The organism is Dorea acetigenes (assembly GCF_025567385.1).
Classification (GTDB): Bacteria; Bacillota; Clostridia; order Lachnospirales; family Lachnospiraceae; genus Claveliimonas; species Claveliimonas acetigenes.
Map to the genome: position 1 here is coordinate 99,687 of NZ_JAOQJU010000005.1, position 57,671 is coordinate 157,357.

Annotated in this window: 50 protein-coding genes, 3 tRNA genes and 1 pseudogene (1 of these 54 only partly in view); 13 read left to right on the forward strand and 41 right to left on the reverse strand. The window is 44.0% G+C overall.

Features of this window, described 5'->3' with window-relative positions; genetic code table 11:
* The 5 genes from OCV99_RS06880 to OCV99_RS06900 form a co-directional block, all read right to left on the reverse strand.
* Positions 1 to 4,242, reverse strand: a 4,242-nt coding sequence (locus tag OCV99_RS06880) for an alpha-L-arabinofuranosidase C-terminal domain-containing protein (RefSeq protein WP_262575091.1), incomplete at its 3' end; no start/stop codon positions are given.
* A 188-nt stretch (positions 4,243 to 4,430) separates the two neighbouring features.
* Positions 4,431 to 5,444 carry a succinylglutamate desuccinylase/aspartoacylase family protein gene (locus OCV99_RS06885; protein ID WP_158369366.1) on the reverse strand — a complete coding sequence of 338 codons (1,014 nt, stop codon included), beginning with the start codon at positions 5,442 to 5,444 and terminating at the stop codon, positions 4,431 to 4,433.
* 10 nt (positions 5,445 to 5,454) lie between these two features.
* Positions 5,455 to 6,669, reverse strand: a complete 1,215-nt coding sequence (locus tag OCV99_RS06890) for a DUF819 family protein (protein WP_158369367.1) — start codon at positions 6,667 to 6,669, stop codon at positions 5,455 to 5,457.
* 17 nt (positions 6,670 to 6,686) lie between these two features.
* Entirely contained in the window at positions 6,687 to 7,907 is a 1,221-nt protein-coding gene (locus tag OCV99_RS06895; RefSeq protein ID WP_262575094.1) for a pyridoxal phosphate-dependent aminotransferase, read from the reverse strand.
* Between the two features lie 52 nt (positions 7,908 to 7,959).
* The gene (locus OCV99_RS06900) at positions 7,960 to 8,337 is read right to left on the reverse strand and encodes a RidA family protein (RefSeq protein ID WP_158369369.1); all 378 of its coding nucleotides are present in this window, start codon (positions 8,335 to 8,337) and stop codon (positions 7,960 to 7,962) included.
* A gap of 211 nt (positions 8,338 to 8,548) precedes the next feature.
* Between OCV99_RS06900 and OCV99_RS06905 the strand changes: the two genes are divergently transcribed.
* A complete protein-coding gene (locus OCV99_RS06905) occupies positions 8,549 to 9,214 on the forward strand; it encodes a helix-turn-helix transcriptional regulator (protein WP_158369370.1) in 666 nt (221 codons plus the stop codon).
* A 42-nt stretch (positions 9,215 to 9,256) separates the two neighbouring features.
* On the opposite strand, the gene OCV99_RS06910 is transcribed toward OCV99_RS06905, so the two are convergent.
* From OCV99_RS06910 to OCV99_RS06920, 3 genes are read right to left on the reverse strand one after another with little or no spacing between them, the layout of a single operon-like run.
* Positions 9,257 to 9,988 carry a response regulator transcription factor gene (locus OCV99_RS06910; RefSeq protein WP_158369371.1) on the reverse strand — a complete coding sequence of 244 codons (732 nt, stop codon included), beginning with the start codon at positions 9,986 to 9,988 and terminating at the stop codon, positions 9,257 to 9,259.
* The gene (locus tag OCV99_RS06915) at positions 9,981 to 11,699 is read right to left on the reverse strand and encodes a cache domain-containing sensor histidine kinase (RefSeq protein WP_158369372.1); all 1,719 of its coding nucleotides are present in this window, start codon (positions 11,697 to 11,699) and stop codon (positions 9,981 to 9,983) included. Before OCV99_RS06915 ends, OCV99_RS06910 begins: the two co-directional genes overlap by 8 nt.
* Positions 11,700 to 11,715: 16 nt before the next feature.
* Entirely contained in the window at positions 11,716 to 13,335 is a 1,620-nt protein-coding gene (locus tag OCV99_RS06920) for an ABC transporter substrate-binding protein (protein WP_262575098.1), read from the reverse strand.
* Positions 13,336 to 13,668: 333 nt separating this feature from the next.
* Between OCV99_RS06920 and OCV99_RS06925 the strand changes: the two genes are divergently transcribed.
* Positions 13,669 to 14,436, forward strand: a complete 768-nt coding sequence (locus tag OCV99_RS06925) for a HipA family kinase (protein WP_317247919.1) — start codon at positions 13,669 to 13,671, stop codon at positions 14,434 to 14,436.
* Between the two features lie 15 nt (positions 14,437 to 14,451).
* A complete protein-coding gene (locus OCV99_RS06930; protein WP_158369375.1) occupies positions 14,452 to 15,198 on the forward strand; it encodes a hypothetical protein in 747 nt (248 codons plus the stop codon).
* Between the two features lie 89 nt (positions 15,199 to 15,287).
* Here OCV99_RS06930 and OCV99_RS06935 read toward each other — a convergent pair whose 3' ends face one another.
* Genes OCV99_RS06935 through OCV99_RS06950 form a run of 4 tightly spaced genes read right to left on the reverse strand, consistent with a single transcriptional unit; the run spans position 15,288 to position 19,194 of the window.
* Complete coding sequence (locus OCV99_RS06935; protein WP_158369376.1) at positions 15,288 to 15,905, reverse strand: DUF4340 domain-containing protein; 618 nt, start codon at positions 15,903 to 15,905, stop codon at positions 15,288 to 15,290.
* Between the two features lie 15 nt (positions 15,906 to 15,920).
* Positions 15,921 to 17,363 (reverse strand): GldG family protein, encoded by a 1,443-nt coding sequence (locus OCV99_RS06940; protein ID WP_158369377.1) that lies wholly within the window; start codon positions 17,361 to 17,363, stop codon positions 15,921 to 15,923.
* Positions 17,364 to 17,372: 9 nt separating this feature from the next.
* Positions 17,373 to 18,239, reverse strand: coding sequence for an ABC transporter permease (locus OCV99_RS06945; protein ID WP_158369378.1), 867 nt, complete (start codon positions 18,237 to 18,239; stop codon positions 17,373 to 17,375).
* On the reverse strand, positions 18,223 to 19,194 hold the full coding sequence (locus OCV99_RS06950; RefSeq protein ID WP_158369379.1) for an ABC transporter ATP-binding protein: 972 nt from the start codon (positions 19,192 to 19,194) through the stop codon (positions 18,223 to 18,225). The genes OCV99_RS06945 and OCV99_RS06950 overlap by 17 nt, the downstream gene beginning before the upstream one ends.
* A 266-nt stretch (positions 19,195 to 19,460) precedes the next feature.
* Between OCV99_RS06950 and OCV99_RS06955 the strand changes: the two genes are divergently transcribed.
* Positions 19,461 to 21,581, forward strand: a complete 2,121-nt coding sequence (locus OCV99_RS06955; protein WP_158369380.1) for an S-layer homology domain-containing protein — start codon at positions 19,461 to 19,463, stop codon at positions 21,579 to 21,581.
* An 18-nt stretch (positions 21,582 to 21,599) separates the two neighbouring features.
* Positions 21,600 to 22,715, forward strand: coding sequence for a YibE/F family protein (locus OCV99_RS06960; RefSeq protein ID WP_158369381.1), 1,116 nt, complete (start codon positions 21,600 to 21,602; stop codon positions 22,713 to 22,715).
* 57 nt (positions 22,716 to 22,772) lie between these two features.
* On the opposite strand, the gene OCV99_RS06965 is transcribed toward OCV99_RS06960, so the two are convergent.
* The 6 genes from OCV99_RS06965 to OCV99_RS18220 all read right to left on the reverse strand — a co-directional run bounded on the left by OCV99_RS06965 (position 22,773) and on the right by OCV99_RS18220 (position 33,208).
* Entirely contained in the window at positions 22,773 to 27,365 is a 4,593-nt protein-coding gene (locus OCV99_RS06965) for an S-layer homology domain-containing protein (protein WP_158369382.1), read from the reverse strand.
* 172 nt (positions 27,366 to 27,537) lie between these two features.
* Entirely contained in the window at positions 27,538 to 28,809 is a 1,272-nt protein-coding gene (locus OCV99_RS06970) for an ABC transporter substrate-binding protein (protein WP_158369383.1), read from the reverse strand.
* On the reverse strand, positions 28,806 to 30,404 hold the full coding sequence (locus OCV99_RS06975) for a response regulator transcription factor (protein WP_158369384.1): 1,599 nt from the start codon (positions 30,402 to 30,404) through the stop codon (positions 28,806 to 28,808). Before OCV99_RS06975 ends, OCV99_RS06970 begins: the two co-directional genes overlap by 4 nt.
* Complete coding sequence (locus OCV99_RS06980; RefSeq protein WP_227192788.1) at positions 30,397 to 32,175, reverse strand: sensor histidine kinase; 1,779 nt, start codon at positions 32,173 to 32,175, stop codon at positions 30,397 to 30,399. The genes OCV99_RS06975 and OCV99_RS06980 overlap by 8 nt, the downstream gene beginning before the upstream one ends.
* A gap of 164 nt (positions 32,176 to 32,339) precedes the next feature.
* Entirely contained in the window at positions 32,340 to 32,957 is a 618-nt protein-coding gene (locus OCV99_RS06985; protein ID WP_158369386.1) for a flavodoxin family protein, read from the reverse strand.
* 41 nt (positions 32,958 to 32,998) lie between these two features.
* Positions 32,999 to 33,208 carry a hypothetical protein gene (locus tag OCV99_RS18220; RefSeq protein ID WP_158369420.1) on the reverse strand — a complete coding sequence of 70 codons (210 nt, stop codon included), beginning with the start codon at positions 33,206 to 33,208 and terminating at the stop codon, positions 32,999 to 33,001.
* Between the two features lie 130 nt (positions 33,209 to 33,338).
* On the opposite strand from OCV99_RS18220, the gene OCV99_RS06995 reads away from it, so the two are divergent.
* Entirely contained in the window at positions 33,339 to 33,668 is a 330-nt protein-coding gene (locus OCV99_RS06995) for a PadR family transcriptional regulator (RefSeq protein ID WP_158369387.1), read from the forward strand.
* Positions 33,655 to 34,350, forward strand: a complete 696-nt coding sequence (locus tag OCV99_RS07000) for a DUF2812 domain-containing protein (RefSeq protein ID WP_158369388.1) — start codon at positions 33,655 to 33,657, stop codon at positions 34,348 to 34,350. The genes OCV99_RS06995 and OCV99_RS07000 overlap by 14 nt, the downstream gene beginning before the upstream one ends.
* Before the next feature lie 35 nt (positions 34,351 to 34,385).
* Here OCV99_RS07000 and OCV99_RS07005 read toward each other — a convergent pair whose 3' ends face one another.
* The 11 genes and pseudogenes from OCV99_RS07005 to OCV99_RS07055 form a co-directional block, all read right to left on the reverse strand.
* On the reverse strand, positions 34,386 to 35,339 hold the full coding sequence (locus tag OCV99_RS07005; RefSeq protein ID WP_158369389.1) for a zf-HC2 domain-containing protein: 954 nt from the start codon (positions 35,337 to 35,339) through the stop codon (positions 34,386 to 34,388).
* Positions 35,340 to 35,840, reverse strand: a complete 501-nt coding sequence (locus tag OCV99_RS07010; protein ID WP_227192792.1) for an RNA polymerase sigma factor — start codon at positions 35,838 to 35,840, stop codon at positions 35,340 to 35,342.
* A gap of 83 nt (positions 35,841 to 35,923) precedes the next feature.
* Positions 35,924 to 36,097: a hypothetical protein gene (locus OCV99_RS07015; RefSeq protein ID WP_227192793.1), complete on the reverse strand. Its 174-nt coding sequence runs from the start codon at positions 36,095 to 36,097 to the stop codon at positions 35,924 to 35,926.
* A 269-nt stretch (positions 36,098 to 36,366) separates the two neighbouring features.
* Positions 36,367 to 37,467, reverse strand: coding sequence for a hypothetical protein (locus OCV99_RS07020; RefSeq protein ID WP_158369391.1), 1,101 nt, complete (start codon positions 37,465 to 37,467; stop codon positions 36,367 to 36,369).
* An 87-nt stretch (positions 37,468 to 37,554) separates the two neighbouring features.
* Positions 37,555 to 38,409: a KilA-N domain-containing protein gene (locus tag OCV99_RS07025; RefSeq protein ID WP_158369392.1), complete on the reverse strand. Its 855-nt coding sequence runs from the start codon at positions 38,407 to 38,409 to the stop codon at positions 37,555 to 37,557.
* A 19-nt stretch (positions 38,410 to 38,428) separates the two neighbouring features.
* On the reverse strand, positions 38,429 to 38,713 hold the full coding sequence (locus OCV99_RS07030) for a hypothetical protein (protein WP_262575109.1): 285 nt from the start codon (positions 38,711 to 38,713) through the stop codon (positions 38,429 to 38,431).
* Entirely contained in the window at positions 38,713 to 39,003 is a 291-nt protein-coding gene (locus tag OCV99_RS07035; RefSeq protein ID WP_262575111.1) for a hypothetical protein, read from the reverse strand. The genes OCV99_RS07030 and OCV99_RS07035 overlap by 1 nt, the downstream gene beginning before the upstream one ends.
* A gap of 2 nt (positions 39,004 to 39,005) precedes the next feature.
* A complete protein-coding gene (locus tag OCV99_RS07040; protein ID WP_262575113.1) occupies positions 39,006 to 39,485 on the reverse strand; it encodes a DUF1016 N-terminal domain-containing protein in 480 nt (159 codons plus the stop codon).
* A gap of 54 nt (positions 39,486 to 39,539) precedes the next feature.
* Positions 39,540 to 39,779: pseudogene (gene rhuM / locus OCV99_RS07045) on the reverse strand (RhuM family protein); the annotation flags it as partial.
* Positions 39,780 to 39,844: 65 nt separating this feature from the next.
* Positions 39,845 to 41,089, reverse strand: coding sequence for a sensor histidine kinase (locus OCV99_RS07050; RefSeq protein WP_158369395.1), 1,245 nt, complete (start codon positions 41,087 to 41,089; stop codon positions 39,845 to 39,847).
* Positions 41,077 to 41,835: a LytR/AlgR family response regulator transcription factor gene (locus OCV99_RS07055; RefSeq protein ID WP_158369421.1), complete on the reverse strand. Its 759-nt coding sequence runs from the start codon at positions 41,833 to 41,835 to the stop codon at positions 41,077 to 41,079. The genes OCV99_RS07050 and OCV99_RS07055 overlap by 13 nt, the downstream gene beginning before the upstream one ends.
* A 289-nt stretch (positions 41,836 to 42,124) precedes the next feature.
* Between OCV99_RS07055 and OCV99_RS07060 the strand changes: the two genes are divergently transcribed.
* Positions 42,125 to 42,871 (forward strand): ABC transporter ATP-binding protein, encoded by a 747-nt coding sequence (locus OCV99_RS07060; protein WP_158369396.1) that lies wholly within the window; start codon positions 42,125 to 42,127, stop codon positions 42,869 to 42,871.
* Positions 42,868 to 44,979, forward strand: a complete 2,112-nt coding sequence (locus tag OCV99_RS07065) for an FtsX-like permease family protein (protein WP_158369397.1) — start codon at positions 42,868 to 42,870, stop codon at positions 44,977 to 44,979. The genes OCV99_RS07060 and OCV99_RS07065 overlap by 4 nt, the downstream gene beginning before the upstream one ends.
* 21 nt (positions 44,980 to 45,000) lie before the next feature.
* Here OCV99_RS07065 and OCV99_RS07070 read toward each other — a convergent pair whose 3' ends face one another.
* The 4 genes from OCV99_RS07070 to OCV99_RS07085 form a co-directional block, all read right to left on the reverse strand.
* On the reverse strand, positions 45,001 to 45,543 hold the full coding sequence (locus OCV99_RS07070) for a GNAT family N-acetyltransferase (protein ID WP_158369398.1): 543 nt from the start codon (positions 45,541 to 45,543) through the stop codon (positions 45,001 to 45,003).
* 74 nt (positions 45,544 to 45,617) lie between these two features.
* Positions 45,618 to 45,688, reverse strand: a tRNA-Cys gene (locus OCV99_RS07075).
* Between the two features lie 201 nt (positions 45,689 to 45,889).
* Complete coding sequence (locus tag OCV99_RS07080; RefSeq protein WP_158369399.1) at positions 45,890 to 46,528, reverse strand: lactate utilization protein; 639 nt, start codon at positions 46,526 to 46,528, stop codon at positions 45,890 to 45,892.
* Positions 46,529 to 46,549: 21 nt separating this feature from the next.
* Entirely contained in the window at positions 46,550 to 47,476 is a 927-nt protein-coding gene (locus OCV99_RS07085; RefSeq protein WP_158369400.1) for a ketopantoate reductase family protein, read from the reverse strand.
* Between the two features lie 201 nt (positions 47,477 to 47,677).
* Between OCV99_RS07085 and OCV99_RS07090 the strand changes: the two genes are divergently transcribed.
* Positions 47,678 to 47,971: a helix-turn-helix transcriptional regulator gene (locus tag OCV99_RS07090; RefSeq protein ID WP_158369401.1), complete on the forward strand. Its 294-nt coding sequence runs from the start codon at positions 47,678 to 47,680 to the stop codon at positions 47,969 to 47,971.
* A gap of 57 nt (positions 47,972 to 48,028) precedes the next feature.
* On the opposite strand, the gene OCV99_RS07095 is transcribed toward OCV99_RS07090, so the two are convergent.
* Complete coding sequence (locus tag OCV99_RS07095) at positions 48,029 to 49,159, reverse strand: PucR family transcriptional regulator (protein ID WP_158369422.1); 1,131 nt, start codon at positions 49,157 to 49,159, stop codon at positions 48,029 to 48,031.
* Positions 49,160 to 49,389: 230 nt separating this feature from the next.
* Positions 49,390 to 50,589, reverse strand: a complete 1,200-nt coding sequence (coaBC, locus tag OCV99_RS07100) for a bifunctional phosphopantothenoylcysteine decarboxylase/phosphopantothenate--cysteine ligase CoaBC (RefSeq protein ID WP_158369402.1) — start codon at positions 50,587 to 50,589, stop codon at positions 49,390 to 49,392.
* 167 nt (positions 50,590 to 50,756) lie between these two features.
* Here coaBC and OCV99_RS07105 point away from each other — a divergent pair, with 167 nt between their 5' ends.
* From OCV99_RS07105 to OCV99_RS07115, 3 genes are all read left to right on the forward strand, one after another.
* Positions 50,757 to 51,380 (forward strand): ECF transporter S component, encoded by a 624-nt coding sequence (locus OCV99_RS07105; protein WP_158369403.1) that lies wholly within the window; start codon positions 50,757 to 50,759, stop codon positions 51,378 to 51,380.
* 218 nt (positions 51,381 to 51,598) lie between these two features.
* Positions 51,599 to 52,537, forward strand: coding sequence for a DUF4474 domain-containing protein (locus OCV99_RS07110; protein ID WP_158369404.1), 939 nt, complete (start codon positions 51,599 to 51,601; stop codon positions 52,535 to 52,537).
* Between the two features lie 22 nt (positions 52,538 to 52,559).
* Positions 52,560 to 53,477 carry a metallophosphoesterase family protein gene (locus tag OCV99_RS07115; RefSeq protein WP_158369405.1) on the forward strand — a complete coding sequence of 306 codons (918 nt, stop codon included), beginning with the start codon at positions 52,560 to 52,562 and terminating at the stop codon, positions 53,475 to 53,477.
* Here the strand turns inward: OCV99_RS07115 and OCV99_RS07120 are convergent.
* The 6 genes from OCV99_RS07120 to OCV99_RS07145 form a co-directional block, all read right to left on the reverse strand.
* Positions 53,412 to 53,768 carry an arsenate reductase family protein gene (locus OCV99_RS07120; RefSeq protein WP_158369406.1) on the reverse strand — a complete coding sequence of 119 codons (357 nt, stop codon included), beginning with the start codon at positions 53,766 to 53,768 and terminating at the stop codon, positions 53,412 to 53,414. The genes OCV99_RS07115 and OCV99_RS07120 overlap by 66 nt on opposite strands.
* A gap of 25 nt (positions 53,769 to 53,793) precedes the next feature.
* Positions 53,794 to 54,957 carry an iron-containing alcohol dehydrogenase gene (locus OCV99_RS07125; RefSeq protein WP_158369407.1) on the reverse strand — a complete coding sequence of 388 codons (1,164 nt, stop codon included), beginning with the start codon at positions 54,955 to 54,957 and terminating at the stop codon, positions 53,794 to 53,796.
* A 76-nt stretch (positions 54,958 to 55,033) separates the two neighbouring features.
* Positions 55,034 to 55,104, reverse strand: a tRNA-Cys gene (locus tag OCV99_RS07130).
* A 45-nt stretch (positions 55,105 to 55,149) separates the two neighbouring features.
* A tRNA-Glu gene (locus OCV99_RS07135) sits at positions 55,150 to 55,221 on the reverse strand.
* Positions 55,222 to 55,325: 104 nt separating this feature from the next.
* Positions 55,326 to 56,777, reverse strand: a complete 1,452-nt coding sequence (locus OCV99_RS07140) for a TIGR02452 family protein (RefSeq protein ID WP_262575120.1) — start codon at positions 56,775 to 56,777, stop codon at positions 55,326 to 55,328.
* Between the two features lie 14 nt (positions 56,778 to 56,791).
* Positions 56,792 to 57,671 carry the 3' portion of a DUF3810 domain-containing protein gene (locus OCV99_RS07145; protein ID WP_158369409.1) on the reverse strand. 233 nt of this gene lie beyond the right edge of the window, so 880 of the gene's 1,113 nt are visible here — the last part of the coding sequence; its start codon lies beyond the right edge, outside the window; it ends in the stop codon at positions 56,792 to 56,794.

Consider the following 57,671-nt stretch of genomic DNA (forward strand, 5'->3'; position numbering starts at 1 on the left):
TGCCTTCTTCAAAGCCTCTTCATAATCTGCCCAGCTCGCTTCTGAATACTGTTCCTTCTTAGTGTCCGGAACTGCATTTTCGATTGCCTTCTCAAGCTCCTTCTTGTCAGTATCATCCGGTTTCGCTGCTTCCTTCACAGTTACCTTGAAAGTCGCTGTCTTTCCTTCATACGTCACCGTTACTGTCTGCTCTCCGGTCTTAGCCTTATCATAGCCGCTTACTTCGTAGCCTTCTGTGATTTCTTTTTCTGTATCATCAGAATACTTCGCAACTACCTTCATTCCTGCAAGGTCAAGCTCTTCTCCGGCTGTATACTCGGTCTTTGTCGGAGCTTTTACCGTAATGGATTCCAGTTTTACTTCCGGCGTCACACTACCATTATACGCTACTTTGATTACGCTGAATGACGTCGCCGGAACCAGATACTGCAGCTTTCCATCTGTCAGTTTCTCCTTAGTTGTCACCGGAACAACCGTCTCATTACCAATCACATTTTCCGCTTTTGCATCTCCGGTCAGGCAGATAATCTCTGCTTCGCCAGCTTCAACGCCCGGATAAGTAAGGGTAATGTCCTTCGGATAGTCCGCGCTGTTAATCAGTTTCAGATAAATATAATTTTCATCTACAGAAGATACCTGGTAAATGTCAGTCTGTCCGCCATTCAGTGCCTGATAGGAACCGCTGCCGTTAATCCTGCTAAGAGCTGTATTGACAATCGTTTTTCCATAATTATTCGCATACATCCACTGTACATAGTAGTTCGGTGTCTTCATTACATCATATTCATCGAAGTAAATCATATTCGGCGACCAGTTGGTTGCCCCAATTTTCGCCAGAAGCGGAGCATAGGACGCATGGCGCACAATGTCTCCGTTGCGCTCGAAGCCGGTCATATAAGCGGCCTCTGCAATTGCTCCTTCCAGTGTATTGCCTTTATCATTAACTGCATACTCGCCTACAAATACATTCGTTCCATCCTCATCCAGACGGTCATAACTATCATAACGGTGGGTATTCTCAAGCATCCAGCCTGCTCCCGCATAATAGTGCTCGTCTACCAGAACCTCACCTGTCATGGTTCTCTTTACATAAGAATAGGCATCCTCACCATTGCTTGCATTCCAGTAATACGGACCATAGGCAAAGATAAGCTGTAACTGATGATCCGGATAATGCGCTTCTTTGTAAGCTTCAATCTTATTCTTAATATAAGTAAAGTTCTCATAATAATTTACCGTATTGGTATTCCAGTTTTCATTACCAATACCGATATAGTGAAGTTCAAATGGTTCTGCGTGCCCGTTCTCCACACGCTTCTTCGCCCATTTTGCTTCTTCTGCATTGCTGCTGTCCGGGTCGCCCCAGCAGTAATTTAAGAAATCAATAGCGTACTGTGCATAAGGATCAAGTTCTTCTCCTGACTTCGCTGCCGGAGCATTTCCTGCAAACTGGCAGTAGATACCTGCGCTCATAATCGGGAAAGCTTCTGCTCCCAGATCCTCACAGAGCGTCATAATTTCGTGGTAGCCCAGTTCAAAGGACATCATATATCCATACTCCGGATCCGGGTTCTTGCCAATCGTAGAATCTCCCCAGTAGCTTGCCTGTGCTTTTCTTTCCTCAAGAGGCCCGATAGAATTCTCCCAGTTGTAGAAGCTGTCCTCGCCATAGTCGCCTTCAATGGCACATCCGCCCGGGAACCGGATGAAGCTTGGCTTCAGATCCGCAAGCGCCTCTACCAGATCTTTTCTAAGGCCTGCGCCGTAAACATAATTCTTATTTCCATAGCCATAGGTATCCTGAGATGCCAGTGACACCATATCAACACAGAGTACATCCGCTGCTGCAGCTCCTGAAATAGTAAGTGTCAGTTTTCCTGTCTGCGTCTTGCTTCCCGTAAGCGCTGCGCTGATCTTATTCCATTTGCCGTCCTTCTTAAGCTCCAACGTCTGCACGTCCGTAAGCGCCTGCCCCGCGCTGTCTGTCACCTGTACGGTAACCGTTCCTGCATAAGCAGCGTCCGCCTTCATCCACATGGAGAAGTCATACTTCATTCCCTGCTCTACCGGTATCGACGGCGTGGTGTTATCCCACATCTTTGTAAAGCCTACGTTGCTCAAGGTCTGATTTCCGGTAAGCTTCGCATAATTCGTATTATTTTCATTCAGTCCGCCCGTCTGCTCCACCGTAAATCCTGAGCTATTGCTGGACGTCCAGTATTTCTTCCAGGAAGTCTGGTCTCCGCGGGTTGCCGGACTCGTTGGCGCTGAGCCGTCCGCGTAATTCTGGAAAGAATTATTCTTTACCAGTTCCGGTGACAGTCCTCCGTCCGCAGAGCTGTTAATATCTTCATAGAAAAGTCCGAAAAGCTCCTGGCTAATATCCACACCTTTATCCTCTTTATCAAGAGTCATAGCGTAAGTAGTGGAATCTTTGGAAAGAACCAGGATATTGAATTCTTTCTCCTGCGTCTTATCTCCGACCTTTATCTCAGCCGTAAGCTTCACATTTGTATTTTCCTTGGGTGCGGTTACTTTACCATCTGTGGAAATAATCTCTTCACTGCCGCTTTCCCATGAAATAGTAACCAAGCCGCTGAGCATCGCTTTCTGCAGCGTCACGGAATCATAGATTCCGGTAGAAAGAGCGTCGTCTTTTACCTCCGGAATCGTCAATGCATCTGCCGCATTCTGAAGAATCTGTTCCTCGGTAAGCCCTTCCGTATAAAGCTGCCCAGCCTCTGCATCAGAAACTGCTTTGCTGTAAATGGATACATTTCTTATTTTACCCCGGAAGATAGGATCTCCGGCATATTCAGATTTTCCGATGTAGGACAGAAGTCCTGTTCCCATATCGGAAACCTTTCTGTTAAGCGCATAGCTGTTATATTTTTCCCCATTAATATAGCCTGTAATGCTATTTTCCGTAATAACCGCCGTATAATGCGTCCATTCGCTTCCTGTATATGGCCCGTCACTCAGATTTGTCCCCGGTGCAATCCCGATCTCACTTCCGGAGCCGCCCCATGTAATACACATCTTCGCCGCATTCGTGGAAGGATTCTGCGGATTAATCATAAAATAGCTGGTAGTATTCTTACCGAAGAAAAACGCAGACGTCCACGCCGGCCCTATATCATTCTGGATCCACATGGAAATTGTCAGGTTGTTCTGATTGTCGAACATCCCTGTAGGAAGCTGCACATAGCCGTTTCCTCCGGAGAGCGTCAGCACATTGCCCGCCGCTGAAACTCCGCTGCCCTGCACAACTGCATTATGATCGTGGCCGGATACATCGGCAATCGTACTGCCGGACGCAAGTGTTCCTGACAGATTCGAAAAATCATACTTCGCAAGCATATCCGGAATGGCATCTGTTTTCTGCGGAACTGTGACTGTAAAATCCTTCGTGACAGACTTGCCCTTCAAAGACAACTCTGCCCGAAGAGTTCCTGTCACATCTGTATCACCTCTGGTTACAACTGCTTTTCCACCCTCGATATTGACCGCATCATGATTCTCCGTCCACGCCACCGTCACGCCATTTGACAATTGTGCCGGCAGAAGTGTATCCGACGCCATTCTGTCACTTAAAACCAGCTGTTCCTTCGCCAGTTCCAGAACAGTATCCGCCGTCTCATCTGTCAATGCGAACTGAACCTTCCAGCGATATATGCCATTCGCCGCCGCATCATCTCTTACCGTCACATTGAAGCGGATGGATTTCGTCGTCACGCTGTCCACGGAAATCGTATTATACTGATCCGTCTTAATCACATCATCCAGATTGGACTTCATCGCAAGATCCTGCCAATTACCGCTTGCATCCTTATATTGGAACTGAATTGCGGATGGAACCCGTGTACCGCCGCCGTCATCATACCAGTATACCTGAAAAGAATCCGTGGTAATAGGGGTTGTCCAGTCATACTGAACGTAATGCGAGCTTCCCGGATCCTGCGGCCAGTTGCCCCATCCTTGATTATTGCCTTGATTAGAAGCTCCCGGTTCAAACGCCTCATTGTTAATCCCATTCAAATTTTCCCAACTGGATACATAATCCGTGGAAACTGCTGCATAAGGTGCAATATCAATGATATCCTCTCCTTCTGCAGTCTCAATGACCTCATCTGATTCTTTCGCAGATGTCCCTGCTGCATATACGGCTGACGGCAGTCCTATGACGACCATCGCTGCCGCAAGAATCAGACTTAAAAAACTTCGTGCTGCTTTCTTCCTCATACTTTTTCCTCCTTTAAATATTTTGGCTGTTTTTGCCATATTTTTTCTCTTTACAGCAACTCTTTTGTAACTATTTACTATTATAGCATTACCAAACACCTTGTACAAGAGCTTTTAAAATATTTTCTCAGAAAAGGAAAAACCGGCGCGACTTCTGCCACGCCGGTTTATTCCTCTTTTATTAACTTCTATTTATTAGCAATTACGTACAACATATCTCCCGGCTCTACACCGCCATGTACGACCATATTTGTCATCAGCCCATCACACGGACAGATATCACGGGAAATAATTTCTCCATCCCAATTCATGGTATATCCAAGCTCCTGACCCTTATACACAAGATCTCCGCTCTTAATATGAATGTAGTGAAGGCCTCCTTTTTGTGCAAATAATACATTTCCGCCAGAATATACAACCGGCTCCACGTATACCGGTTCTCCTTCCAACATGCCGACACACATCATCATATTCTTTAGTGCATCACATGCCTGTTCCACCAGCTCTTTATTCAGACGTCCTTCTCCGCCTATCTCGAAAAATACCGATGGGATTCCTCTGTGGTTCGCCTCGGCTACCGCCGATCCCCTGCCGGGATAATTGGGCATCTGCGGGATTGTTCCCTGTGGAACCTCCCATATCTTTTCAGACTTAAACATCCTCGCCAAAGCCCGCGTCTTTTCATCTACCTCTGTGCCAATCGGAAGAATTTCTATATTGAAATCCAGATCCTCGAACAGTTCCCCGCCGTGCATATCTACATGCCAGTCCGCAAGGCTGATAAATGTGTGAAAGATCCTCTCTGCCGCCTGCTTGGTCGGAGAGATTCCTAAATGAAGGCTGTCCTTTCCCATATCTTCTCCCTTTTCCATTCCCGTCGGGAACACAGAATTCATATTCACATTATCAAGCGGCGAGCGGTTTGCATATTTAAACTGAAGTCCCATGGGATTTTCAATATGTACAAAAATCAAAGTTCCTGCAATATCCTCCGGCTCCAGTTCTTTAGCCAGATGTACGGTTGCCGCCTGCCCGATCAGTTCATTCGGATGTACGCCTGCCGTAATTACGACCGTCGGTCCATCCTTCACTCCGTTGATTACAGTCACCGGTATCTCGATTTTGTTTACTGTCATTTCTGCAGCCAGAAAATTCCATTTTACCTTACTTCCTTTGGGAATATCCCTGTTATCAATCCTCATAATCCACCTCCTATGCTCCAAACAATGTTCCCATTAAAATCCCGAAGAAATTGCCGATTACATTTCCCAGCGTGCCTACCAGAAGTCCCGGAATAATAAGCTCCGTCCAGTTTTTCGCAATCGCCAGCGCCATTGCGGTAGAACCTCCGCCGATATTCGCATTCGAACAAATCATCGCCTCTTCAATACCAAAATGCAGCAATTTTGACCCAAGCAGCACGAACAGAATATTAATCACAACAATAATCATACATGCCACGAAAAACCACGGTGCGTCTCCTACTAAAAGCCTGATGGATACCGGTGCGCTCATCGTCGCAAAAAACAGATATATAAAGTATGTACCAAGCTCCTGCGCTCCTCCGACTTTCGCAAGCTTGTCGCTGAAAATGGTTGCTATAATAACGGAAATCACTGTGATAATCAAGTATTTGCTTCCAAGCAGTGCGTTAAAGAAATTAAACACAAAATTACTCGTAGGAATCACCGTTGAGAAAAATTCAGAGATCGGCGTCGACACTGCTACAATTACCAGCGAAAGCCCAATCTCGAGCGCCAGGTCAAACAGCGATATCTCTCTCTTTCCCCAATATGCTCCCGCACTGGTAGCCGCCTGTCCATTTTCTGCTTCCGTCTGCTTTGCTATTTTATCTTCATAGGGATGCAGCCAGTGCTTTTTGAAAAAGTTAATAGAAGGAATAACCATCAGCGCAAAGAAGAAGAACATCATCGTAAGCGCATCCGCTACATTTGCCGTTGCGACTGTTGTCCCGCTTGCTCCGTAATTATCTGCCATAGCGACGAAATTAACGCCTCCGCCAATATAAGAACCTGTTATCATGGCAATAAACTTCGGTGCCTCGTTGATATGCCCTGAAGTAATCAGAAATGCCACCGCAGAGCCCACACAGGTTCCCACTGCACCGATGAAAAACAACACAATTAAACGCCCGCTGTCCTTTACAATGGATTTAATATCTGCTTTAAAAAGTAATAACGGCAGCGCCATCGGCACAAGATAATTGCCGACAAAATCATAGGCGGGCGCACTTTCCGGAATTACTCTCAGATTCGATAACACCAGGGTAATCAAAAGAACCATGATACACCCTGTAATCTTCGCCGCCCATTTATAATTCTGCTCCAGGTAAATAACAATCGCACAGATTGCACAAAGCAAGGCAAATAACGCAATATGGTTATCTGCTGAAATCAAAGTTGTCATAATAGTTCCTCCTCTCGTCATGTAATAATAGATTTTTTCTCTGCTAACTGCCACAACGAATCTGCTATCCGTTTGTAGCGCTTCACTGCTTCTTCTTCCTCTCTGAAACAGGCTGTCACAATTCTGATATGCCCTTCTCCCTGCATACCATAGGCCGTCCCCTGATTCACAAGAATCTTTGCATGTTCCGCAAGGTAATCTGTAACCTCCCGGGCTGTTCCAAGCCTGCTGACGTCAAGCCAGGACAGGATACCGCTTTCACTCCTGTTCATACGGACGCCCGGCACACTGCTTAGAATTTCATGCGCGATGCAGCGCCTGCGGTCCAATATTTCTTTATATGCCGGTAATATCGTCTTATCCTTTAACGCAGCGATTGCCCCGTAAGTGGATATAGTGCAGGGGGCGCCAACCACATTGACCGCGCTTCCATAGTATACATCCATAATCCTGTCATCTGCATACAGATAACCGATCCGATAACCGCTCAGCCCGTATCCTTTGGAAAGCGAGCAGACCGTTACCGTGCGTTCCCACATGCCCGGAAGCGTACATGGACTTACAAATTCAATCCCGTCAAACACATGATCCTCAAATGCCTGATCGCATACCAGGATCAAATCATTGGCAACCATAAATTCCGCCAGTTTTTCAAAATTTTCTCTCCTGTAAACAACCGTCGTCGGATTATTCGGATGTGTCAGCACAACCATTTTTGTCTTCTTATTTACTCGTTTTTCAAGCTCCTCCACTCTTATCTGGTAATTGTCTTCCGGATAGGTCGGCACATGGACCGCCTCTGCTCCAAGAAGCTTACAGTTCAGGTAATTATTGGGATATCCGGGATCCGGCACTAACACCTGATCGCCGCTTTCCAGAAACGGCATCATTGCAAACAACAGCCCGGAATCCGACCCCGGTGTAACAATAATATTTCTGGACGCGTCTACCTCAATTCCATCCTTCTCCCGGATATGCTCTGCCAACGCCTCCCGAAGTCTGGGAAGGCCGACCGGAAGCGTATAGTGTGAAGAAATACCTTCCTCAATAACAGCAATGGACGCATCCCTTACTGATTCCGGAAGCCAGGGATCCGGATAGAACATATCCGCCCATGCCATATTATCTCCGCCTGCTTTTTGAAACTTGTCCGCGCCTTCACCAACATCCGCCTTTCCGGTTTCCGCAAACAATCCGCCTGATAAATCAGAGAATCTCACATTCATATTTCTTTTCATAGATATTTCGCCGGAAATGATAATCTCTCCCTTTCTTCTAAATTAAATGCCATCATTCTTTATAAGCTGTCACTTCGATTTCAATTCTCGCCCCCTTCGGAAGCGCCGCAGCCTGCACGCACGCTCTTGCCGGAGCCGTCTCTCCAAAGAATTCCGCATATGCCTCATTTACTTCTGTAAAATCTTTCATATCCTGCAAATAAATGGTCGTCTTTAATACTTGTGTAATATCACTTCCGGCTTCTTCTAAAATAGCTGCAATGTTTTTGATAGACTGCCTGGTTAATTCACCGATTCCTCCCTCTGCAAACCCACCGGTCTCCGGGACAATCGGAAGCTGTCCTGACACATAAATAATGCCGTTATGCTCCACCGCCTGTGAGTATGGGCCAATCGCCGCCGGGGCCTTTTCTGTATTGATTCTCTCCATCCTCTTCTCTCCTTTCTTCCTTTGAATAAAAAATAATTTATTAAGTGAACTAATTTTTATTATATATGTTTTATTCGAATTGTCAATACATTTGTTTTATTTTGTCAAAACAATCCGTCACTTTACTTTTTCTCGTTTTTATGATATAATTTTTTATTATATCCACGTTATATTCAAAAAGTGGGGTGTAAGCGAAAGGCAGATTATACAAATGAAAACAAATTGCATATTAACTGAAACTGACAGACTGATCCTGAATTCTTATAAAAACCTGATCAAGGGACTTGCCGACTATCTGGGACCCGGCTACGAATTAATCCTTCACAATCTGGAATCTTACGATAAATCCGTAATTGCAATCGCCAACGGACACTATACAGGGAGAAAAGTAGGTTCTCCCATTACCGATATGGCTTTAAATATGCTGAAAAACATTGAAGAGAATGCTTCCGGTGATAATATTACATATTTTACAACAAACAAAAATAATAAGCCCATGAAGTCCACGACTATTATTATCCGGGGAGAAGAAAACAAAATTATCGGTCTGCTGTGTATTAACTTTTATCTCGATGTTCCTTTTTCAAAAATTATAGACGGCTTTACTTCACCGCCCAGACAATCTTCCGGAACAGAGCTTGTGAACGAGGAATTTTTTGAAGATTCTCATGAACTTATGCTGCATCTTATCAATAATGCAAAAGAAAAAGTAATGAATGATGCGTCGATTATTTCAACCAACAAGAACAAAGCGATTATTTCTATTTTGTACGAAAAGGGACTTTTTAATTTCAAAGATTCTGTCCAGTTTATTGCAGATACATTGAACATCTCAAAGAACACCGTATATCTGCACCTCAGAAACCTGAACGGATAAAACGATTGCGCCCAAGGCGCAATCGCCGCGCCTTGCCCTTTTCTATAAATTCTTACGATATTTGCTTGGGGAAATTCCCACAGCTTTTTTGAAAACCTTTGTAAAATAAAAGTAATCCTTGTACCCCACCTCGTTTGCTACCTTCTCCACAGAAAGTCTCTCATCTGCCAGAAGTTCTTTCGCCTTCTGGACTCTTTTCGCCGTGATATACTCAGAAAAAGACATTCCAAGCCTCTCTTTCAGAAGATTGCTCAAATGCCCCACGCTAATGTTGTGCTTTTCGGAAAAACCAGTCAGAGTAATATTTTCATTATAGCGAGCCTGAATTTCTTCAACAATATTCTCCAGCGCCGACGGATTGAGAATCTCTTCCGGCTGTTCTTCCTGCTTTCCGCCGCACTCGTCCAGCATCTTTTCCAGATTTTCCAGCACTTTTGCAAATGTCTCTGCCTCCACAGGCTTCAGCAGATAATCTACCGCTCCCATCCGGATGGCTTTCTGTGCATAGTCAAACTCTGCATACCCGCTGACTAACACCACTTTCGTATCCAGCTTTTTCTTCCGTATCTCCTTCATCAACTCAAGCCCGTCCATTCCCGGCATCCGGATATCCGTAATCAGAACATCCGGTTTCTTTTTCTCAATTTCCTCCAACGCCATCACGCCGTTGCTTGCCTCACCTACTACCTGAAAGGGTGCCCCAACCTTTTCAATCAGCTTCTTAAGTCCCATAATGACCCATATTTCATCATCCGCAAGAAATATTTTATACACTTTTTACGCCTCCATCCTCTACTTCATCCGGAACCAAGATGGTAACCTTTGTTCCTTCTCCCCATGTGCTTTCTACTGTAAATTCCATCTTTTCACCATAGAATAGCCGGAGTCGCTGGTAAATGTTAGCCATCCCGACGCCTTTCGTACTTTCCCTGGATTCCAGGGTTGCCAATACTTCTTCCAGTTTATCAGCTTTCATCCCGCATCCATTGTCTTCTACCGTAAATATCAGATGCCGTTCATCATACATCTTCGCTTTTACCTGCACTTCCCCACCCTCGATTTTCTGTTCCAGGCCATGGAAAACCGCATTTTCAACCAGGGGCTGCAGGATCAGTTTTACAATCGGCTTCTCCAAAGCCGCATCGTCCGCTGTAATTTCCACATCAATCTTATCCATAAAGCGGAACTCGATAATCTTGGCATATTCCTTAATATATTCCAATTCCTCTTCCACCTGCACAATGTTCTCTTCTTTGACTGCGTACCGGAAGAGACGGGACAGCGCCATGGTAATCTCCGCAATCTCTTCCGCATCATAATACAATGACATTGCCCGGATACAGTCAAAGGTATTATATAAGAAATGCGGATTAATCTGATTGCGGTAAGCCAGTACCTGAAGCTGCTTTTTGGCAAGCTGGACTTCGTACATCTTCTTCCTTGAAATGTCCATCTCCCGATCCATCTGGTCCTTCTCGTCCAGCATCTGGTTCAGGCTCTCCATCACCAGCCCGATTTCATCTTCCCGCGCCACTTCTATCCGCTGTTGCGGCATAGCTACGATACTGCGGATAAATTCATTTATCTGATGAATCGGTTTTATAAAACGCTTGTAGCAGAAAAATATCAGGATCAGCACCGCCACACCTGCTATCATATAAGCCACCATCATAAAGTTCTGCATCCAGCCGGTTCCGCCCTCCATCTCATTTACCGGAATCCGGCTGACAATCTTCCACCCGTCCATCGCAAGACTCCTGAACTGGACGTCATATTCCTCTGTATTCTTCTTCATATCCTGTCCAAGCTTCCCGGAAACGGAGCTTCCCCTGGATGCGACAATTTGCCCTTCCCCATCCAGCAGATATACCTGCGTATGCTCCGTTGCCTGAGAACCTTCCAACATTTCATCAAAATTCCCGGCGCGCATAATCAGCGAGCACATGCCAATCTGTTTGCCGTACTTGACATTCTCCAGGTCAAATACCGGGAAATATATGACATAGCTTGCTATTTCCGACTGTTCCAGCAAAAAAGTACTGCCAAATTCCATCTGTGTCTTTCTCTCATGGATGAATTCCATACTATCTGTCTCTTCCAGTTCTTCTCCCGTACTGGATATTTTTTCCATGGTTCTGTCATAAAGATAGATTCCTGCTATATTTTCATCCAAAAGCATCGTATTCAAATAGACCGTCGAAAGATCTTCTTCCGACGTCACTCTACCCGCCGAATCCATCGTAAAATACCGGTAAACAGTAGGCGAATACACCAGTGTTGTCGCCACATGATTCATAGAATCGTAAAAATCTTGTGCACTCTTCTGAATCTGCGTCAGTGCTTTTTCATTCAATTCCAGTACACTGCTTCGGCTTGTTCTTCTGACATACTGCCTCGTCACTCCATACGTTGCCGCAAGGACCAGCAAGATAATACTGCTTATCAATAATAACTGAGAGAACAGGCCGTGCTTTATCTTTCTCATATTGTTCCTCTCTCGTCTAATTCATCTTTTCAATTTTCTTCCCATACTCACTACAGTTTTTCTGATAGCTGTCATTCTTTTTACTGTCCAGCTCGTAAATCTGGCGTTCCGCAAGTCCACTTAACAGATTCTGATATTCCTGCTCAAACAGCCTGTCATTTTCCGCCAGAATAACCCGGGGAAACTGCGTCCGCTTCCATTCTTCCACATTTTCTTCCATCTTTTCATAAATACTGCCCGGAAGCAGTGTCTCTGAAAGGTCGCTGACGAGAGCGCTGTCATAAATATGCGTATCTTCATCCAGGGCATACGCCGTAGTGATTTCATATGAAGCTTCATCTACACTGCCCTCTTCAAAGGGAGCCAATACGCTCCGCTCCCATGCTGTATTCGCGAACATCCACCAGGCAAACACGCCACTCTGTGTATAATTGACTCTTGCATTCAGCCCTTCTTCCGTCAGTTCGAGCAGACCATCCTCATCGCAGTGATAATGCTTTCCCTCTTCACCATAACACCACAGCAGCAATCCGTCTTCACTGGTCATATAATCAATAAAATCCGCAATCTGCTCCGGGTTCTTACAATCCTTTGCTATAAAGGTATTAATCCACCCAGTGGTTGCATGATCGCTCCTTCCCGCAACCGAAGTCTTACCTGTGGCAGGCCGTATGGCGCCGGATGATACCCATTCTCTTTCATCAATTGCCGTATTCGCCACATTTCCGATAAAACACAACACATTTCCGCCCGCGATTACACCTTTCACTTCATCGTTGGACATGGACATCTGGTTGATATCCGCATAACTTCTCTGCATCACAGTATGAAAAAAATACAGCGCATCCTTCATCTCTGCCTGAAGCGCCGGATCTATGTAATTCCCTTCTTCATCCACCACTTCCACACCAAATGTATTTGCCAGGAAAGCCAGCGTTGACTCCTGCCAGGAATCCCCATCAACGAGTAACGGAATCACATCCGGTTGCTGCCCGGCTCTCTCGAATGCCGCCAGCACCTGCTCCTCCGTCTGCAGATTTTCAACAGCAAGCCCCAACTTTTCCAACAGTTCCTTGTTCCAGATAATCGCCAGATTATCCCCATATTGCGCCAATTCGTCATATCTTTTGTCGCTTGCCTTCCACAAGCTCCTGGCATCCGGTGAATTCACATGGGAAGGAAGCACATACCAGGCTCCGTCTCTCTGAACCAGTTCCTGCCTGATGTCCTCCGGCATGTTATCAAGCAAATGAGAATCCGGCTTATATTCTTCCAGAAATTCATCGATTTTCCACACTTTACCTGACGTAACTAATTGATTAATGACCGTACTGTTCGTCACCGATATAATATCCGGCAATTCATTATTCACAATCATCAGGCTCAGCTGCTTATCTGGATCGCCAATGATATTTTTCACATCTACCACTGCCTTCGTTTTGCGGGATATCTCCCCGGTAATAGTTCCCTCTGACACATCCCACGCAGGAGGATGCCAGAATTCCACGTCCGAAAATAAGGTCACACGGGCATAGTCTGTCTCTTCTTCTTTCTGTATAGAAGCCGTCTCATCCGAACACCCGGCAAGCAGAAAGATACCCGCCAGCAGCAGATATAGCATTGATATTTTCCTCATAGCCTTCCTCCTAAAGAAATCCCCCGTCAGTCCAACACGCATCGTTATAAAAATACTTTTTATTAGCTTATCACTTTCAATCAGGTACTGTCAATCATCCATAAATTATTTACATAATTCAGAAAGTGTGTTATTATGTCTATAAGTCAGCAGAAGGATTTATTGCACAACCTTTCAAAAACAGGTTGTCAACCTGCGAAGATTTGCTATAATAAAGGCGTGACGGCATTTTGGCTTTAATCGTGTAGATTACTATCGCTTTTTTGCTTATTGTAAAATACAAACTCAAGAGAGCGTGGGGGTGATATTATCAAGAAAAAGCATATTGCTCAAATTCATTATAATATGAATATTGGTATTACAGAGCCCAAATATGCAATTTTGGATGATGGTTCCCAAGTCGTGGTAAAATTGTCTCATGGTCCAGAAGGAAATTTAGTGCTCTTTAATGAGTATGTGTGTTATAGATTGGCAATACTTATCGATATCCCGATGCCGTATTGTGGAATATGTGTAATGGATGAGAACACAGAAGTATTTGATTCTAATATTGCTTCGAACAATAATTATGGATATGCGTTTTACTCAACTTTTATGCCGAAAACCACCAAGCTATTATCATCTATTATTAATTTGATGAAGAACAAGGAAGTTTTCATCAAAGTTCTTTTATTTGATCATATTATATTTAATAAAGACAGGAATGAAGGAAATTTATTGGTTCGATTTTATAAAAATGACATATCATTGAAGGTGATTGATCATACTCATGTGTTTATTAATGGTGCAATCTGGGATTCGGTTTGTTTAAAAAGGGCAATGAAAGAGAATGATTTACTTAGTACAGAAGTTCTTAAATATAACGAACGGTTATATAGTATGTTTTATAGAAATATTTCTATTACAAAAGAAACCCTGGAACAAGCAAGTATAGAATTTAAAAGTAAAATTAATTGTAATGTAATAAAGGAATTTATCGAAGAATGTCCACAAGATTGGAGACCAACGCAAGAAAGCGAAAATGCATTGGTTGAATATTTAATGTATAGGATAAACCACTTCGATGTTATTATATCTACGATTCTAAATTACATAAAGTAGAAAAGGAGGTATATTATGAGTCATATTGAATATTCAGCTTTGAATTACTATCATTCACCTGTATCAGATGAATGCTTATGTCTTGGAGTGTTATTTCACAATATTACTACAGGCCAACGTGATTTTAAATATATTTCCAATTTCAAAAGATTTCAAGCATTTGATGATGAAGCAGATATTAATTTTGTAAGAGCATACCTTGTTGGGATTAAAGAGGATGTTGAAACTTCTATCTTAAACTATAAGGATTCATTTGACTTACACTCATATGTTAAAGTATTTGCTAATGAGTTTAGATTTTCTACAATTAAGAAATTAAATGTTGATGAAAACGAAGATTATGTAGATGCCCTTACGAAAGTTTATTTAAAATATGATTTGGCAAAATCTCAACGATTGAATAGTAATGAAGAAAAGAAGCTAATCAAACGTGTACTTGAAACTAATAATTTAGAATATTCAAATGGTAGAATTTCCGGTGAATTTAATGACGAAATTCCATTTGATTATCAGCTGGAAAACCTGTGTATTAAGCATTTTTCGTTCAAAGGCAAGAATTTAAGAAGACTTATAAGTAATGCCAGACAATGGTCTTTTGCCGCGGGCGAGTTAGCAGGAGTAAAAAAAGTATTATTTATTTATGATAGCGATTTTGAGGATAGAGATAACCTGAAAATTATTATTAATATTCTATCTAAGTATGCAGAAGTTCTTCAAATGGATGAAGGCATGGATTATATCCTAAAATCATGTATAACGTAAGAACATAAACGGCCATGAATATCTATCTGCATTAACAATACAAAAAAGAGTGAGTCTCAGCACACCGCACCAGCTCACTCTTTTCTCCTTTATTCGCTTTCCTGCGTATCTGTTGATATATCCGACCCGTCAGACACATCCGCCTCTTCGGTCGTGTCCGTCTCTTCCGTTTCTTCCTCTTCTTTCAAATCTTCAAGGTCAAAATACAGACTTTCGATACAGCTTCCGGAGACAGTATATACCTCGCTTCCATCCTGCTCCATGGCATAATAATTGCTTCCCGCCGCATTCCCTACAAGAACCGTTACCGTCTCTCCGCTCTCCGTAGTATACCACAGGGTGTAGACCGGATCTTCCAGACCATAGTCAGCAAGGCCGTCCGGATCTTCCAGCTTCCTGTCTGCGGATATATAGGCAATTTGGCTCAGCATATTTTCCACTGACGACTGGTTTAGATTTACTTCTCTGTCTGTCTCAGAATACCAGGTATCTTCTTCTTTTACAAAGCTTAACTCTGTCTCACCGTTAGAATAACCAAAGGAAGTAATTTCGCTGACATCCGTATCTGTCAGATAGATCTGCTCCGCCTCTGTCTTCGCCTGCTCTTCCTCCTGCGCTTTCTCGGTCCATACTTTCAGCGCCAGATAACATACCACCAGCACTAAGAACACTGCCAACAATATAAAGAATCCTTTTTTTGATTTCATACGGGGCCTCCTTCTCTATGCCTTTCTTCTCTTCCACCACTTCATGAAGCCGAATAGAAGTACAAGCGCCGGAATTCCCACAATCGCGACCATTCCTGTCACACCGGTATGCTTCATGGTATTGTAAGTAATCTCCAGGCTCTTCGCCTCGATAGCTACATTCTGCGTATCGTCAAAATTACTGGTGACTGCATTCATGAATAGATCCAGGTTCTCCAGCGTTGCCAGATTATCCGTAAGCTGACTGTCAATCAAACTGTCAGAAGACACTACTGTAAGCCGGCTCTCCTTCGTCTCTTCCTCAGAATCACTGCTTTCATCTTCTGCGTCTTCCTCCTCAGAGGAAATGGTTTCCGTGGCAACCGCTCCAAGCGTATAAGTGCCTTCCTCCTGAGTCTCTTCCGTCACTGCATACGCCTGGGAAGAAGTCTGCATAAATTCCGTAACGGAAATGGTATCCCGCGCCGCATCCGTCATTGTCAGGCCATGCGCATTCACCAGTAATACCATATCTGAGGACAGCCCTTCCGCCAGCTCTCCTGTTGCTGTGATTTCCGGGAAAATGTAGTAATAATTTCCCTGGTAATTGCGCTGCATATCCGCAATATACCCTTCTTCCCGCTGCATACCATATTCATTTAACAGCGCATCCAGATTCGGAGCATCTCCTTCCATCTCTCCAAGGATAATAAATACTTTTCCGCCCTCTGACATATAGGAAAGAATCCGTTCTTTTTCTTCTTCTGAGATATCAGCCGTCGGCGCATACAGCATCAATAGTTCGCAATCCTCCGGAATCTCATTTGTCATAAGAAGATTTACTTCTTCTCCTTCGATATTATTTTTCTCAAGCAATTCTGTTACCGAAGAAGAAAAAGTCTGCTCACCATGACCGGAAGTATAATACAGTTTTTTCGTTTCCCCGCTGGCGACAAAATTAATTGCGCTTGTGAATTGACCCTCTCCGTCAAACTCTGTAGGCGAAGAACTGCCGGTCATATAATAGGAGTATTCATCCGTCACCAGTATATCATCAAAGGTAACCGACGTGCTCTTTCCCGTCTCTTCACAGGAAATAAGGATTCCATCTGCCTCCATATTATTTTCCGTAAGCTCAGACGGATGCAGCACCGGATCCACCCATTCTACTTCTATCTTATCCGACAGCCCCGTATACTTTTTAAGAAAGGTCTGAATTCTTTCATCAGTCGAATCCTTCTCTGCAAATACAGTGAATTTTATTTCTTTATCCAGGGACTTAAGCATCTCTCTGCTCGTATCCGTAATCTCATATATTTTGTTGTCGCTGACATCAATATTGCGGTAGGACTCCGGTATCTGTCCCGCAATCATATTCACAACCACCGCAATGCCGATTACCAGAACAATCATTCCCACACTGTAGCTCCCGTTTCTGGAAGTCGTGCTTCTAAAAATCTTTTTTATTTTTTCCAACATTCTGACCTCCTAACTCCAGCGTCTCTTCTGAATCATCTGCATTGTCAGGAAAATAAATACTCCTGCCACCGTCAGATACCGGATGATCCCGCTGACATCTAAAAGGTTATTTGACAGAACTCCGGTAAAAATCTCTATCAAATCCAAATTTCCAAGAATATTTTGCAGCGCTCCTTCAAAAATACTGGAATTTACCACAAAGACAATTACGCCGCCCACAACCGCCGCTAACTCAAGACATGCGGCAAGCAGCCAGTTCTTCGTCATATGCCATACCAGCCATATAAGAAGCGTAGCAATACACAGAAGCCCCACCGCATTCGCACCTGCCGAACTTGGGAGGAAACTCATCACTCCGCTCCACAGATACAGGATAAGCAGAACACCAAAGCTTCCGATTGCTGCAAGAATCGCACTCTCTGTCAGAGAAGATATGAACATTCCAATCGCAATGTAAACACACCCCAGCAGGAAGAACAGCAGAATGGTAAGATAGTCCACCTTTAAATACGCGCTCCCCTGGGCCTTGATAATCAACGGAAAAATCAGGCACAGCGCACACGGAATAGCAAAAATGGTAACCATTGCAAGATATTTCCCCATTACCACTCCAAACAGATTCACCGGAGAGGTAAATAAAAGCTGATCCGTCCTGTTCTTCCTTTCTTCTGCAAAGCTCCGCATGGTAAGCACCGGAATTGCAATTAATAAAATAAATGCCACGCTGTTTAAAACATAAGAAAAATACGGATAACCGTAATTCAGATTATACGCCATGAAATAGATACCGATAAACACCATTAAAAAGGCAATAAACACATAACCTATCATGGAATGAAAGTAGGATTTCAGTTCTCTTTTATATATCGCCGCCATCTATCTGTTCCTCACTTTCTACAATATTTCCCTGTGTCAGTTCAAGGAAGATTTCTTCCAGGGTGGTCTTCGTCCTTGTAAGCTCCAGCAGCGGAACCCCTTTCCCCGCAAAAGCAAAGAACAGTTCTTCCCGGATATCCTGCCCCGCACTGCTTTCTATCTTTGCAGTCACCAGCCCGTTCTTATGGTCTGTAAACTCCGCCTTACCCATTCCCGGCACGCCCGACAGGATTTCTTTTACCTCTTCTACCGTTGCTCTTACCTGGATTTCCGTAACGCCATCGCCGCCGATTTTCTTCTCCAGATTCTCAGGATTGTCACTTGCCACCAGTTTTCCGCCGGAGATAATCATAATGTAATCGCAGACCTCCCGCACCTCCGCAAGAATATGGGAACTTAAAATTACCGTATGATTCTTGGCAAGTTTACGAATCATCTCCCGTATCTCAATAATCTGCTTCGGGTCAAGTCCCACCGTCGGTTCATCCAGAATAATAATTTCCGGAAATCCAAGAATCGCCTGCGCAAGCCCCACTCTCTGCTTATATCCTTTGGACAGATTCTGAATCAGCCGCATACTTACATCCTGAAGCTTCGTAAGCTCCATAACCGCCTTTAACTGGCCTTCCCGTTCACTTGACGGGATTTTCTTCAGCTCTGCCGCAAATGTAAGATATTCCAGAACCGTCATTTCCATATAAAGAGGAGGCTGCTCCGGCAAATAACCTATACACCGCTTCGCAGCCTCCGGCTCTTTCAGTATATCGTGTCCATTAATCAGAACTTTTCCTTCCGTAGCCCCCAGGTATCCGGTCATAATGTTCATAGTCGTTGATTTCCCCGCGCCGTTCGGTCCAAGGAACCCATATACCTGCCCTTTCTCTATGGTAAAGCTCAAGTGATCCACCGCCAGATGCTTCCCATACATTTTCACTAGATTCTGCACTTCTATCAAGTTCATACCTCCTCTCCGTTTTCCTGACTATTCTATGCAGCAAATGTGTTCTTTCATTGTTGAACCCGTGTTTTTTCTTTAAAATTTCTGTGAATTTCCGGTCACAAATTTCATGGTTTATGTTAAATACTGTTAGATATATGTAAAGTCTATTGAAACATCGTATACGATGGAATAAAATACGGATAGTTTCAAGGCCTGGAAGCTGACATTTATAGATAGGAAAATAATTGTGAAAAGAGCGTACAGACGCTCGGGAGGTTCATGTGAAAAAAAGAAATCAAATCATAGCCTTATTATTAGCAGGGGCATTGTGCTTCGGTTCTACAGGCAGCGTATCTGCAGCTCCGGCACCGGATGGGAAAACCAATGCAGAAGACACACCGGCGGCGGCAAACGGAGCATACGAACAATGGCAGACAGAATGGGAAACCATAAAAGATGACTGGACACAGATGTCTCTTTCCATGGGCGAAGACGAGACGCAGATAAATTTCGGCTGGTATTCCAAAACCCAAGCACCTACTCTGACAGTTGACGGCAAATCGGTAGCCGTAACCGTTTCCGAAGGACCGACAGCAAAAGACGGCTCCGCATACTATGTCTGTAAGGCAACTGCCAAAGACCTTCTTCCGGGAGAGCACAGCTATCAGACAGATGGCGGCGAAGAAGTCGCTTTCACCGTACAGGATGCTTCTGACGGATTCAGTTTTATCTATGTAGGCGACCCGCAGATTGGCTCTTCCAATGAATTAAAGGGAGAGGATAGTGAAGAATTCTATGCGGCACAGTCTGCCTCTGTATGCAGCGATGCATTCAACTGGAACGACACCTTAAACCAGGCTTTTGAGCGGGAATCAGACGCAAGCTTCGTCCTTTCTGCCGGAGACCAGATTCAGACCACAGCGAAGAAAGCGCCTAACAAGGATGCCACCAACAGCGAAATCGAATACGCCGGATACTTAAGCGCCGACAAATTAGAGTCTGTTCCCGTGGCAACCACAGTCGGCAACCATGACGCTGACAACCCTAACTACCTTTATCATTTCAACATTCCGAACTTAAGTGAACTGGGTTCCAATGATATTGTCGGCGGCGATTATTACTATACATACGGCGACGCGTTATTTATCATGCTCAACACGCAGGACACCAACGTCACGGAGCACAAGCAGTTTATTGAAGAAGCTGTCAATGCGCATCCGGACAAGACCTGGCGGATTGTAACACTGCATCAGGATATCTACGGTTCTGCCGAGCACTCCAACGAACCGGAGATTACCAACTTAAGATATACCCTGGTTCCTTATTTTGAGGAAAATGATATTGACGTGGTTCTGACCGGTCATGACCATGCGTATTCCCGTTCAGAGATCCTGCAGGGCGGACAGAAAACGGTAGAATATACCGACGACGAATTTGACGAACAGCTGGATAAAGATATGGACGCAGGAGAAGATCCGGAGACTCGCTATGAAGCGCCGGGTAATATAAAGGATGACACTACTGATGAGGCAGAACAGAAATATCTGAACTATCTTGACAGCGTAATGGACAAAGACGCCGTACAATCCGACAACGAAGAACTGGTTGTAAATCCGGAAGGTATCCTGTACATGACAGCAAGTTCTTCTTCCGGAAGCAAATATTATGACCTTGTCCCCAGAAAGCAGAGCTATATTGCTGAAAGATGGCAGGAAGACGTGCCGACCTACTCCGTAATAAATGTCGACAGCAACACCTTCTCCATCGCCACTTACCGTACAGACAACGGTGAACAGATTGATAAGACCTTTACAATCGAAAAGGCGGACGCTTCTACCCTCCCTTATGAAGACGTCAGCGAAGATTCCTGGTTCTACAGTTATGCAAAATCCATGTATGAAAAAGGAATCATGACCGGTCTTACCAATACCCGGTTCGGCCCTGCCGAGACCCTGAAGCGTGCCCAGTTCGCCGTAACCTTATACCGCCTGGCAGGAACTCCTGCGGTAACCTACGAAGAGGCGTTCCCTGATGTTCCAAAAGACCAGTGGTACACCGACGCAATCATCTGGGCATACAAAAATGACGTCATCACCGGTTACACTGACAGCGGATTATTTGGAACTGCCGATGAAATCACAAGAGAGCAGATGGTTACCATGATGTACCGCTATGCTAAGAAAAATGGAATCGGCACTTCCACTTCCGCTTCCCTGGACAGCTTCCCGGATGGACAATCCGTAACTGCCTATGCGCTTGACGCTATGAAATGGGCTGTTACAGAAAAAATCATTCAGGGCGATGGAACCACCGGATTGTTAAATGCATGGAATAGCATTAACCGTGCAGAGACTGCCGCAGTACTGGACCGTTATATCACGTACTCCGACGCTCTTAATTAAAAACCGAAAGGAAATGCTATGTTAAAAACAAGAAAGAAAAGAGGAATCCTGTTGCTGCTGATTCTTGCAGCAGCAGGATTCCTGCTGTGGATTTATCAGTTAAACCAAATAGAAAGAGAACCGCTTATGGAAAACGAGGGTCGGGAATTTGTCAAGGCTCGCGTCCTCTCCGTCATAGAAGATAACGAAGAAGCCGGAACCTATATCGGCAATCAGACCGTCCTTTTGGAATTGCTGAGCGGCAGCCATAAAGGCGAAACCCTGGAAGCCCTCAGTTCCTCCAGCTATCTGTATGGCGCCCACTGCCGGGAAGGCATGAAAGTGACCGCCATCGTTTCAGAATCCCGGGGCGAATTAACAGCCTCCGTGTATAGTTTCTACCGGGAACCAATTGTCTACGGATTCGTCGCTTTCTTCCTGCTCCTGATATGGCTGCTTGGCGGGAAAAAAGGGTTATGCTCCATTGGAGGCCTTGCCTTCACTTTTTTCCTGATCCTTTACTTCTTCCTTCCATTCATCTACCGGGGATACTCTCCGGTATTGGGCGCTGTTCTCACTGTCGTCCTCACGACCATTGTTACCATGTTCCTCATTGCAGGATTTACGAAAAAGGCGCTGATTGCAATGCTGGGAACTATAACCGGGGTCATTGCGGCAGGTCTTCTTGCCTCCCTATTTGGCAGGCTCGCCCAGGTTACCGGATATAACGTATCCGATATTGAAAACCTGATCTACGTTCAGGAACAGACCGGAATCCGGATTGGCGAGCTTCTTTTCTCCGGAATCCTGATTGCCGCGCTGGGAGCTGTCATGGATGTCAGTATGTCTATTGCATCCAGTCTCCAGGAAGTATTAGAGCAGAATCCTTCTCTTAACAGAAAAGAATTATTCCAATCCGGTATGCGGATCGGCAAAGATATGATGGGAACCATGTCCAATACCCTAATTCTCGCCTTTACCGGCGGCTCCATCAACACACTGGTATTCCTCTATGCTTACGCTTATCAATACCAGCAGATCGTCAACATGTATGACATCGCTATCGAAATCATGCAGGGAATCGCCTCCAGCTGCGGGGTCATCCTGACCGTTCCGGTGTCCTCACTGCTCTGCGCGGTCATCTATAAAAAGTAAAACGGTGAAACCGGCACGACTTTCGCCGCGCCGGTTTCACCAGAACTCTTTCCTTCCCTATTCTCCATATGTTTCCATAAACCGCTTTATAATAATCGCACATTCCGCACGACTGGCATTGCCCTGTGGATCGAGCCGGAAGGAACCGTCATCATTCGTCTTACCGGTAATAATTTTATTTCCTACCGCCCACTGCATCGCCTCTTTCGCAAATCCACTTACTCTACCGGCATCCGTGAATTCGCCAAAGTCTGTCTTCCCATTTGTGTCATATCCTTTGTAGCCTGCATAGCGGTACATCATCACCGCCATCTGCTCGCGGTTAATCGGATCATTGGTTCCAAAGTAACCACTGTCGGTATATCCGGTAACCACCTTTGCATCAGCCGCCCAGAGAATGGCTGTGGTGTACCACTGTTTATCCGCTACATCCGGGAATCTTGCCGTATATGCCACATTCGGTTCTCCTTCTATCCTGTGAAGGATAATCGCAAACTGTGCACGTACCAGGGTCTCATACGGGGCAAACTGTGTATCGGTTTTTCCCGTCATGGTTTTTTTAACATAATTGTAAGCTACTTCATTGTAGAACCAATCGCCTTCCTTTACGTCCACATATGGCAACTCCGGCGTCGGCGTTGGATCCGGGGTCGGGTCCGGGGTCGGGTCTGGTGTCGGGTCTGGTGTTGGATCTGGCTTTGCCTCTTCCTTCAGCTTCCCGGCTGCTTCCTGGAGCCTGTCTGCTGCCGCCTTCACATCTTCTTCTGTAAATCTGTCGCTTCCAAGGATATATTTTGCATTCTCAAGAGCACTTAAGAATTCGCTCCAATCTGCATCAGAGGTTCCTTTCTTCTCTGCATCCTGATACTTTTCTACAAGCGCCTGCAATTCGCTCTTATCTACCTTCTCAGGTTCCTTTCCTTCCACTGTACTAAAGATATCGATATAGCTTACTACCGGTCCCCACACGGCGTCTGACGCATGTCCAATCTGAATCTCCAGATTACCGTCGCTGTCAGCCACTGCCTTCGTCTTAATAATATAGGGACTGGAAGCGCTGTTGCTTGCCGTGAAATTCTCATATCCTGCCGCTGTCGTGCCATTCAGCACCAGCTTCATGGTTCGCGGATAACTTGCATTCGTCCAGCCGGACGGCACATAGAAGCCCATCTCCAAATCATAGGTTTTATTTGCTTCCAGCCCGAACCGATATACAACACCTACATCCGACGTCGCCTGGTTCCTTGCATAACGGAAAGACTTTCCTCTGGGTGAGCTGTCTGTCGCACCGTCATTCTCACACGGCCACGTCTTTGCACCGGTCAGCAGATCCGGATAATTGCCGTCTGCCTGGTACGTATCCACGACGCCCCACTTCTTCCCTGTCTTTGCATCCGCTCCGTAGAACTGATCTGTCACACTGTTGTTCGATCCAAACGTATCGCCCGAGCTTAAGGTTGTCGGATTCACGTCGCCGCAATTGACAGAATACAAAAGCTCCGCCTCTTCTTCTGCTTCAAAAAAGCCTTTGACCGTAATATCCTCCTGCACGTTGGTAAGCACGTAAGCGCCGCCTGCCGGATTTAATTGCTCCAGAATATTCCTGCCGTTTACCGTCGCCTTTATCAGAGAAGCATTCTCTGCCGGGGTAAATGTCAGACGTACTGTTCCGCCTTTTTCTACCTTCGTCTTGTCTGCCGTAACGATGCCATCCTCAGAAGAAGCCGCCGTTATCTGGAAGGTATCCGTATCTTCAACGGCTGTATCTGCTGTCTTGGGATAAAATTCAAACTTATCAAAGTTCGGCGTATAGTTTGTAAGTACATTATATTTAATATTTGCCGGAATCTTAACGCCGCCCTGGTGGATACCGTTCGTAACAATCTTTGAATTGTCATTATAAATCTTAATCGTATTTTTACCAGCTTTCAGCTCTACAGGAATGACCTGTGAACGGAAGGTCTCATCACTGTATGTATTGCGGAAGACTACCTTCTTTGCCTCGCCGCCATTTACAGAGAAGGATGCGTACCGCTCTGTCATCTGTGCATTATATGCATGCTCACCAAACAGCTCACCGCTTGACTGATAAACTGCCATATTGTATGTGCCCGCTGACGGAACTTCTACCGTAATCGTAAGACTGTTCTTATCAACTGCCTCCCCAAGATCTACAAAACGTCCCCGTCCGTAAACTTCAAATTCCGGATCGTCCGGCTCAATTACTTCTACGCTGTTAGCTGCTTTGATACCTGCAACATAGCTTCCTGCTGAAGCAAACGTTGTAACATTTGTGTTATTTCCTACGGCTGCCTCTCCGGTAAAGCTTCCGCTCTCTGCTTCTACAACTGCAGTCGGCTCTACAACTGCCTGGGATACCTCTACATAATCCAGACTGATTTCTTTGTCAGTATCAATGTCTATGATATTGATACCCTTCTGCATAAATACTGTCTGGTATGCATTTGCCCATTGATTATCTGTCTTTTTGAGAGAAACCGCCGCTGTCTTATGATTCAGATTTACCGTATCATTATCCTGATAAATATTTGCTGTTGCATTTTCTTTCGAAGCATAGCGAAGCTTCAACGTATACATACCATTATCCGGTACGATTACATTTACCCTCAGACCACCGCCTTTTGTTACACTTGTCTTTTCCAGACCGGTTACATAGTCAATGCTTCCTTCACGTTCTGTTGTAAGAGCTGTCTTATTTCCTGCAAGTTCATTGAATTCTGAAAGTTCTGCTTCATAAACTTTATTAAATTCCGTATCAGTCTCTTCCGGTCCTTTGTAAGTAAGATAGATACAGTCAATATCTGCGGAACGGGTAACATCCACACCGACAATTCTTACTGTATGATTGCCTGCTGTCAAATACACATAGGTACTGTACATACCGCCCATTCCAAAACTAAGCGTAGTCGGAAGTACCATACGCTCTGTCTGTTTGCCGTCAATAATCAAATCCTGATAAGCAGTATATGGTGTATTCTGAGTCGGATCGGCAGTATTACATCCATTTCCCGCTGTATATACCATGTCATATTTATAATATCCATTCTGTGGAACCGTAACCTGAATATCCACGCCAGACTGTGCACTCTGCACCCAGCCCACTCTTCTTCTTCCGGACTGCGCGATATTTCCGGCTGCATCTGCAGGTGCCGCGCCACCGAATAAAGAACCATTTTCTGCTTCATATTTTTCTTTCCATGTGGAGCTTAAGAAACCCGTTGGCTCATCATCTGTCGCTTTTGTCACTGTGATACGGTATCCGCTCATCTCCAGCATATCAGATACCGGTACTGTTACTTTACCACCTATGATTTCTACGGCGCCTTCTTTTACGATTCTCGGCTCTTCTGCCACACCATGAAAACCAGTGTAGTCTGTTGCCTCAATTTTGATATGTACCCTGTCTTCTCCCCGGAAGGTCTCTGAATCCTCAATGTTGTCCAGTACAATATTACCAGCTCCATTCAGCCCGCCGAATATAACACTGGCGCTCTTCTTATTATTATCAAGAGACGCTGCTCCATAAAAATCATGCTTTTCTGCATTAGATGTCTGAATCGGAAGGTAATGTCCTGACATATCTCCGTACCATTTATACAGCCACCATGCGCCATTTCCTTCATTATTATCTGCTGCAATACCGTTCAGGTTATTAGACAGATGCCAGAACGGCATACACCCGGATACATTAAATTCTTCAAAAAGGCCAATCCAACGAATCAGATCCCCGGGAGATGCACACTCATAATCCGCTGCATATTCGTTAATTACGATCTCCCTTGGTTCTACGACTCCATATTTTTTCTCCAGACTTCTGTAATGATTGTACTCCTTTTCAAAGTTATCAAACTGCCTTGTACTAAGATCATGCCATGTAACAACATCCGGCATACAGTCATGTTCCACACAGAACTTAACATAGGCATCCATGACACTCTCGTTATATCCGGCCAGGTTTAAGCCTGCAAACCGCGGCTTACTCTTAACACCGTTATCTTTATATACTTTTACAACTGCCTGATACATATCCTCCCAGTACCAGTTCAGGCTGTCCCAGCCTGTGGACACTGTACCGGTCTCCGGATCTGTATAAGTTCCTCCGATCCAGTAGTCAAATGGCTCATTATACAGAACATAGACAACCTTATCCTCAATTCCCTTATCAATACATGCCTGCGCCTGCATCTTCAGAATCTCCAGATACTCCTGCGTCGTGCTGAACTCATAAAACCAGAGAGCATAATAATCCGGCACATAAATCTGGATGTCCTTGCCGCCTGCATTTAAAAACGATTCCGCAACATCCAGTGTATCTCCGTTGGGATGCTGCATCCCATAAGGTGCTTTCTGAACCGCTGTATGCGGTTTCAGGGGCGTCATCGTATTGGTTGTGGGCACTTCCGCATCGCCCTGCCCGTACAGCCACCCTGATGCACCGTGCTTTAACTCCCGCTGCTCTTCGGGCGCCATGTCCACCGTCAGCGTCGGCAGACTGCTGTCTGCTTCCTGGAGTTCTATTACTTCATCCAGGCTATCTTTACTCTCCGGCGCGGCGCTGACTATGTTTGCCGGAATCATAGTCGCTGCCATTGCCATACTTAAGAGTAATGCTGCTATTCTCTTTTTCATCCATATTCCTCCTCTTAAAATATTTCGCTGTTTTCCTTCTGCAATAACCCAGCCGGTTCCCTTCGTCGGCTATTTATCACATATACAATTAAATTATAACAAAAAAAAGTCTAATAATAATAGGACATTTTGTACTTTTTTCTTGCACTTTTTTCAACATTTTATTCTCATATCATTTTTCCTTTGTATATGCGCTGAATGCTCTATGCTCGTCCGCATATTGCAGCACCTCGTCCAGTGTCTTCTCTTTTTTCAGCCAGAGCAACTGCTGCGCTGCAAGCTCATTTTGAAAATTCCATATAAGCTGTGCGTTTCCCGTTGTAACATCAATGATTTCACCACTTGCTTCATACCGGTCTATATCATCCTGTATCCTGCTTTCATGTATCGGAACAATTCCCTTTACTACCGAGGATGACTGTGTGAAATCCAGTATTTCCTGCGTCAGTTTTTCATCGTCCAGAAGCGCATAAAAAATCTCATCTATGAGCTCACTGTACTCTGTATCGGCGCTCTTCATAAATGTCATATTTGTTTCCCGGATCAACTGTGCATTTCCATTCTGGTTTGGAAATGGAAAGATACCAAAATCAATATTTTTTCCATATTGATTTGCAAACTGCATAGACCAGGAGCCCGTCATATACATCGCCGCCTCTCCTTGCGTAAATCGGCTGTCGCTTTCAAACTGATTGATCTGAAGCGCATCTTCCCATGTGTTTTCCAATATAAACTGATTATTCAAATAACAATGCCTTACACTGTCATTTTGAAGAAACCCTTCACTGCCTTCCCGGAATTTATCGCCCCAGATGGCATCCTCCTTAAAAATATCATTCATCATATACTGCATCGTCATGTTTGCCACCTTCCAGCTCTCCTGAAAGTGTGCTGCAAAGGGAACAATGCCCGCCTGCTTCAACGTATGAGTAATATCCTGCAGCTCTTCCATTGTCGACGGCGGAGCGAGCCCATATATTTCAAAAATATTTTTATTATAGATAACGCCCTGGTACCATGCATTATACGGCATCCCATACATTTCTCCATCAACGGTTACAGAACCCAGCGCTTCTTCTACAATCTTCTCCCTGCATTTTGAAGAAATAGTTCCCAGGTTCCCTGTTTTCGCATAAACCTGTACATCCTGCGCTTTTCCGATCATAATATCCGGAATATCTCCTGCCGCGAACCTTCCTCTCATCTGAGATGCAAAACGATCTCCCCAGTCTACACACTCCCATTCCAGAATAACCCCGGGAAAATATTCCATCATCCATTCATCAATCATATCTTCTACCCCGGCATCCGATGTAGACTGCCCCGCCAGCACACTGAGTACAATCTGCTCTGGCTCCTCTTCGTCTTCTATATAAGAACGTGTACATCCCCCTTGAAGGAAAGCAATACACAAAACTATCAGATATATTAAAATCCGTTTCACATTTTCTCCTCCCTGCACTGACTCTTATAATCACGGGGACTCACCCCTGTACTCTTTTTGAATACACGGCTGAAATATGCATAATCATCATATCCCACGACAAACGCAATTTCAGTCAAATTCATATCACTGTTTCTTATATACTCTTTCGCTTTTTCTACTCTCCTGCGCGTAATATAAAGAATGAGGCTCTCACCGATTTCCTGCCGGAACATTCTGGAAAAATAAGTACTCGCCACATGATATCGTTCTGCCAGCATTGCCAGTGACATTTCTTCTGAATAATGTTCATCTATCCAGCCTGCCGCCTGGTGGACAATCTCCGCCATTGCGTTTGTTGTATGCTCTTCCTTTTCTGGTATCAGATATTCAATCACTTCTTCCAGCATCTCACATAGAAGCTGCAAATCCAGAGACTCTGTCGTCTTCTCAATCGTCTCCAGAAAACTTTCCACATCAGCCACCTTCATAAATCCCTGTTTCTGTATCACATAATCTAACAATATAGTCAGGACCTGGCGTACAGTCTGCTTTACCTCCAGATAACTCCAACCGTTCTTCTGACACTTTATAAGGCCTGTCCATTTAAATACAATCTTTTTAATTAATTCGACGTCGCCTGTTCTTAAAGCATTTTTCAGATGTTTCTCATAATCCGGCTTAAAATGAGCAACAACCTTTTCCTTCTCTCCACCTGTTCTATCAGAAATGAGCACTTCATCTTTCAGACAATATTTACGCGTCATCAAAATCCCGATTGCTTCAACATATGCCATATGAATACTTTCCATAGAATACGATTGGGCGCTGATACATATGGTAATGCAGGATTTTATAAATGTTGAAAATCTAAACCTTATTTTCTCCGCCGTCTTTATCAAATCCCGCTTGCTTTTATCTGTTACAACAATAAATTCATTCAACCTGTAAATATTATTAAATACAATCAGATTTTCATTGTTAAATGCTGCTTTGATTTCTTTCTTTATATTATATGAAATCAAATTCCTGTCATGCCCACTTGCCCGGATCGCTTCTTGAAGATTATGTATCTTTATCAGCATCAGACTCATCTCTGCAAATTCCATAAAATTATCAGTAGAACGGAATGAATTCTCCGGCACTTCTCTTCGCTGGATCATCTGGCTGAATTCACTGTCTTGTATGACAGACGCCGCCTTTAATAATTCCAGTTGTTCATTTTCACGCTCACTGATTTTTTCCAATGCTTTCACAACAGCCTTTATTAACTCAATCTTCGTAACCGGTTTTACCAGATAATTAATCGCCCCGGACATAAATGTATCTCTGACATAGTCAAAATCATCATAGCCGCTGATTACAAAGGTAACTATATCAGGATATTTTTTCCCGACTTCTGTCAAAAGTTGTACCCCGTCTAGAAATGGCATATTAATATCTGTAATTAATATATCCGGCCTGTATTCCTCTATGCTCTGTAAAGCATCTTCCCCATTAACCGCCGGCTCTAAAAACTCCAGTCCATATTTTTCCCACAAAATCATATTGCGAAGTTTTTCGCGGGTCCAATATTCATCATCTGCAATCAATACTTTATACTTTTTTTCATACATGGTCTCTTTCCTCTGTATTTCTGGGCAAAGTCATATGTACCCGGGTACCTTCTCCTATTTTACTTTCTATATAAATTCCATACTGTTTCCCGTACAGGATTTTTAAACGGGCGTTAATATTATGCAGACCAATTGACGTCCCCTGTTCCACAGGACCTATTTCATTCTTTCTTAAACTTGCATTTATTTCTGTCACTTCCATTCCCACTCCATTATCAGCCACACATATATGAAGCTTGTCCGCTTTCACTTTTATCTCAATTCGTATTTCCTTATCTCCCCTTTTATTTCTAAGACCATGATTAATCGCATTTTCCACCAGAGGCTGCAGGGAAATTCTCGGAATCAAAGCGCGCCGCGACTGTTCATCCACATCAAAAATATAATGAATATTATCATGCATACGGATACTCATAACCTGTGTATAATTTTTCAAATGCATAATTTCTTTCGCCACTGTTGAAAAAGGCTCTTTCATATTTAAGCTATACCGGAATAGATTGGACAATGACTGGCTCAGCATACTGACTTCCGGACAGTTTTTAATCTCTGCTATACTGCTCATTGTATCTAATGTGTTATATAAGAAATGAGGGTTGATCTGTGCCTGCAAAGCTTTATACTCCGCCTGGGTCAGAAGCTGCTTTGCCTGGTATTCCTTCTCCTTTAACTCTTCCATCTGATCCAGCATTTCATTAAAATTCTTTCCAAGCTCACCTGTTTCATCTTTGTTAGAGATCTCAGCCCGCAGCTGCGTATTGCCATTCTTTATCTTCTGTATCGTTCCCATCAGAATGTCCAGCGGACGGGTGATGTTTCTTGATATTAAAAGCGTTAATATCGTTGCCATAATAATCATACAGGCTGCAATCAGTATCAGATTCGCTGTCAGATTCCTCTGATTCTGCTCCAGCAGATTCCTTGGCATCATCGAATAAGCCGTAAGATTATATTTATTCTGTTTTACCTGAAACAGCTCCTGCTTTAAACGATCGGATGCTGTCACAGTTTCGCCCTTTTCTATCTTTCTGGTTGTTTCATCATAATATTTTTGCTCGCCCTCCGACAGACTTCCAAGAGATAATGCCGGACGGTCTCCTTCCGGCTGGAGCCACATAAATACAGTGCTGTCTGTACGGTACTTCTCCATGATTGTAGTAATCGTCTTCGTATCAATATCACATACAATATATCCGACCTTATCGTTCCGGTCGCTATTATAATACAATTTCAGCACAAACCTTAAAATGTCCTTTTCCCGATATGGATTATAATAACTGGATATCAGCATTGCTGAATCATCAGATTCAACATAATCCATAACTATACGGGCATTTTCTCCTTCTATATCATCGTAAATATCAATCTGATAATTATGCTTTGGTGTAACAGCTCTTCGGTATGTACTTACAATCTCATGATCCATGGTATACAAATATAATGCCACAACATTATCACCCGTTTCAAATTCACTCGTACCTATATCATAAGCCTTCCGGTAAAACTCAGAACGCAGCGTTTCAATTCCGGGATTATCACTTAATCTCTCAATCAGTTCTTCTTCTGTATATACCTCAATCAAGTTACTTTCCATCTTCTTTGCAAAATCATAAATTTCATTCTGCATATTCTGCAGGGAGTTTTCACTTTCCTCTTTCGCCTGTCCATAAATCAGAGAAGATGATGTCTCCTGAAAAAGCCATGTCTGCAGCAATAACGCTATAAGCGTACATCCAAGACACATAAATAAGATTTTAAATCTTAACTTCATATTTTCCCTCATAATAATTTTTCAATTTTTTTAATTATACAATAAAAAGAACTGGCCTGAAAGAAATTCAGGTCAGTTCTTGTCAAAATCATTATAAAAGTTTTCCTGATACATTTCGTCATATAATTTAACTATCAACTTCTCTCCTGCTGTCACATTTCTTTTCATCGGATAAAATCCGTTCTCTCGAAAGGTTCTTTCTTCGGAAGACCGTATTGTTCCTTCCCAAGTTTAATCGCCCGCATCAGAAACGCCATATTCCTTGCCAGCGTCCGCATCCCCTGCATACCTTCCGCATCCTGAACCGCCTCGCCAATCTCCCTGCCATGCACACTGTTCCAGTACTGACCGGACGCTACCGGCATGCCGCAGATGGTAAAATACTTATTCATCTCATCAAAGGTCGCTGAGAGCCCGCCTCTTCTTGCCGCCACTACACTCGCTCCTACCTTCATTGTCTTATCAAATGATGTGCTGAAAAACAACCGATCCAGGAAAGAAATCATCGTACCATTTGCCGATGCATAATAAACCGGGCTGCCGATAACAAGCCCGTCACACGCTTCAAACTTCGGCGCAATTTCATTTACACAATCATCAAACACACATCTGCCTTTCTCCGCACAGGCACGGCAGCCGATACAGCCGCGGATTGGTTTGTTCCCCACCTGTATTATCTCGCTCTCAATGCCTTCTTCCGCAAAAATCTTCGCCATCTCTTTCAAAGCAGCATATGTATTTCCCTCTTTATGAGGACTTCCATTAATCATCAATACCTTCATAATAAACCTCCTGCTAAAAATATTATATTATGATGCCAGGGTCAAAAGGTCTGAATCCACGTGAGCTTGCTCATAAGTGGGGGAAAGACCTTGGGACCCGCCCCGATATGAGCATAAAAGTGGGATGTACATCCCACGATATGCGAATATTGGGTAGGATTGTGAGAGTGCATAGCACGGAACCCTAAAGGACTAGCTACGCGTCGCAATCCGTAGGCATCATAGTTGGGGGCTTTCGACCCCAACATCATTCTACCACACATTAGCTTTAAATGATAAACTCTTTTCAATATATCATTGACAAATATATCGTCATCTGATATATTGTAGTCAAGCAATATATCGTCGAACGATATATCGTCAAACGACAGGAGGCGCACAATGGATAAAAACACTCCTCTTACCGAAGCCATCTTTTATATCTTACTTGCACTTCGGAAGCCGAACCATGGTTACGGAATCATCCAGGAAGTAGAGGCATTGACGGCAGGGCGTGTCGTCCTTGGTCCGGGCACACTCTACGGCGCCATACAGACATTAACCAAAAAAGGATGGATTCGCATCTACAGCGAGGATAAGACATCCCGGAAGAAAAAAGAATACCTGATTACCCCGGAAGGGCTTCAGGCATTTGAAGAAGAATGCCGCAGGCTAGAGGAACTGATAGACAACGCAAAGCTTATGGAGGAAATCCCACATGAAGAAATTTAAATTATATTTAAACAAAGACAAAGAGACAAAATGGCTGAATGAAATGTCTGCAGACGGGTATGCCCTCACAAAGTTTTTCGCAGGCGTCTATACCTTCGAGAAATGTACGCCGGGGCAATATATTTATCAGGTCGACTTTACATCCGGGTTCTACAAAGTCAGCGACGATTACCGGGAATTTATGGAGGAAATGAATGCTGAAATCATCACCTTGTGGGGATTCTGGGTCATCCTCCGGAAGAAAGCCGCCGACGGGCCGTTTGAACTGTATACAGATACAGACTCCCAGATAGAGCATTACAAAAAGATCCTAATAATGCTGAAGATTGTTACAATTTTTGAAATTCTGTGTTTCACCTACGAAGCAATGGCCGCCTGCCTGACAACAAGTGTAATTGAAATCGTGCCTCTCGTATGCATGGCAATCCTCGCCCTCATGATTATCGGACTGCTCAGGGCCGTCATGCACACGAAGCAAAAAATAAACGAACTTCTGGAACAGAAAGGCGAGCAGCCGAAGCCGATCCGCTCCAGGCCGGATAAGCTGCTGTTAAGCGGTCTTTTTATCAACATGTGTGCGTTAATTGCCAGAGATTCCGTAAGCGGTTCGATTGTAAATATCGTCCAGATACTCGCAATTGTCTTAATGCTTGCCGGGCTCTACCGCAGCTGCCGGAGGTAAAACTTCCGGCAGCAGGTCCATAGTACAATACATTTCTACCATTCAATACTCCAGACAGCATCATAATCGTGCTGAAACAGTACATTTTCCCCCGTATATGCGCTGTCATAATATGTACGGCTGATATCATGATCCTCTTGATAAACTTTCGCTATCTCTTCCTCACTATCCCATCCCAGGTTTTCACATTCCTGAACAGCTTTCCCTACCTGGCCGTCTCTCACATACTCTTCGATTGCCCTGCGCTCAATTTCCTCCGGGGCTTCCTCTGCCGCCTGTCCTCTTTGCCAGAGAATCTTTTTATCCTCTGCGGTCTTTCCGTAATAACTAATCTCTGAACAGCGCTGGACAATCTTTTCTCCGCTTTCTTCTAACACCCCCTGCCGACTGGTTGCAAATACTACCGACACCTGATTGTATTCTGAAGTATCCCACTCCCAGAGAGTTTTCTGCCGAAACCCAATCTCCTGTACCGCATTCTCCGTATTTTCCGCAATCTCATCATTCGGCAGAATCCAGTCGCTTACCCACTGGACACCGATTGGCTTCTCTGACTTCAGTGTACAATAAATGTCTCCGTTTTTTAACTGGTACAGCTCTGTCACTTCTATTTTATCTGCCGGTATCGTATAGAGCATCCCGGCAATTCCCCCGCCATTATACAAATAGTGATTGCATATCTCATTCACAGCAACCGTTCCTATCAGAAGCACTGCAACGACTACGCCAAAGATTACTGCATTTTTATAAAAGAGGTTCTTACTCAGCTTTCGCATAACCTTTGCCGACGCATCTTCCTGTTCTTTCTCTGATGCTTCCTCTTCACCGCCGCTTATCGGCAATTTCTTACCTGTATTCTCATAAATCCGCATACATTCTTCGCATCCACGTATATGCTCTTCTATCATCTGCATACTTTCTTCCTGCAGCACGCCATCCTCATACAGTACCAGTAAATCCTGTACAATTGCACATTCCCTTTTCTTCATCTATGGCACCTCCCTTATCATTTCCTGAATCTTCAATTTCGCCCGATGATAAATTACCCGCGCCCATCCCTCACCGCGTCCAAAGATTTCTCCAATCTCTCTGTAAGACAACTCTCCCAGCGTCCGAAGGGTAAAGACCTCTTTATATGGCTCCTCCAGAAAATGCAGAATCCTATAGATAGACAACGCCTCCTCCCTGCGGATACAAACCAGCTCCGGCCCGTCTTCTTTTTCCACCTCCGAATCGCTCTGCACCTCTGGCTGCATGGGTGCATCGGCAAGATGCTTCTGCTTTTTCAACCAGGACAGATACGTATTCTTTCCAATCTGGCAGAGCCATGTTTTAAGCTGACAGTCACCTTTGAATCTGTGTATATTTTTCAGCGCTTTGTAAAATGTCTCCTGCGTCAAATCCTCAGCAGTCTGCGGATTACTGCTCAGCGACAGCAGGTAATAATACACATCACGGTAGTATCTCTTGTACACCTCCTCAAAACACAAGCATCTCACCTCCTCTTTCCAATTAGACTCCCCAAAACTCATTTCGTTACAGAGAAATTAATAATGTCAAGCCCACCGCCACGTCACATGTGCGGACAGAAAAAACGAACTGCCACATCGACAGCCCGCTTCTCGTCCAATTCACCGGTACTAAAAATATTTTTCAAATGTCTGCTAATTCCGGACTTATCTACACCAAAAAGCTCAGACATTGCTTTTTGAAGTAACCCACAAACTTTCATCCTTAATATACGCATTTACTGATACATCTCCATCTTCTGAATTGTACAATACCATTTCCATTTGCTTTGAAAAATCATTCAATATCTATCCCCCCTTCTGCAACAACGTCACACATTCAACAGTATTAACGGTTTCTCACAAAACCTGTTCCACACTTTTTGAGAAAACTCTATATCAACATATTATACGATTACATAGTCTTTCCTTCAATTTACACATCAATAATTCATTTTATTTTACAATAATTCCAACAAATAATTCATCCTTAATAATCAAATATTCACTATATTCTCTGTAATACATTTTCAAAAGCTAGTAACAAGTTTCGTTTTGATAGGTTATACTTTTCACACAAACCATTATCACAATCTTTTATCCATTGATAATCGAGCTCAGGTTCATTATACTGTGGCCATACCACACTATCGTCCTTGTAAATATATAAATCATGGTCATCATGTACCACTATGAAATATATTTCACCACATTCTCCACAAAATGCTGTTACATTAAAAAATGGTGAATAGCATGAAAATATACTCACTAAATATTCAGACTCTTGCTTAATTTCCAGAATATATTCATTACCGTCAAAATTACAAACACTAAAATTTATATCTATTTGATTCTCCTTTTGCATTTCAATATATTTTTTGTCATTGAGAAGTATTTCCATTATCTCTTTAAACTCCCCAATCTTACTGCTAGGGTTTTGAGCTCGCACCGCACAAACATATTCTTTCGAACTCTCCATAAGCTCATCAAGAAAATCCACAATATTATTATAAACAAAATCATCATCAAAAAGGAATTTTTTACCATGTACAGTATCAACAACCAAATCATCACTCTTAAAATAAATATCAATGTCATCCAAATCAATCAACTGTGGATAAAGATAATTATAAATAATATCGAAAGTGTTTAGCATTTGTATAGTAAGCTCGCCCAAATCATCTGATTCATCTATACCAAAATGTGTAATCTCATTTCTTTTTTGTCCCAGACTATTTAAAACCTGATGCACTTTTTTTGATTTATGAAATAAGTTATTATATTTCTCAATAGTTTCGATGTATTTTATCGTTTGAAATTTTCCTTCAGAAATAAGGATATCTTCTAATTTTAATGAATCTGTGATCTTAGATAAGGCATTTTTTATAGCCCGACTATTAGGCTCTTTATAAATAGATACCGGGTCATCAGATATTAAAATAGTTTTTAGCATAAGTTCAACTGCGTTTTCAAGAAAAACAATACATATTTTTTTTGCTTCGTCTATCTCGCTCATCTTATATTCTTCTTCGTGATAATAAAATTTTTTAAAATTGTCAATCGCAATGCTAAGTGAGCTTATTGCATTTTGAGCCAATGTATATTTCATGTATAACCCTCTTTATGATTTCTGGTAACTGATTAAAAAAATCTTAATGCTCTCTTGGTTGATTTCTATAAAGTCAAGCCTTCCCATTTAATTCATTTGTGAATCTATCCCCAATTGGGATAAGCTGCTTGAACTCACCGTTTCCAATGTTTGCAACTGTTGTACCGCCAACTGTCGCAACAATTCCATGCGCTCTTTTTGACTTTTCCCCTGATTAATTAAAACAGCATTATAACTTTCCAGGTTCGCAAGTACCAGTAATTGATTCAGCGTTGCTACATCCCGCATATTTCCTTTCACCGTTGAATTTTCATTTTTCCATTGCTTCGCCGTCTTTCCAAACAAAACTACATTCAACATATCTGCTTCATTAGCATAGGTATACGCCACCTGTGCGGGCGTTAATTCTGGTGGAATCAGATTTTCTTTAATTGCATCTGTATGTATCCTGTAATTCAACTTAGAAATTTCTCTATTCAAATTCCACCCCAAAGATAACCGACTGTTTTCGTCTGTCTTTAAACGCCTATAGTCTTTCATAATATATAGCTGGAATTCAGGAGAAATCCAAGTTGCAAAAGACATAGCAATATCACTATGAGCATACGTTCCGCCATAGCGTCCCGACTTTGAAACAATACCAATAGCATCCGTAGCTTCTATCCATTTCTTAGGCGACATTGTAAATGCGTTTGCTCCTGCCTGCTTTTTAAACCCCTCGAATTCGAGGGGTTTAAAATTTGGATTATGTAACCTTTCCCATAGTCCCAGAAATTCTATAACATCCCGATTTCTCATCCAGTTTTGAATAACCGCCGTCGGGTCATCGCTCTTATACCGGGCAATATCCGTCAATGAAATAAATTCATTTTCAAAATCCTGCGTGTAAATTCCAATATCTATCCCATTTGCATGAATTGTATCTTTAATTATTTTCCCCATTGTGCCTCCTGCAATCACATCATAATGTTCGAAATACCTTATTCTCTTTCCTTTTAAGAAAATTCTGCTGAATAACTATCTTCATCTTCCCACATTTCCCGATATGCTTCAATATAACTCTTAATACAACCAGGATATATATACAAATACCTTCTACACACTCTTTTATACAATCCCAGTATTTTTTCATCACAAGCAAAATCCAGTAAATAATCAAGTAAATGTGACAATTCATCTTCTGGCGCACTTCTGCCGCACACATCTTCACCCAATGGTAAATAATCTGATAAATCTTTTCATCCATTAGATTACCTCAAAATATTTAAACGCCTCCGTTATCGCTTCTACCTTTTCTTTCGGTGGATGTTTCCTCGGTTGTTTCGATTCCTCTACTGCATTTGGAGCATCATACATTGCCAGACCTAATGACCGCTTTACCTCCGCAATATGTGCAGTATGCACCTTAAATCCATATTTCTTTTCCACATATTCCTGTATCATTTTATATGTGATTTTCGGTTTCGGCTGATATTTCTTTGCACGCTCCGCTATTGCATCCAGAGGCACCTTGCCCTCGCCTTCTCCGAATTCCACCGTCACGTTGATGATACTATCTGGTGATTTGTGGGACAGAAGCACGACACTCTCCACATGAGTACCAAATCAAAACATATCCCCACAAAATCGCGGAAATATGAACAATATTTATACAGTACTAATACTGCTCGTGCAACCCTTTTCCCACAAAATATAAGTTCCATCAATTTTGCACCACCCTGATGCAAAATTTCTTCAGATGGTATTCGGCGTGCAAACTGTTTCATATAATTAAGATTTCTAACGGAATATCCTTCTCTACTAGGATAAGTCATTCTCAAATCTTTTGATAATGTTTCAACAAATTTATTTCCCCATTGGCTGTATTGGAGAATTACGTTCCCTATATTCCAAAATAAAATATTGCGTTCGACATTTGCATTTGTCATTACCTGATACTGTGCTTGTTTAATTCGCTTTTTTATCTTTTCCAAAACATCAATATATTCGTCCATAACTATCTCTGTTTTTTTCACCATTATATTCACCTCCATATCCTGTCCCACTTCCTATCATTATTACCCACCACAAGCTTCACCTGTAGTTTTTAAAACCTTATCAAGATGCTCCACATAATCTGCCATATACATGGGATTATGGCGCATAGCCTGAATTTCTGCAAAATCAAAGTAACCTGATACAATATTATTTAATATTCTCAATTCCTCATCATTAAGGTAATTCTTTGCAATATTAATATCTTTTAATGCAGGAAAATCACCAGAAAAACTTTTTAGTCCCATAAAAGGCTGACTGGCATCCGCACGTTCATATTTTTGCTAATAACTCTTTCCAGTAATTACCGCCACCCAAATTTTTCATTCCATTCCAAGAGAGATTAGTCGTCTCCACAGGGAAAATATACGAAGAGCTCAAAATATCCATCTTCCGCATGAACCGTCATTTCCCCGCCGTGACGCCTCGCAATCTCACGAATACTTTGCAGCCCGAACCCGTGGTTTTCCGTATCTTTCTTTGATGTCTGCGGCATTTCTCCTGCCTTTACTTCCAGGGCACATGGATTCTTTACAGAGAACAGAAACATCCCCTTTTGCAGCCTGCTCTCCAGAAACACTGTCTTTTCCGGCAGTTCCTGCCGCTCACACGCTTCCGCCGCATTATCCAGCGCATTTGCAAAAATCGCACAGACATCAATCTTCTCAAAAGGCAGTTCCCCCGGAATCTCAATCTTCCATTGAAATGTAATCCCCTTCCGGCGCAGCATACTCTCCTTTGCGGTCAGCACAGCATTCACAGTCGCATCCCCGCAGTAATTCAGAGTCTTTGTGATACTATCGTTTTCCAACAGTTCCCGGATATATTCTTCCCGTTTCGGCTCCGGAAGCACAGCAAGTGTCTGCAGATGATTTGCCATGTCATGTTTCAGCCTTCGTACTTCAAACTGCCTGGCTTCCATTGTATCATAATAATTCTGTTTTATCTTTGCAAACAGTACCTGTTCTTCCATCTTTTTCTGTTCCGCCAGCACTGAAACAGCCCAGAGTAAACCTGCAAATGAAAACAGCGCAATGCCAAGAAGGGTAAAATGCAGCCACATATCCGACAGATTATCCCAATATGGGCTCGGCATCATCACAACCGCAGCCACAATCCCGAGCGGCGTGAGAGACAGCAATAATAACAGCCACCACATAGGCGCAGATAAATCATACTCCTTTTCCGGGCCAAACCGCTTTGCCGCCAGATAAAAGAGGATTGCAAATAAAACTCGACCTGCTATATAAAACGATGCTTCCGCAAACAGCCGCTCTGCCCAGTTGTCTGCCAGCGTATTATACGCCAAAATCATACTGCTTACCATGATACTGACTGCTGTTTTTCGAATGCCGCTCCCTTCACAGGCAATGTACATCCCAAATACAAAAACCGCCAGACCAACCGGGAAATTGAACCGGTCTCCGATAAACAGGATATTCCCTGTTGCAACCCAACAAGAGAGGTACGCCACAATCCGGCTGAAGCGATTTTTCTTAAAGTTCAGAAAACACCCTATCGCCTTTGTATTAAATGCAGTAGAAATCAACACAGCCGCTAATTGCAGAAGAAACGCTACCGTACGCATACAGACACCTCCAGCATTACCCGCGCAATTTTCTGCATTGCTTCATTCTTCATAGCCCTGCTTACCGGAAGCTCTCTTCCACCCACGGCAACATGGGAAGCATCCATATGCTCCACCCGCACAGCATTTACCAGATAACGCTGATGGATCCGCACGAATGAATATTCCGCAGACCTTTCTTTACGCAGTCTAAGCTCTTCCTCTACCTGATTCAGCTTTTGATAAAACCCATATTCTCTGAGTTCTCCGCCGCTTTGCGAACATACCAGCACAACCTGTCTCCGGTCACTGTAAAAATAAAGGATATCCCGAAGCCGGAACCGATATGTTCCCTCTGTATTTCTCAGAGTATACATCTCTTCCTGCTCCCGGAGCTGTAACTCTCGAACGCGTTTTACCGTATGCCACAGTTTATCCATATCCACCGGTTTCATCAGATAATCCAGTGCGCCGACACTGTATCCGTCAAATACATAATCTGCATACCCCGTCACAAACACAATCAGGAGTTCCCGATTAAATTTTCGAATATTATGGGCTGTCTCCATCCCATTCATATCAGCCATCTCCACATCCAGAAACAGCAGGTCTATCTCTCCCGGGTGCTTCTCAAGCCATCTGACCGCAGCATTGCCGGAGGAAAATTCATACACAACCTCTTCTCCTTCGTGCAGTATCCTTTCCAATTGGAGGTATAACGATTCCCTTGCATTCACCTCATCATCACAGATCGCTATCCGCAGCATTACCTTCTCACTCCGTTTCATTGGATTCTGTACGTATTATACCATGCCTGCAAAGTTTGTGGAATCCCTCACCGGCGCTCTCCCTTGCAGTTCTTTCCATGAGAACTGCAAATCTTTACAATTTCAGCAGACTATTTCCAAACTTTACATCTGAACTGCCAAACTTCCCCTTTTCTCTCCATCTTTTTCTTTTTCGTGTTATCGTCTTCCTGACAGCAGTGCACAAAGAGCGGCGCACTCTTTCATGTACCGCCACTATTCCAATATACAAAAAAGAAAGGAGAACACAATGCTGTATGTAAAGAACTTATACAAATCTTACCTGTCCGGATCAAAAGAATACCCGGTACTGAAAAAAATCAATCTCCATATCGGAGTGGGAGAATTTGTCGCAGTGATGGGGCCGTCAGGCTCCGGAAAGAGCACCCTCTTAAACTGCATTTCCTGCTATATTCCATTTGAAAAAGGCGAAATCCGCCTTGGCGGAACGGCTCTGGCAAATCTCGATGAAACCGCTCTGGCGAAGGTTCGTAATGAAAAACTGGGCTTTGTTTTTCAGGATTTTATGCTGCTGGATGGTCTGACGATCCGGGAAAATATTCTTGTCCCCCGCATCATTCGGGGAAATGCTGACCATGAAGGCGAAGAGCTTGCCGACCATCTCCTGACACTGTTTGGCATCGACCATATCCGCAGCAAATATCCCGCCGAAGTTTCCGGCGGAGAACGCCAGCGAGCCGCCGTCGTCAGGAGCCTAATCAACCGTCCTCTGATGATTCTGGCAGATGAACCAACCGGCAATCTGGACAGCAAATCAGGCCGAACTGTAATGGAAGCCTTTGAAAATGCAAGAAACCAAATGAACACAACCGTCTTCATGGTGACCCACGACAGCTTCTTTGCCTCTTTCTGCGACCGGGTCATTTTGCTGAAGGACGGCATGGTTTTCAGAGAATTGGAAAAAAACGGGAACCGCAGCAGCTTCCACGAACTGCTTCTAACTACAATCAAAGAAATGAGTGGTGATATCCAATGATGACAATGCAAAAATTAGAACAAAAACTACAAAAAGCCGACCGGAAACAAGCAGGCCTCTACCTGCTCTGCAACTTTATTGCCCTGATGCTCATTTCCGCTTACTCGGCAATGATGTTCTCTCCGACAGTTTTAACCATTCTGCCGGAAGGCGGAGACAGCCGCAAACAGATTGTGGCGATATTTATCCTGGCGCTATTTGGATGCGTCATCTTTACCGTCTACGCTGCCAGTCTGTTTTTCCGCAAAAAATCCCGAAAGCTCGGCATCCTGCTGGCGCTCGGCGCTTCCAAAAGAAAGCTCTCCCCCGGATTATTCCGGGAAGTACTGACACTAAGCATGACATCCTCCCTTGCGGGTATTCTGGCCGGTTTTCCGTTTACATGGGGTCTGTGGAACCTGTTTCGTGTACTGATTGTAGACAGTTCAGACATGCGCCTTAAGTTTGATTTCAGATGTCTGACAGTCTCCTTTCTATTTTTCGCATTAACTGTCACATTTTCCTGTGCCACAGCTTACCGCTGCCTGAGAAAGACCAACATCATGGATATTATCCATGAGGAACATAAAAACGAACCCGTGCGGGAGCCGAAAAAATACTGTGGGCTTCTGGGAATCCTGATTCTTTTTGCCGGAGCCGTCACCGGCTACAATGCTCCCGGCGTATACATGGCTCTGTTTGACGCCTACCCGCCTGCATGGATCAACCTCTTCTTCGCACCGGTTTTTGCCGGTCTGTATATGATTATGCTGCATACCGTCGTCCACGGCTGGGGCTTCCGTAAAAAACATTCCTATCAGCATCTCATTTCCCGCAGTATGATGAAATTCCAAGGCCGGCAGACCGCCAACAACCTACTTGTCTGTACCGTACTCATCGCAGGAGGCTGCTTCGCCCTGTTCTACCTGCCCATGCTGGGTACAGGACAGATTCTCGAAACACAGGAACGCAGCTTCGATTATGCCTTCCATTACCGCGCCGACCAAAATGTGCCGACAAAACAGGAAATCCTTACGCTTGCCGACAACTACGGGCTGAAACTAAAGGACTGGCACAGCGGAGAATATCTGCTTCTCGGCCTGGATGGTGTTGTGCAGGTTGAAGATAAACCGGACAGCCGTGCATATCACTACGAATACCGGGAACTAAAACAGCAGGGGAAATTTTTGTCCGAATCCTGTTTCAACCGAATGACCGGGCAAACTATTGACATTGCGCCCGGATGCTACCGCGCAGTTTCCAATGAGAGCGAAACCGGAACCTATTATCTGGAACTGGAATCCACGGAATTGACAAATATGGTTACACGGGCAAAAACCCCCATCCGATTTGACGGCTTTGTCCATAATGAAATGCTACTGGATGCCATCGGCTATTACATTCTGGATGATGCAGATTATGAAGCTGCAGCCAACAAACTAACAGACGAATGGCGCGGGAATCTTTTATGGTTCAATGCAGACGGAGCTGACAGTTATTCGTTTGCAAATGCATTGCTAAAACAATTTATCACCGGGTTCAATTCCGAATGCGAAACCATTTACGCCTATGACCCGGTAGAAAAAATCGCCGCCAACGAAAATGGCAATATCTATTGGGGTGATACTGACGAGATTTCCAAAATCAGCTTCTCCAATCCCGACAGCTATGATTTTCGCGCTTACTGGACCTATATGCCGAAAATCCGTATTCTCGACCAACACGACTGCCTGCGAAATTTCTCGGTGTTCCTGATGATGTTTCTTTTCATCTCCATTGTCTGCCTGACAGCGGCGTTTGTTATCAGCCACACCAGATGTCAGACGATTGCACTGAACAACCGCTATGTCTTTGACGATTTAAAACGCCTGGGAGCATCCCCTGCCTTTCTCCTGAGCGAGATTCGCAGCCAATGCGGCAGTGTATTCAAAACACCCATGCTTGTCGGTTCCTCCGCAATGTTTCTGCTATATTCGCTGATGATGCTCGGTAATGACGGAAAACTTACGAGAGAAGAATCCGCAGGTCTCCTGGTGTGCCTTGCCGCAGTTGCCGCTATTGCCTCAGCCTTATATGCCGTGTACCGTTTGACAGTACGGAAAGTGGCGCAAACACTGGGAGTGCGGTAAAACAAAGCAAGTCCCTGTACGTTACAGCATATAGGAACTATCCGACAATATCTTTTCAAGAAACAGATGCCCGGAATGAGGGATTGCGCCTCCTACCTTCATTGGGGCATCTGAGACAATCCGAAATCCCAGTTTCTTATAAAGAGATACGGCCGGGATATTTTGACTTCCTGTATCCAGCCTTATCGCTTCACAGGAATTACGTTTTGCTAATTCCATCGCGTATTTAACCAGTGAAGAGGCTATCCCTTTCCCTGCCATACAGGGGCGCACCATGAGCAAATGAATTACCATTACTTTATCATCTGTCAAAGATTTTCCCCAGGTTACCGTTCTATACTCTGTCGGCTGTACTTTATCCACAATAATGCTTCCTGCAATGCTGCCTTCTTCCTCATACACATATAACGCCCCGGCACACAATGCGTCTTCCGCATCCTTTTTCGTTGGATATATACCTTTTTTAAATACCGTAAATGCGCCATGTTCATTTTCATATGCGAAATGTTCATTATACATGGCTTCAATCCATTCCACGTCACTTGAAATTGCTTTTCTAACCATCGCTGCCTCCAACTCTCAAAATCTCTGTATCAAAAAAAGCCTCAGAAACTGCTGCGTTTCCAGGCTTTCCTAAAAGGCGCCAACCAGATTTGAACTGGTGATAGAGGTGTTGCAGACCTTTGCCTTACCACTTGGCTATGGCGCCTCGCTATGAGCACTTAGCGTCTGTCCTTTAGACGCTTACGTGCGATGCATGTCATCGCCGTTAGCAAGGTTACTAACGAGCTTACCAGATGACTCGCTATGAGCAATTATTATTATAACAAATCCCTTTTGCACCGTCAAGACGTCTCCTTAAAAACTTTTCTGCCCCCTTCGACACGGGAAGGAGGCAGTCTGTCGAATCTTAAAATCCCAAATCCTCATTGACCAGAATCACCTTAATCCTCTTTGGAATTTTGGAAAATCTTGTAATCAGGAACTGACAGCATACGGAATCCGGTGATTTGCAATCCGAACAAGCACCATTCTTCTTACATGGCGTATCAACCGGAAATCTCTGTGCGTTAATCGGCGCCGCCTCATTTCTTGCACGCGATACAGCATCTTCTACGGATTTTACAATTTTATTCATCCCGATAATCATCAGGACATTCTTCGGCCCCCAGGAAATAGCCGCCACACGGTTCGCCGCGCCGTCAATATTCACCAGCACGCCATCCTCCGTAATTGCATTGCTGCTGGAAAGGAAATAATCACTACCAATAATGGAAAGCTCTGTCTGCCGCTTCTCTTCCGGCGTCTTACAGACATCTCTGTTATATACGGTATAATTTCCTGTACATACTGCGTCCTTCAGCCCGATTTCTTCGATAGACATGGAACCTCCCCAGCCCACGCTGCTGCCCTCCGGAATCAACTCCAGCGCCTTCGCAAGAGCCTCTTCCTTCGACTCTGCGTAGTAGCCTTCCATATTTCTGGACTCCAATCCCTTTATGACACGCTGTGCCAGCATCTGATTTCTTTTCACTCTATTCGCATCCATTTTATTGCCTCCTCTTTTATATCAATTCTTTTCTTCCAGAACACGGATGCCATGGTATAATACTTCATTAATCGGTGTCGGAACACCCAGTTCCCGCCCCATCCGTATCACCGTCCCGGCAAACATCTCAATCTCGGTTCTTTTTCCTGCTTCCAGATCCTGCAAAGTAGATAGTTTGTTCTCATACGGAATTGTCTTCACAGTTTCCTCCTGAAGCGCAATCTCCTTCTCGCCAATATCAATTCCTTTTCTCTGTGCAATCGCCGCCACTTCCCGCATCGCATTGCGCCGGAGCCAGTTCGCATCCTCATTATTCCGGTAAACGCCAAACGGAATGCCCAATAAGGCGCAGGTCAGATTCTCACCGATATTGCACATATACTTAAACCAGATTCCCTTTCGCATGTCTTCCTCAATCTCATAAGGAATGTCTGCACAGTCAAATACTTCTTTGACCCGCAGGACTCTCTCGGAATATTCCTGATTAATTTTCTCACCAAAATGAATCTTTCCCCAGTAGGGATCGAAATCTGCTTTTCCGTCTTTCATAACAATAGACATTCGCATAAATGCATACAGCACGTGCTCTTCACCATACACGGCTTCCAGCTTCTCTTCACTGTCCACGCCATTTAACAGAGACAGAATCAAGGTATGCTCCCCAACCTGGTTCCGAATATCCTGTATTGCCTGTTCCAGCGCATATCCTTTGACCCCTATCAGAATCAAATCTGCCTTATCCCCTTCCGTCTGCGGTGTGATGACGGGAAACCTGTAATTCACGCCATTGATGGTAACTCCTTCCGTCTCCAGCCTTTTCTTCCGCTCTCCATCTGCAATGATCCGAAATCCTTCTCCGTAAGCTTTTTCAAGCCGGGGAGCAAAAAAGGAACCCATCGCTCCCAGTCCGATCAGGGATATTTTCTTAATCTTATGTTTCGTACTCATTCTATTTGTATCTCCTTTAATCCATACCTATATCCTACTCCTTTTCCAGCTCATTTTCAAGCGCACTTTCTTCCGCAAATATTTTCATTTAACAAAGTATTTTTTATAATTATTTTAACCATTATAACAATACTTTTGTATTTAGTAAATATATCAGTTTCAAAGTACACTAAAAGCAAATAAAAACAGAGGAGGCTTCTCATGTTTGGTGAAATCATTAAGACATTGCGTCTTTCTTACAATCTAAGCCAGGTTCAGCTGGCGGGGGAACTGAGTGTGTCGAAACAAACCATTTCTAACTGGGAAAATAATAATATCCTTCCTTCTATAGAAATGCTGATTAAGATTGCCCGGTTCTTCTCTGTTAGCACAGATTACCTGCTGGAACTGGATGACAGGCACTATATCGAAGTGACCGGTCTTTCAGATGCACAATTGGCCCACATACAGCAAATCATTAAAGATATCACTGGAAACAAAAATCAGGCAGGATAATGCATCCTGCCCCTCTTTTACTTTTCTCGCAATCTTTTTATTTCTTTTGATTTCATTTTATTGTCTCATTTTTAACAAATAGAGCGAAATCATAATCCGTGTCCGGTTTTCATTTAGCAGCGGATCATATCCCAGAATCTCTCTCACCTTGTTTATCTTATAAGCCATCGTATTTTTATGGCAGTACAAAGCCTGAGACGCATGAAGAATGCTGCATTCTTTTTCAAAAAACACCTGCAGAATGTGCAGATAATCCGTTCCATTGTCGGCATCGTATGTAAGCAGCGCTCCAAGCGTCTCCTGGATAAATCCCTCTCCAATGTCCGGCTCCTTTATGTTAGATAAAATCTTGTAGATTCCCAGCTTATCATAAGAAAGAATATTCGTATCTATAGCCGTCTTTGTAAGCTGGTATGCCGAGAGCGCATGTTCAAAACTTTCGTGAATATCCTGCAGTCTGTGCACTCTTGTTCCAATCCCCACATATATATTTTCATCCCTGCGGCATAATTCCTCAAACGCCTCCTGTATTTCCTCCAGCTTCTCGTCTGCAACCAACACAAACAAGATTCCCTGTTTCTCATATACAACCGTTCGGTACCGGGAATACATCAGTTTCCGTTCCAACTGTTTCAATATAGGATTTTCCTTTTCCGTACTGTAAGCATGGCAGCTCACGAGCACCATAGTATAATACATGTTCCGGTAGAACCCGTGTCTTTCAAAATGATTCAGATAAGCTTCTTCATTTGCCGGATAATAGATTGCATTCTTCAAAGCCGTAATCAGATTGGTCTCTTTCTGCTCATTTTTCAGTAAAACATTGGCAAACAGCCGCATAATATCCACATAAGGCGTATCCCACCTTGCCTGAAAAAGCGGAAACCGAAGCTTATTGGCATAATCCAGCACCTCCGGCGGAAATTCCTGCTTCTCACGCAGCGAAATAATCAGGCCTCCGGCGCCCGCCCGGTCTAGCTCTTCAATATATTTCATAATCCATTCTGTAGAAACATACAGAAGGCCTGAATTAAAAATCAACTCATTGCCATGCAAAAGCTTCACAAATTCAATCTCTTCTACTACATGCATCCATTCAATCACTTTCTGAAAACAGCTTTCTGTCCGAAGCTTTACCATATATTTTGTCTCAATCTCTGCATACAATTCTTCCAGTGCAACTGCCATTTTTGCCACCCCCATTCCATCCTTTTATGAAGTATTCTAGCATAATTTTATCGATTTGTGCTCAGAACACAATAATAATTTTATTTCATGGTTTCAAAAACCATTTTCAACGCTGCCGGGAAATGTTATATTGTTCTAGGAACACAGAAGATTATTGTAATCTTTACCCCGAATATATGTGTTTCACATTCAATCTCTGGATTATATGATAGCAAAAAGAAACTGTATCTCTACAGTTTCTTTTTATTTTTCAATATCTCATTCAGAATCCTGTCCGCAACCTCATCCTTCGACAATATCTCCAGCTCTGTCTCCTTATTTTCTGTGATAATCGTAACAATATTTGTATCCGTGCCAAATCCGGCTCCTTGTACCTTCAGATTATTAGCCACAATCATATCCACATTTTTCTTCTTAAGCTTCGCCCTGGAATTCTCAAGCATATGCTCTGTTTCCATGGAGAACCCGCACAAAAACTGACCTTCTCTTTTATGCGCGCCAAGATACCCCAGAATATCCTCCGTCCGTTCCATTTCCAGCGTCATCTGCCCGTCAGACTTCTTAATCTTTTCTTCACTCACCGTCTTCGGACGATAATCTGCAACAGCAGCCGCTTTAATTACAATATCCGCCTCTTTGCTCCGGGAAACCACAGCCTCATACATATCCTTTGCCGTCGTCACCGGAACCACTTGAACGAATGCCGGCGGTTTCAGAGACGTCTTCCCGCTTACCAGCGTTACCTCCGCTCCCCGCAGAGCACAGATTTTCGCAATACTATATCCCATTTTCCCGGTAGAATGATTCGTCACATAGCGAACCGGGTCGATAATCTCCCGGGTCGGTCCTGCCGTCACAAGCACCTTCATCCCGTCCATGTCCTTCGGAAATGCGCATGCTTTCAATATATACTGGAACAACTCATCCGGCTCCGGCATCTTTCCCGCACCTACATCACCGCACGCCAGCCATCCGCTTGCCGCTTCCACCACTTCCATCCCGTATTTTCTCAGAAGCTCCATATTATCCTGTGTTACCGGATTCTCATACATCCGCGTATTCATAGCCGGAGCAATGATTTTCGGGCATTTACATGCCAGAATCGTAGTCGTCAGCATATCGTCCGCAATTCCATGCGCCAGCTTCGCAATGACATTTGCCGTTGCCGGAGCCACAATCACCGCATCCGCACATTTTCCAAGCTCCACATGCTCTGTGCTGTATTCATGATTCCTGTCAAATGTATCCGTCAGGCACCTGTTTTTCGTAAGTGCCTCAAAAGTAAGCGGGGCAATAAACTCCTTCGCATGTTCCGTCATAATCACATGGACATTGGCTCCCGTCTTCACCAGTAAACTGGCAAGCGCCGCGCTCTTATACGCTGCAATTCCCCCTGTCACTCCCAGAATAATCGTCTTCCCTTTTAACATCGCCTATCCTCCAGTCGGAATTTCTATCGGTATTATACTCCATGTACAGGAAAAAAACCAGAAAAACCGCTAAAAACCAATTGTTCTTTCAAATATTTCATGCTATACTAACGCGGTAATTGTATTATATCCCGAAGACGGGAATGATAACAAGGAGGAAATTGAATATGGAAACAAAGAAAAAAGACACCAAATGGATGGTCAGTGTTGCACTTATGGCGGCAATTGTCATCGTACTGGCGAATACTCCGCTGGGCATGATACAGCTTCCAATCATTAAGGCGACAACGGTACACATCCCGGTAATCATCGGCGCAGTTCTTTTCGGCCCTCTGGCAGGAGCAATCCTGGGAGGTGTATTCGGAATCTGCTCCCTGATCAGCAACACAATGGCACCGACTCTGCTGTCATTTGCCTTTTCACCTTTTTTAAGTACCACCGGGATCCCGGGCGTTCTGAAAGCTCTTTGGATTTCTATCGGATGCCGTATCTTAATCGGTGTTGTGGCCGGATGGCTCTGGATTCTGCTGGAGAAGTTCCACACAAACCAGACAATTTCACTGCCGGTAGTCGGATTTGTCGGTTCTATGGTAAACACCATCGCCGTAATGGGCAGCATTTACTTACTGTTTGCACAACAGTATGCTGAGGCAAAAGAAGTCGCCGTCACCGCCGTATGGGGGCTGGTCATGGGCACAGTCACCGCTTCTGGAATCCCAGAGGCAATCGCCGCAGCAATATTAGTACTGGCACTTGGGAAAGTATTACTTAAGTTTACAAAGAAATTATAAGAGTTCATATACCGCCGCAGCAAGGGCAATTTCCCTTCGCTGCGGTGGTTTTTTTGTTAATTCAGGACGTAGTAAAGCGACGCTTTACTACGTCCTGAATTAACTTTTGTGGTGTACCCAACTGCATTTTGCCCTGTACCTACCTGCACATTCTCCACTTTCTTTGCATACACTGGAAATGGATACTTGATGATTTTATTGATATTAGGAGTGATTCCATGCCCGTATATGCTATTTTGATTTTATTGATATTTATTTTTTTAATTATACTTTTTCTCTGCGCTTTTCTCACATACCGGAAATTTTTAAAGGAAAACCTGCTTCCCGCGCCTACTTCTTCCAGGCTGGAGAATCTGAATCAATTCCTTCTTCCAACCGGATTTCAATACAATTCTGCCAATGATTATTTTTACGCAGCGATGGATTGCTGGCAGCGTTCCTGCGGATATTGCCGTCTGTATGATGAGTCGGCCGCATCCTTCAGTATGGTTATCGACAGCGAACCTATCTATTTTGACTATGGCGGCAGGCGCTGGCTAATCGAATTCTGGAAAGGCCAGTATGGGATGACTGCCGGGGCCGAAGTGGGGATTTATGCTACCGATAAAAAAGATCTGCATATCCCCGGGGTTTTTGATGGTCCTTTTTTTGAGGCGGTTTCCGACGAAGAGCTTCTTCCCATCCGGCTCTGTCTTTATGAGGAAGATACACTTCTAGCCAAACGTCGCGGCGTTCACTGGTGGCTTACCGTCTTTCTTTTAGGAAAATATTGTCCGCCGGACATTCTTTCTGCAAGAATCAGCATTACCTTTCCGGACTCTGAAATGTGCCGTGCTTTCCTTGACGGACTTAAGAACGCAGGTTATGGCGATACAGAAATCCAGCAGCGGCATTTAACAGTTACGGTTCTATTTACTACGCCGAAAACAGTCCAGCCCGCGATCCGTCAAAGCATTGTTTCTGATTTTCTGCTCTACCACAACCAGATTTACTGCCGGGAATATCAGCGTATTACCCAGGACTATACCGATACTTTAAGCAAATTAGAATACTTAAGCGAACAAAATCCTCTCCTGTACCACACCGCCCTGCATTTTACCGCCTCGGGCAGGCTGCGGGACGGATATCATCTTCTTATGGAAGCACTGGAAAACTAACACCGCCGGAGGTAGAAACGCCATGTCTGTCAATTCACGTTTAATCAGACTTTTCCAAACAGCGCCAAGAATTCCGTATCATCAGGGAAGCCGCTTTGTATTAATGAGCGACTGTCACCGCGGGACCGGCAATTGGAGCGATAATTTTCTGAAAAACCAACATCTTTTTTTAGCGGCTCTGACTTATTACTACCAAAGGGATTTTACTTATATAGAACTGGGAGATGGCGATGAACTCTGGGAAAACCGCAGCATGAAGCAAGTCATTCAGGTACATGCGGATACGTTTGAAATGATGGCAAAATTTTATAGAGAAAACCGCCTGTACATGATTTACGGAAATCACGACCGTGTGAAAGAAAAGCAGAAATTTTTGTCCCGCAATTGCCGGGAGTATTACTGTGAAAATAAATGCTGCAGTTCGCCTCTTCTGCCCGGGCTGCGTGCGCACGAAGGGATTGTCCTTAAAAACATTTCCACAGAAACGCAATTATTTCTTTTGCACGGTCATCAAGGTGATTTGCTTAACGACACCCTATGGAAATTCAGCCGCTTTCTTGTCCGTTATGTCTGGCGCCCGCTGGAACTTCTTGCCTTTCACGACCCTACAAGCGCCGCAAAAAACAATACCAAAAAAGGCGCCGTTGAAAAGCGCCTTTCTGCATGGTCCTCCTTGCATCAGCAAGTCCTGATTGCCGGCCACACCCACCGTCCCATGTTCCCCTCTGATGGAAGCTCTCTTTACTTTAATTGCGGAAGCTGCGTACACCCTCTGGGCATCACCGCCCTGGAAATAATCGGGGATGAACTCTCCCTCGTAAAATGGGATGTCAAAACAAAAAGTGACCGCTCTCTCTATGTGGAAAGAACCGTCCTAAACGGTCCTCTTAATCCATTCCGCTTCCTTGAATCCGGGAATGGCAAAATCCTCCCCTACTAAAAGAGGACGTTTTACAAGCATTCCGTCGCTGGCAAGAAGTTCGTACTGCTCTTCCTCAGACATACCAGGGAGCTTATCTTTAAGCTCCAGTTCCCGGTATTTCATGCCGCTGGTATTAAAGAAACGCTTAAGCGGCAGTCCGCTTCTTGCGTGCCAATCCTTCAATTCCGCTTTCGTCGGATTCTGTTCTACAATATGACGGTCTTCATACGCTACCTGATGCTCATCCAGCCATTTCTTTGCCTTTTTACAGGTGGAACACTTTGGATATTCTACAAATAAAATACTCATCACACACTCTCCTTACACACTTTCTTTACAGAGATGCTTTCAAAATATCTAAAATATCACTTTCAAAAAGCGGCGCATAAGCGTTCTCCAACCCTTCATTAACCGCAACGTGATGCGCCATCTCCGAAAGCCTGCTCTCGTCGATTCCAACTTCTCTAAGATGCATTGGGATTCCAATGCTTTCAAAAAAACGATAAGTTTCTTCAATTGCTTTGTCCGCAATCTCATATTGTCCAAGACTGCTGTCAATACCAAAGACATTTACGCCGTACTTCACAAATCGCCCTACCGTCCTGTCGTTTAAAATATGTTTCATCCATCTCGGCGTAATAATCGCCAGCCCCTCCCCATGCGTAATGTCATAATAAGCGCTCAACGCATGTTCGATACCATGGCAAGGCCAGCCGGAAGCACTGTTTCCAAGAGACAGTATCCCATTACACCCATAGGTACAGCAAAGCATCATCTCTGCCCTTGCCGTATAATCCTCCGGATTCTCCAGACATTTCTTCGCATTTACCATCAGGCTTTTCAGCATAGATTCACAAAAACCGTCATTTAAAAGCGTCGTATCTTCCGTAAAATACTGTTCCATCACATGATTCATGGCATCCGCACAGCCTGCCGCAGTCTGTTTTTTTGACACAGAAAAAGTATAGACCGGATCAAGAATGGAGCATACAGGGAACAAAAGCTCATCCATATATCCGATTTTGTCGTTCGTCTCTGTACGAGAAATAACGCCGCCGCAGTCATACTCACTTCCGGTAGCTGCCAGCGTCAGAATATCCACAATAGGAAGCGCCGCCTGCGCCTTAACCTTATAAGAAATTAAATCCCACGGATCCCCGTCATATTTTGCACCTGCAGCGATTGCTTTAGAACAATCAAGTACACTCCCTCCGCCAACAGCAAGAATCGCCTCAATCTCATTCTCCTTACAAAGGCGGACCCCTTCCAGAACACTTGGATTGTACTTTGGATTCGGCTGAATGTCTGCAAGCTCGTAAATTTCAAACTCTTTAAGAAGTTCCTTTACCTTATCATAAAGTCCCAGCTTCTTAATACTGCCGCCTCCATAAGTGAGCAGAATCTTCTGTCCAAGCGGTTTCATTACCTCAGGCAGAGCCGAAATAACCCCTTTGCCAAAAATTAATCTCGTAGGTGTCTGATAATCAAAATTCTGCATAGTATATGCCTCCTTCATTTCGTTCTTGTATCGCAAAAAAAGCCTCAAAAACCATTCGGTTTCCAGGCTTTGTTAAAGGCGCCAACCAGATTTGAACTGGTGATAGAGGTGTTGCAGACCTTTGCCTTACCACTTGGCTATGGCGCCTAGTTATGAGCACTTAGCGTCTGTCCTTTAGACGCTTACGTGCGATGACTCCACCGGGAATCGAACCCGGGTTACCGCCGTGAAAGGGCGATGTCTTAACCGCTTGACCATGGAGCCAGAGTATAACATTCAGTCACGCTTCTCAAGCAGTGACCGAATATTATATTATCACAATCCCCACCTTTTTGCAAGTATTTTTTCACCTTTTTTATACCACTTTTTTACAACAATTCCGTCCGTGCCATCTCTGCCAGCATACGCATTCCATCTGCATTGGGATGCGTCCCATCAACAGAATCATACGGCAAATGGAACTTGGCAAAGTCTATCAGCCCGCATCTATACCGCTCCGCCTTTTTTCTAATTATCTCATTAAATATCCCTATATCCGTTCCTCCATATGCACGTGGAAATTTAAACGCCGGATTCGCAGACATCTTTGTCTCACAAAGTGTACAGCACCAGATTTCACTCTTTGCATAATTTGCTCTCAATTTTTGCAGCATCAGATTATAAGCGGCTTCAAACTCTTCCGGATCTGCCCCGAAAGCCCAGTCATTCGTTCCCAGATACACAAGAATGACATCCGGATTGACATTATTCGTATGAAGCCCTCCCGTCCTCTCATCACTACAGCCGGAAGGAAACAACCCTCTCTGTCCGGGAACCTTTGTTACCCGGCTTCCGGACCAGGAATTATTTACCAGCAATTCTCCGTCTAACGCATGGATTACTTTACCCCACCAGGTATTTTCTATTCTGCTTACTCCTGTTCTTTGGCAGGTCTGCCCTTCATGAAAAACACGATAGCCATGCGGGTTATAGCCCTCCAACGTACTGATGGAATCTCCCAGAATAGAGAATTTCTTTTTAAAACACCAATTAAAAGCCCTGATATTGGGACACATCCCAGTCTGATTACCTTTTACCGTACTCTTAATGGCAAATACAATCATTTTAAATATGGTGTGATATTCATATTCCTGTATCACCTCATAGAACGCCCTTGCGACAATATCCGGCGGATTCTTAAATGCTCCACATCCAAACGCTCCCAGAATAAGTACTTCCACATCATTGTCAATAGCAGCCTCGAAAATATTTTTCACTCTGTTCCTGAAAACCCTTTTCAGTTCCTCTTCTCCTATGCGCAGATTGGCTGTGTACGGAGCAGCGCAGGTAATCACATCAACCGCGAACCACTTTTCCCTGTCCATCATCTGCGGAAGGGCATCATCGGTTTTAAAAACCGTGACATTACTTGTATAGATTAACCTGTCTGTAGAAAGGTAATCATTCCGGCGTCTGTGGTAACCATAGTAATCTTCAAACACATTGGCATCCGTAAGGCAGGGATACAGGTTACTGCTGCGGCACAGGCATTCTTCCTGCGCCATCGCTCCATTTACGACTCCGCCACCCGGATTTACGGGATTCGCAAAATTTAAAACAGCCGTTTTCCCGAAGCTTTTATACTTTGCCGCTGCCGCAAAGGTGGTGTTCTCTTCCACTATAATCTTTGTTCTATTACAAAATTTTACTTCTTCAGCCTCAAAGACTTCTCTGTAAACCCTGTTTGATTTTCTGGCCCTCTCTGTTGCATCACGCAGCATTGTTCCGTTCGATATTCTCTGTGTATCCTGAAAACAGGAAATTAACTCGTCTCTCTTCATATACATCCTCCTTGCTATCCTTCCCTATAATACGCCACCAGAAGATCCACCATCCTGTTATAGCTTTTCACGCCATCCGCCTGCCCATTTGCCTTGAGATAGTTGTCATTTACCATATCCGCCACTTCTGCTACCTTTCCTTTATATTTTGCCCAGAAATCACTGTTCGCCCGCAAATCAGCTTCTGCCGAACCGGATAATCCGGCGCGCACTTCCCGCCAGCCTTCTATATCTGCATCCCGCAGGACATTCATACACTGAATCCATCCCAGCATGCTTCCGCTGTACTGAAATGCCGTGTCATCAGATTCCATGCAGGCAAGCCAGGCAATAAAGTTCGCCTCTTCTTCCTGCATAAAGCCTCTGAGATGGGACAGTTCATGGCAAATCGTAAAAGGAATGTTATAATCCGTCATATCACTATTATAATTGGCTTCTACGGTAAATGGTGAATAAACTCCCGTCAGATTCTGAATCGACAGGATTTCCGACTGAAGCAGTCCTTTCGGCTCCGGATAATATCCGGACAGTTCCGGGTAAATCTTACCTAATGCTTCCATCGCCCGGACGGCCTCTTCCTTTTCACTGCCATCCAGCCGCATAATACCATTGCCGTCTCTCTCCACCAGTTCTGCCCGTGCATTCACATCTTCTGTCAGCCGCTCACAGACCTCTTTCAATTCATTTACCGTATAGGTATCCGTAACCAGCCCTATACTCTCCGAAAAAGACTGACGGTAGTAATTAATCCCGCAATTCAAGGCATATAGCAGAAACAGTATGGATGCTGTTAAAAAAATCCGTGACAATAAACGAACTGCCTCTTTACGTCCCCATTTCTTTCTTAGCAACTGAATTACCAAACGAACCAGACAGACCGCAAAGAGTAAGACA

Excerpts from the sequence above, each read along its gene's own strand:
- OCV99_RS06885 (WP_158369366.1), bottom strand. The coding sequence starts at position 5,444 with ATGAGGATTGATAACAGGGATATTCCCAAAGGAAGTAAGGTAAAATGG.
- OCV99_RS06890 (WP_158369367.1), bottom strand. The coding sequence starts at position 6,669 with ATGACAACTTTGATTTCAGCAGATAACCATATTGCGTTATTTGCCTTG.
- OCV99_RS06895 (WP_262575094.1), bottom strand. The coding sequence starts at position 7,907 with ATGAAAAGAAATATGAATGTGAGATTCTCTGATTTATCAGGCGGATTG.
- OCV99_RS06900 (WP_158369369.1), bottom strand. The coding sequence starts at position 8,337 with ATGGAGAGAATCAATACAGAAAAGGCCCCGGCGGCGATTGGCCCATAC.
- OCV99_RS06905 (WP_158369370.1), top strand. The coding sequence starts at position 8,549 with ATGAAAACAAATTGCATATTAACTGAAACTGACAGACTGATCCTGAAT.
- OCV99_RS06915 (WP_158369372.1), bottom strand. The coding sequence starts at position 11,699 with ATGAGAAAGATAAAGCACGGCCTGTTCTCTCAGTTATTATTGATAAGC.
- OCV99_RS06920 (WP_262575098.1), bottom strand. The coding sequence starts at position 13,335 with ATGAGGAAAATATCAATGCTATATCTGCTGCTGGCGGGTATCTTTCTG.
- OCV99_RS06930 (WP_158369375.1), top strand. The coding sequence starts at position 14,452 with ATGAGTCATATTGAATATTCAGCTTTGAATTACTATCATTCACCTGTA.
- OCV99_RS06935 (WP_158369376.1), bottom strand. The coding sequence starts at position 15,905 with ATGAAATCAAAAAAAGGATTCTTTATATTGTTGGCAGTGTTCTTAGTG.
- OCV99_RS06940 (WP_158369377.1), bottom strand. The coding sequence starts at position 17,363 with ATGTTGGAAAAAATAAAAAAGATTTTTAGAAGCACGACTTCCAGAAAC.
- OCV99_RS06945 (WP_158369378.1), bottom strand. The coding sequence starts at position 18,239 with ATGGCGGCGATATATAAAAGAGAACTGAAATCCTACTTTCATTCCATG.
- OCV99_RS06960 (WP_158369381.1), top strand. The coding sequence starts at position 21,600 with ATGTTAAAAACAAGAAAGAAAAGAGGAATCCTGTTGCTGCTGATTCTT.
- OCV99_RS06965 (WP_158369382.1), bottom strand. The coding sequence starts at position 27,365 with ATGAAAAAGAGAATAGCAGCATTACTCTTAAGTATGGCAATGGCAGCG.
- OCV99_RS06975 (WP_158369384.1), bottom strand. The coding sequence starts at position 30,404 with ATGTATGAAAAAAAGTATAAAGTATTGATTGCAGATGATGAATATTGG.
- OCV99_RS06980 (WP_227192788.1), bottom strand. The coding sequence starts at position 32,175 with ATGAAGTTAAGATTTAAAATCTTATTTATGTGTCTTGGATGTACGCTT.
- OCV99_RS06985 (WP_158369386.1), bottom strand. The coding sequence starts at position 32,957 with ATGAAGGTATTGATGATTAATGGAAGTCCTCATAAAGAGGGAAATACA.
- OCV99_RS18220 (WP_158369420.1), bottom strand. The coding sequence starts at position 33,208 with ATGATGTTGGGGTCGAAAGCCCCCAACTATGATGCCTACGGATTGCGA.
- OCV99_RS06995 (WP_158369387.1), top strand. The coding sequence starts at position 33,339 with ATGGATAAAAACACTCCTCTTACCGAAGCCATCTTTTATATCTTACTT.
- OCV99_RS07000 (WP_158369388.1), top strand. The coding sequence starts at position 33,655 with ATGAAGAAATTTAAATTATATTTAAACAAAGACAAAGAGACAAAATGG.
- OCV99_RS07005 (WP_158369389.1), bottom strand. The coding sequence starts at position 35,339 with ATGAAGAAAAGGGAATGTGCAATTGTACAGGATTTACTGGTACTGTAT.
- OCV99_RS07015 (WP_227192793.1), bottom strand. The coding sequence starts at position 36,097 with ATGCGTATATTAAGGATGAAAGTTTGTGGGTTACTTCAAAAAGCAATG.
- OCV99_RS07020 (WP_158369391.1), bottom strand. The coding sequence starts at position 37,467 with ATGAAATATACATTGGCTCAAAATGCAATAAGCTCACTTAGCATTGCG.
- OCV99_RS07025 (WP_158369392.1), bottom strand. The coding sequence starts at position 38,409 with ATGGGGAAAATAATTAAAGATACAATTCATGCAAATGGGATAGATATT.
- OCV99_RS07030 (WP_262575109.1), bottom strand. The coding sequence starts at position 38,713 with ATGGATGAAAAGATTTATCAGATTATTTACCATTGGGTGAAGATGTGT.
- OCV99_RS07040 (WP_262575113.1), bottom strand. The coding sequence starts at position 39,485 with ATGGTGAAAAAAACAGAGATAGTTATGGACGAATATATTGATGTTTTG.
- OCV99_RS07050 (WP_158369395.1), bottom strand. The coding sequence starts at position 41,089 with ATGCGTACGGTAGCGTTTCTTCTGCAATTAGCGGCTGTGTTGATTTCT.
- OCV99_RS07055 (WP_158369421.1), bottom strand. The coding sequence starts at position 41,835 with ATGCTGCGGATAGCGATCTGTGATGATGAGGTGAATGCAAGGGAATCG.
- OCV99_RS07060 (WP_158369396.1), top strand. The coding sequence starts at position 42,125 with ATGCTGTATGTAAAGAACTTATACAAATCTTACCTGTCCGGATCAAAA.
- OCV99_RS07065 (WP_158369397.1), top strand. The coding sequence starts at position 42,868 with ATGATGACAATGCAAAAATTAGAACAAAAACTACAAAAAGCCGACCGG.
- OCV99_RS07070 (WP_158369398.1), bottom strand. The coding sequence starts at position 45,543 with ATGGTTAGAAAAGCAATTTCAAGTGACGTGGAATGGATTGAAGCCATG.
- OCV99_RS07080 (WP_158369399.1), bottom strand. The coding sequence starts at position 46,528 with ATGGATGCGAATAGAGTGAAAAGAAATCAGATGCTGGCACAGCGTGTC.
- OCV99_RS07085 (WP_158369400.1), bottom strand. The coding sequence starts at position 47,476 with ATGAGTACGAAACATAAGATTAAGAAAATATCCCTGATCGGACTGGGA.
- OCV99_RS07090 (WP_158369401.1), top strand. The coding sequence starts at position 47,678 with ATGTTTGGTGAAATCATTAAGACATTGCGTCTTTCTTACAATCTAAGC.
- OCV99_RS07095 (WP_158369422.1), bottom strand. The coding sequence starts at position 49,159 with ATGGCAGTTGCACTGGAAGAATTGTATGCAGAGATTGAGACAAAATAT.
- coaBC (WP_158369402.1), bottom strand. The coding sequence starts at position 50,589 with ATGTTAAAAGGGAAGACGATTATTCTGGGAGTGACAGGGGGAATTGCA.
- OCV99_RS07105 (WP_158369403.1), top strand. The coding sequence starts at position 50,757 with ATGGAAACAAAGAAAAAAGACACCAAATGGATGGTCAGTGTTGCACTT.
- OCV99_RS07110 (WP_158369404.1), top strand. The coding sequence starts at position 51,599 with ATGCCCGTATATGCTATTTTGATTTTATTGATATTTATTTTTTTAATT.
- OCV99_RS07115 (WP_158369405.1), top strand. The coding sequence starts at position 52,560 with ATGTCTGTCAATTCACGTTTAATCAGACTTTTCCAAACAGCGCCAAGA.
- OCV99_RS07120 (WP_158369406.1), bottom strand. The coding sequence starts at position 53,768 with ATGAGTATTTTATTTGTAGAATATCCAAAGTGTTCCACCTGTAAAAAG.
- OCV99_RS07125 (WP_158369407.1), bottom strand. The coding sequence starts at position 54,957 with ATGCAGAATTTTGATTATCAGACACCTACGAGATTAATTTTTGGCAAA.
- OCV99_RS07140 (WP_262575120.1), bottom strand. The coding sequence starts at position 56,777 with ATGAAGAGAGACGAGTTAATTTCCTGTTTTCAGGATACACAGAGAATA.